We start from the raw sequence: 41,650 nt of genomic DNA on the forward strand, positions 1-41,650 counted from the left end.
CTGCGGCACCAAGCCGTTCAGGCCGGACTACATCCCCTTCGATCTCGACAACGTCTTTGATGGCGACGAGATTGTCGATCTCACCCGCCTACCACGCAGCCTGACCGTAATCGGCGCGGGCGTGATCGGCGTCGAATACGCCACGATCTTCAGCGCGCTCGACGTGTCGGTCACGCTGGTCGAGCCGCGCGCCACCTTCCTCGACTTCATCGACCATGAACTGATCGAGGAGTTCACCCATGAACTGCGCGACCGCAATGTCGGCCTGCGGCTCGGCGTCGAGGTGGCTGAGGTCGTTGCCGAACCCACGCGCGTCACCACCCGGCTGAAGGATGGGCGCAGCGTCACCTCCGACGCGCTCCTCTTCGCCGCCGGCCGCATGGGCGCCACCGACAGCCTCGCGCTCGACAAGGCAGGCCTCACCGCCGACCATCGCGGCCGCGTCTCGGTCGAGCCGAAGACGATGCAGACCGCCGTGCCGCACATCTATGCGGCCGGCGACGTCATCGGCTTCCCCAGCCTCGCCTCCACGTCGATGGAACAGGGCCGCCTCGCCGCCTGCCACGCCTTCGGCCTGGAGCCGCCGCCCCCGCCCGAATTCTTCCCCTACGGCATCTATTCGGTGCCGGAGATGTCGACGGTGGGGATGAGCGAGGAGGAGGTTCGCCGCCGCAACATCCCCTATGAGATCGGCATCGCCCGCTTCCGCGAAACCTCGCGCGGGCACATCATGGGCCTGAACAGCGGGCTGATGAAGATGATCTTCTCGATCAAGACCCACCGCCTGCTCGGCGTCCATATCGTCGGCGAGGGGGCGACCGAGCTGATCCACATCGGCCAGGCGGTGCTCAACCTGAAGGGCGGCATCGACTATTTCATCGAGAACACGTTCAACTATCCGACCCTGGCGGAAGCCTACAAGATCGCCGCGCTGGACGCTTGGAACCGCCTGATCCGGTCATAACCGTCGCATGAACATCGACCTCTGTCGCCGGAGAGCGACCGAGATCGCCTTCAAAATCACGTCATGCCAGCGAAGGCTGGCATCGTTCGGAGGTGAGGCGCGACGGGTGCGGCAAAGCCAAGCGATGCCAGCCTTCGCTGGCATGACTCGTAAAGCAACGGGCAGACTTGTTCCCGATTTGATCTTTTTGCTTCCAATGTAGGAAAATCTTTGCCAGCACGCGCATGGCTCTTTCGATCGTTTATCATTGTCCCTCGCGCGCACGCGTGCGCGCACAGGCGCTCGCGCGTGTTGAGGGAAGACCTTTGAGACTTTCCGCGCGACGACAGGGCGGGGTCCGCGATGCTCGCGTCGTGCTGACAACGACTCGAACTTAGTTGATCCGGCGCACCGAGATGATCTTCACCGGCTTGGCGATCCACTGGTCGCGGAACTCCTCGCCGCCAACACCGGGGATGATCGGGGAGGCGAGGATCGTCTTCACCGTCGCCATCCCGCCGACGACATGGCCGAAGGCAGCGTACCCCGCATAGCTGCCCCGCGCATCCATGATCGGCAACGGTCCGACCGAGATGAAGAAGTCGCCCAGCGCCGAATCGGGGCTCCAACCATGCGCCATCGAGATGGTGCCGTCAGTGTGCTTGATCCCTGTCTCGTCCGTCCGCTCCATCTTGATCGGCTCGAACATCAGGCGATAGTTGCGCTGGATGCCGCCCTGGACGAAGCCGCGCTTGGGGTCGCGCTTCGACCGTGCGGCGCGATAGAACTGCCGTCCGTCGAACCGTTTCGCGTCGACATAGCGCAGGAAGTTGGCCGTGGTGATCGGCGCGCGCTTCGCCTCCAGCTCGATCACGATCGCCCCCGCACTCGTCACCATCCGAACCCGAGGCAGGGGCGCGGCAGCAGCGGTCAGGGCCAGGAAAAGCAGCGGCAAAGCGAGAAGTCTACGCATCATCGCCGCTTTTAGCGCCTCACGGCAGGCCGGCAAACCATCCTCCCCCGCCAGGGGGAGGTGGCATCGCGTAGCGATGACGGAGGGGGAGGGCGGCGGCTACGGCGGCTCCTCTCCTCCCCCCTCCGACGCCTTCGGCGCCACCTCCCCCCTGGCGGGGGAGGATCATGACGCTCTCACCCCCGCCCGGTCACCTCTAGCCCGCGCTGAACCGCGGGCCGCGCCAGCCCACGCTCCACCCACGCTTTCACATTGGCGAAGTCGTCGAACCCGACCAGCTCCCCCACGTCGTAGAAGCCGACCAAGTTGCGTACCCAGCCGAGCGAAGCGATGTCGGCGATCGAGTATTCACCGACGATCCAGTCACGCCCTTGCAACTGCTTGTCGAGCACGCCCAGCAGGCGCCGGCTCTCCTTCGCGTACCGGTCGCGCGGGCGCTTGTCCTCGATGTCCTTGCCCGCGAACTTCGCGAAAAAGCCGAGCTGCCCGAACATCGGCCCGACCCCGCCCATCTGGAACATCACCCACTGGATCGCCTGCCAGCGGCCGACCGGGTCGGCGGGGATGAACCGGCCGGTCTTGTCGGCGAGGTAGAGCAGGATCGCCCCGCTCTCGAACAGGCCGATCGGCTGTCCGCCCGGGCCGTTCGGATCGATGATCGCCGGGATCTTGCCATTGGGGTTCAGCGACAGGAACTCCGGCGTCCAGCTCTCGTCCTTGCCGATGTCGATCAGATGCGGCTCGTAGGGAAGACCGGTTTCCTCCAGCATGATGCCGACCTTCACGCCATTGGGCGTGTTCAGCGAGTAGAGCTGGATGCGGTCCGGCTGCGTGGCGGGCCAGCGACGGGTGATCGGAAAGGCGGAGAGGTCGGTCATGGTCGCTCCTGTCAGATGCGCCGAAGATATGGGCGGCCTTTGCAAAGCGGCAATGACGGTCCATCTCTCGCCCATGTCCGACCTTTCCAGCATCATCGACGCCGCCCGGCGCTGGCGGGGGCAGCCGATGGCGCTTGCCACCGTCACCCAGACCTGGGGTTCCGCACCCCGCCCGCGTGGCAGCCATATGCTGGTCCACGCCGACGGGCGCTTGGAAGGCTCGGTCTCCGGCGGCTGCGTGGAGGGCGAGGTGCTGGCGGAGGCTGCGCGCATCATCGCCGAGGGCGGTTTCCGCCGCCTCCGCTACGGCGTCGCCGACGCCTCGGCCTGGGAGGTGGGCCTCCCCTGCGGTGGCGAGATCGAGGTGATGGTGCAGCCCGTCTCCGCCGAGGGGTTCGATCCCGCCTTGTTCGAGGAGATCGCTGCCGGTCGCGACGCCGGTGAGGCCCTGTCGCTTGCCACCGATCTCGCGACCGGCCGCACCACCGCCCGGCCGCAGGGCAACGGCGAGAGCTTCGTCAACGTCTACCTGCCGCCCCGTCGAATGCTGATCGTCGGCGCGGTGCAGATCGCCCAGTCGCTCGCCCGCATCGCCGGGGAGATCGACATGGCGGTGACGGTCATCGACCCACGCGGCCGTTTCCTGACCGAGGAGCGCTTCACCGGAACCAAGCTCGACGACCGCTGGCCGGATGAGGCGGTGGCCGCCGCCCGCCCCGACCCGGCGACCGCGGTGGTGACTCTCAGCCACGATCCCAAGATCGACGACGCCGCGCTCGCGGCTGCGCTGCGCTCGCCCGCCGGGTACATCGCTGCCTTGGGCTCCCGCCGCAGCCACGCCAAGCGGATGGAGCGGCTGACCGCCGAGGGCTTCTCCGCCGAGGATCTGGCGCGGATCGACGGGCCTGCAGGGATCGCCATCGGCGCGCTCGGCCCGGCCGAGATCGCGCTTTCCGTGGCGGCGGGCGCGGTGCAGGCGCTGTCGCGGCGCTGATGCCCAACCCGTTCGGTGACACCGTCGCCGTCCTGCTCTGCGCCGGCCTTTCCCGCCGCTATGGCAAGGCCGACAAGCTGCTCGCCCCGCTGAGCGGTCGGCCGCTGGCGGCACACGCAGCCGCCATGCTCGCCGGGCTACCTTTTTTGAGCCGCATCGCTGTGGTCCAGGCAGGTTGGTCCGGCGTTCCGCTGCTCGGAAGCTTCGACATCGTGAAGAACCCTCGGCCAGAGGACGGTCAGGACAGCTCGCTCCGCCTCGGTCTGGCCGCTGCACTTTACCGCGAGCCGCGCGCGATCCTGGTCTGCCTCGCAGACATGCCGTTCGTCACCCCCGACCACCTCGCCGCAGTTGCGGCCCACAACGGTGCCGCGATAAGCGGCAAGGGGCCGCCCACGCTGATCCCGGCTGACCTGGCGCGCCTCATCCTTGCCGATCCCACACGCCCCGCCCGCGATCACGTCCGCTCCGCCTCGCCGGCCGTGGTCACCGCAGATCCTCTGATCCTCAGAGACTTCGACAGGCCGGAGGACTTCGCCTGACCTACATCTCGCCGCGTTGGCGGCGTATCGCGTACCACTTCCGGACATTGGCGTTGTGCTCGGCCAGCGTGGTCGCAAAGACATGCCCGCCCTTGCCGTCGGCGACGAAATAGAGCGCCTTGGTCGGTGCCGGGTCCAGCACCGCCTCGATCGAAGCTCTTCCGGGATTGGCGATGGGCCCCCTCGGCAGACCCGCCTCGGCATAGGTGTTGTACCCGTTCTTCGCCCTGAGTTCGGACTGGAAGATGCGGCGGCCGAGCGGGCGGCCTTTGGTGATCGGGTAGATGACGGTGGGATCGGCCTGCAGCGGCATGCCGATGCGCAGGCGGTTGGAATAGACCCCCGCCACCATGCGCCGCTCGGACGCGACCGCCGTCTCCTTCTCCACGATCGAGGCGAGGGTCACCGCCTCCCGCTTGCTGCGCACAGCCGTCGTCTTTTTGCGCGCTCTCCAGGCGTCGTCGAGGAAGCGGGTCATCGCCGCCGTCATCCGCTTCAGAACCGCCGCCCGCTGCTCTCCCCGTTCGAAGTCGTAGCTGTCGGGCAGGACCGACCCCTCTGGCGGCACCGCAACCGGCCCGGCGAGGAGCTTCTCCGCCTTCAACCGGTCGGCCACGAGGACGGATGGCGTCCCTTCCGGGATGGTGACGAGGCGCTGGATCGGGCGGCCATGCTGAAGAAGGTCGAGGATCGTTGCGGCGCTGGAGCGGGCCGGGATCGCGAACTCGCCCGCCTTGATCGGATCGGACGATCCCAGCCGCCCGGCGAAGCGGCGGAACCAGTTGGCGGACCGGATCGCCCCCGCCGCCTCGAGACGCCGTGCAGCTTCGCCGAGGGTCGAGCCTTCGGGCACCTGGACTGCCGTCTCGCGCGGCAGCGGTCCCGGACCCCACCAGAAGAGTGCGGGTACCGCGACCGCAAGCACGGCGAGGAGGATCAGGATCAACCCGCCGCAGCCAAGTCCCCGCTTCCGCCTCCTGGCCACGCCGTTTCTCCCGAAGAGGGTGTTAGACCGACCTCATCACCAAACTGGCGTTGGTGCCGCCAAAGCCGAAGCTGTTGTTCAGCACCGCCCGCACCTGTCGCTTCTTGGCGGTGTGCGGCACCAGGTCCACGCCCGCGCAGCTGTCGCTCGGATTGTCGAGGTTGAGCGTCGGCGGCACGATCTGATCACGGAGCGCGAGGATGCAGAAGATGCTCTCCACAGCGCCGGCACCGCCCAGCAGATGGCCGATCGCCGACTTGGTCGAGCTCATCGACAGGCCTTCGATGTCGCTGCCGAACAGGCGGCGGACCGCGCCCAACTCCAGCTCGTCGCCCAGCGGCGTCGAGGTGCCGTGGGCGTTGATGTAGTCGATGTCGGACAGCGCAAGGCCCGACTTCCGCAGCGCCATCTCCATCGATCGGAACGCGCCCGAGCCTTCGGGGTGCGGCGCGGTGACGTGATAGGCGTCACCGGAGAGGCCATAGCCGATCACCTCGGCATAGATCTTGGCACCGCGCGCCTTGGCGCGCTCGTACTCCTCCAGCACGACCACGCCCGCGCCTTCGCCCATGACGAAGCCGTCGCGATCCTTGTCATAGGGACGGCTGGCCTTTTCCGGCTGGTCGTTGAACGCGGTCGAAAGCGCACGGGCCTGGGCGAAGCCGGCGATGCCGAGCGGGCAGATCGCGCCCTCCGCCCCGCCCGCGAGCATGACGTCGGCGTCGTCCAGCGCGATCATCCGGGCCGCGTCGCCGATAGCGTGCGCGCCGGTCGAGCAGGCGGTCACCACCGCGTGGTTCGGCCCCATCAGACCGTATTTGATCGAGACCTGACCCGAGATCAGGTTGATCAGTCGGCCATGGACGAAGTGCGGCGAGACGCGGCCCGGCCCCTTTTCGAAGCGAACGATCGACTCTTTCTCGATGCCGGGCAGGCCGCCGATGCCGGAGCCGATGGAGCAGCCGGCACGGAGCCGTTCCGCCTCGCTCATCTCCGTCAGGCCGGCATCTTCCAGCGCCTGTCCGGCCGCGTCGATGCCGTAGACGATGAATTCGTCCACCTGCCGCTGCACCTTATGATCGACACGCTTGTTGGCGTCGAAGCCATAGGCGTGGTCGGCGGGCTTCACCTCCATCGCGATCCGGCACTTCTGGTCGGAGGCATCGAAGCGGGTGATCGGGCCCGCGCCCGACTTGCTGGCGATGATGTTGGCCCAGACGGTTTCGACTTCGGCGCCGAGCGGCGTCACGAGGCCGAGACCGGTTACGACGACACGGCGCATGTCAGACCCTCTTCCTTGAACTCAAAACCAAAACGGCCCCCGGCCGGGAGTCCGGGCGGGAGCCGTATCGGCTAACGTGGTGGCTGAAGATCAGCCCTTATTGGCGTCGATGTAGCTGATCGCGTCCTTGACGGTCGTGATCTTCTCGGCCGCATCGTCGGGGATCTCGACGCCGAACTCTTCCTCGAAGGCCATGACCAGCTCGACGATGTCGAGGCTGTCCGCACCCAGATCGTCGATGAAGCTCGCGTCCTCGGTGACCTTCTCGGCCTCGACGCCGAGATGCTCGACGACGATCTTCTTCACGCGCTCGGCGGTCTCGCTCATATTTATCCCTCTCGTCGGGCTGATGTTGACTCTCAGCCGCCCCTAAAGCGGCGTTCGGATTGTGGCAAGCCTTGGGCGTCAGACCATCGCCATACCGCCGTTGACGTGCAACGTCTGGCCGGTGACGTAGTTCGCCTCGCGGCTGGCGAGATAGGCGACCGCCGCGCCGATGTCCTCTCCGGTGCCGAGGTCGCCGGCGGGGATGCGGGCGAGGATCGCGCCCTTCTGCTGTTCGTTCAAGGCGTCGGTCATCGCCGAGCGTATGAAGCCCGGGGCTACGCAGTTGACCGTGATGTTGCGGCTGGCGAGTTCCTGCGCCAGCGCCTTGGACATGCCGACGAGGCCGGCCTTGGACGCGGCATAGTTCGCCTGACCGGGATTGCCGGTCTGCCCCACGACCGAGGTGATCGAGACGATGCGGCCGAAGCGCGCCTTCATCATCGGCTTGGCGGCGGCGCGGATCAGGCGGAACGCAGCCTCCAGGTTGACCCGGATGACCTGATCCCACTCCTCATCCTTCATCCGCATGGCGAGGTTGTCACGGGTGACACCGGCATTGTTGACGAGGATGTCGAGCTTGCCGCCGAGCGCGTCCACCGCCTGCGGCACGAGCGCATCGACTTGGGCCGCGTCCGAGAGGTCGCAGACCAGCGTCTTGTGTCCGCCACCGAGATCCCCCGCGAACGCCTCCAGCTTGCCAGCGTTGGAACCGCTGAGCGCGAGAGTCGCCCCTTGTGCTGCCAGAGCCTTCGCGATCGCAGAGCCGATGCCGCCGGACGCGCCGGTCACCAAAGCGGTCATGCCTGTCAGGTCGAACATGTTGCTTCCTCTTCCTTACAGCGTCTTCGCGAGCGCTTCGATGTCGTCCATCGTGACGACGCTGACGGGTTCCGCGTCGGGGGCGGTGCGCTTGACCATGGGGCCGACCACCTTGCCGCCGAGCTCGACGAATGAGGTAACGCCGGCTTCGAACATGGCGGCGATGCTTTCGCGCCAGCGGACGGTGCCGATGACCTGTTCGACCAGCACGCGCTTGATCTCGGCGGGGTCGGCGACCGGGGCGGCGGTGACGTTGGCGTAGACGGGGACGAGCGGCGCGCGGAGCGGGGCTTCGGCGAGCGCCTTCTCCATCGCCTCGGCCGCGGGCTGCATCAGCGGGCAGTGGAAGGGAGCGGAGACCGGGAGGAGGACGGCGCGCTTGATGCCGTGTTCCTTGGCGAGCGACGCGGCGCGATCGACGGCGGCCTTCGCGCCGGAGATCACCACCTGGCCCGGATCGTTGTCGTTGGCGACAGTCAGCACATCACCCTCGGCAGCCGCGTCGCAGAGCGCCTGCGCCTTGGCCCGATCCGCGCCGAGCAGCGCGGCCATCGCGCCCTGGCCGACCGGGACCGCCGCCTGCATCGCCTGGCCGCGCAGCTTGAGCAGCCTGGCGGTGGTCGAGAGGTCGAGCGCTTCGGCGGCGCAGAGCGCGGTGTATTCGCCGAGGCTGTGGCCGGCGACGAAATCGGCCTTGTCGGCGAGGCGGATGCCGCCCTCCTTCTCCAGAACCCGGAGGGTGGCGATGGCGTTCGCCATGATCGCGGGCTGCGCGTTCTCGGTCAGCGTCAGGTCGCTCTCGGGCCCTTCGGTCATCAGTCGGAAGAGATGCTGTCCGAGCGCATCGTCCACCTCCTGAAACACCTCACGCGCGGCGGCGCTGGCATCGGCGAGCGCGCGGCCCATGCCGACGGCCTGGCTGCCCTGACCCGGAAAGATGAATGCGCGCATGATCGGTCCTTCTGCTTCAGACGAGCGCAGTAGGAAGCAGGCAGGGGCATGGCAAGCCGCGCGAATCACCCCCGAAAGATCCGGTGAGGCGCGCGGAAGTTTGCCAAGTTGTCGCTACGTAAGCGCCGGAATCACCATCCGCACGGCGATTGGCGGTCACGGTGAGATGGCTGCCGATCGTGCTCATGCGGCTCGGGCTGGCACATTAAATCCTACATTGGAAGCGGTGTGGATGGGCATCGCCTTGCCTTTGGCCGCCCTTTCCGTCATAGGCGCGCGATCCGGGGCAAGGTCGTCTGGCTTTCGCCCCGGTTTGATTTCGAGACGATAGCCGGAGGGGCGACCGCACGGGGCGGCGTCAGCGATCGGCCAAGACAAGGAATACGCGACATGCCGTTGTACGAGCATGTGTTTCTCGCGCGTCAGGACCTCGCCCAGGCGCAGGTCGATACGCTGGCGGAAACCGCCACCAACATCATCACCGAGAACGGTGGCAAGGTCACCAAGACCGAGACCTGGGGCCTGCGTTCGCTCGCCTATCGGATCGCCAAGAACCGCAAGGCGCACTACGTCCTTCTGGAAGTCGACGGTCCGCCGGCGGCGATCGCCGAGCTGGAGCGCCAGACCGCGATCAACGAGGACGTGATCCGTTACATGACGATTCGCGTCGACGAGCTGGAAGCCGGCCCGTCCGCGATGATGCGCCGTAACGAGCGTGACCGCGAGCGCCGGATGCGCCGCGACGATCGCGAAGCCGCGTAAGGGGAGACAAGACACATGGCACGCCCGTTTTTCCGCCGCCGCAAGAGCTGCCCCTTCTCCGCGAAGGACGCGCCCCGGATCGACTACAAGGACGTCCGCCTGCTGCAGGGCTTCGTGTCCGAGCGGGGCAAGATCGTCCCGAGCCGTATCACGGCGGTTTCCGCCAAGAAGCAGCGTGAGCTGAGCCAGGCGATCAAGCGCGCCCGGCACATCGGCCTCCTGCCCTACATCGTTAAGTAAGGAGCGCGGCACATGGATGTCATCCTGCTCGAACGCGTCGAGAAGCTCGGCCAGATCGGTGACGTGGTCACCGTCAAGAACGGCTTCGCCCGCAACTTCCTCCTCCCCAACAACAAGGCGTTGCGCGCCAACGAGGCCAATAAGAAGGTCTTCGAAGCGAACCGCGCCAAGATCGAGAGCGACAATGCCGACCGTCGCGCCGCCGCCGAGGCGGATGCGAAGGGCATCGACGGCAAGACCGTTCAGCTGATCCGTCAGGCGTCGAACACCGGCCAGCTTTATGGTTCGGTCGCGGCGCGCGATCTCGCCGACCTGCTCGCCGAAGACGGCGCCAAGGTTGCCAAGAACCAGATCGTGCTCGACCGCCCGATCAAGGCGATCGGCCTGCACGAGGTGAAGATCACGCTTCACCCGGAAGTGTCGGTGACCATCAAGGTCAACGTCGCGCGCTCGCCGGAAGAGGCGGACCTGCAGGCGCAGGGCGTCGACGTCATGGCGCAGATGTTCGAGCGCGACGAAGCCGGCTTCACCGAGGATTACGATCCCAACGCGGAGCCCGGCGAGATCGCGACCGACGCGCCGGCGGCGGAGCCGACCGACCAGGCTTGAGCCTTCCCGCTTCGTGAGACAAGGGGCCGTTCGGAGCGATCCGGGCGGCCTTCTTGTTTGCGGTCAGCGGCCGTCGAACAGCAGCTTCACATGGTCGTGCATGAGGCGGACCTGACGCCCGAGGATCGTCTTGTCGCCGAGCGCCCGCGATGTGATGATCCCGCCGTCCGCCACCACGTTGAAGTGGTCGGCCATGGCCTCCAGATCGGCGGGCAGGCGTGGCGGGTAAACGTCTGCGATCTCCTTCAGCCAGTCATGGAAGCGGGCGCGCCAGCCCTCCGCCGCCAAGCGGATAAGGCGCGAAACCTCGCCATCGAAGGCGCGGTCCTGATAGGTGATGGACGCGGCGAGGCAGCCGGGGTGCACGCCGGGCAGATCGTCCATCATCTCGGCGAAGAGCCTGATGAAGATCAGGAAGCTCTGCAGGGGATCGTCGGACAAGGCGCGGGCACGCGCGGTCAGGCGGTCGAGATGCGCATCATCCCGCACAACGAAGCGGGCGACGATCGCGCGGGCGAGGTCGTTCTTGTCCTTGAAGTGATAGAAGAAGCCGCTCTTGGTTATGCCGGCTGCTTCGACCAGTTCCTCGATCGAAGTCGCGGCGAAGCCCTTGTGGAGGATGGATTCCTCGGCAAGGTCCATGATCCGTTCGCGGGTCCGCTCGCCCTTAGACGGTTCGGCGGCGGACTTTACCTGCGGTACGGTTTTCTCCGCCACCTGCCCCATCATCGTTCCGCCCTGCCTCACCTGTTCGAAGAAACCGGCCTGTAATCAGAAACTAACGCCGGGTCGATGCGAACCGACCCTGTGCTTTCTAGAGGTCCCGGCCCCCGTCCCCTAATCGACTGCGCATCTTCAATCCGGAAAGCGTGGCCGTGAGCATCTATCACTACATCATCTTCGTTCTCTTTGCGATCTTCGTCGTCGTCGAGCGTCTGACCAGCGCGCGTGACTATCCTGAGGTACGGCTCTGGCGCGCATTAGGTCTGGCTTCGACCCTCTTGTACTTCGCGATCACCACCTGCGCGCCGTTCCTTTGGGACGCGTGGCTCAGCGGTCACCGGCTGATCGACGCGACCGGTCTTCCGTTCGTGGTGCAGGTCGTGGCGGGGTTCCTGCTGCTCGAGCTGGGGATCTATGGCTGGCATCGGGCGATGCACCGGAGCGACGTGATCTGGCGCGCGCACCAGATGCACCATGCGGCAGAGCGGGTGGATATCTGGGGTGCGTTCTACTTCCATCCGCTCGACATGATCGGATGGGCGTTGCTCGGTTCGCTATGCCTGGTCGGGATCGTCGGCCTGACGCCGGAGGCGACACTGGCGGTGAACGTGCTGGCCACCTTCTGCTCGATGTTCCAGCATGCCAATATCCGGACGCCCCGCTGGATCGGCTATGTGGTCGCGCGGCCGGAGAGCCATGCGATCCATCACGAGCGCGGCGTCCATGCCTTCAACTATGGCGATATACCGCTGTGGGACATGGTGTTCGGCACCTTCCGCAATCCGGCCAGCTGGGACGGAAAAGCGGGCTTCGATGCGGGTTCGACTGGGACCCGCGAATGCTGGTCGGGAAGAAGGTGGCTTGAGTTGCCTGATCAGCCCTTCATGCACTGGAAGGCGTCGGGGCGAGGCATCTCCTTGCAGTTCCAAAGCGCCTTTTCGTACTTGGCCGGGCGGTCGCGGAGATAGCTGAAGGACATGGTGGCGAGGTGCGACGGCTCGACCGGCGGCAGGCCGGGGGCCCTCCGCGCGTCGCGCCAGGCGAGCAGCTTGCAGTAGCTCTTGTCACCGCAGATCGAGAGCGCCATCGCGGCGTAGCTGTCGGGGCTCGCGGTCGGATCGAGGATCACGATGATCGGGTCGAGCTGGCCCTGGCCCAGCGGGTAGACGTCGCGCGGCTTCGATGCGGCGACGGGCGTGGTGCCCGGCGTGCCGGTCAGGGCGGCGAGGGCCGGATCGACGGGGGCTGCGGCGTCGGCATGGCTGGCGGCGTATTTCGCGATCTTCGCCTGCGCCGGCTCGTTCCCGGCATAGCCGCCGCGGAAGGCGCCCGCCGTCCCCCACCAGCCGAGCCAGCGGTAGAAGAGATGCGTGCCGACGCCCGCCGTCTTGTCGAGACTGCCCGCCCAGGAGGGGACCACCCAGTTGGTGTGGTAGTGGGTGGACCAGCCGACGCCCTTGTCGACCTTGCCCTTCAGGGCATCGCGGGCGACCTCCTCGGCCTTCTTCCAGCCCGCGGCGGAGGGCGCGCGGGCGAGCGAGCCGTCGCAGGTGAAGGTGAACTGGCAGCCGGTGACCCGCTCCGCCCCCTCGAAGACGACGCCGCAGACGGTCTTCGGAAAGGCGGGGTGGCGGAGGCGATTGAGGACGACCTGAGCGACCGCCCTCATGCCGGCGACGCCTTCGCCCACCGCCTCGTAATAGGCGGCGGCGGCGAGGCAGTCGGTGGCGCGGGCCTTGTCCTGATCCGAGCCGGCGAAGCGGTATGCGCGGGCGGCGGGGTTCGGCCTCGTGGAGAAGGGGACCGAGGCGTTGATGAGGCGGGCCTGGTCCGGCGCAACCGCGACGTTCTCGACCGGTTCGACCGGCGGCGGGGGTGCGTTCGGCGGCGGTACGGCCTCCTCGGCAAGAGCGGGCGCGTGCGTGGCGAGAGGGGCCGGCAGTTCGCGTGCGGCCCATGCGGCGAGGGTGAAGCCCGCCACGAGGAGCACGAGGAGCAGCGGCCAGAGGCGTTCGCGGGCGAGCATCAGGCGGGGTTAGCCCAGCTTTCCTGAAGGAAGGCTTGCAGTGCGGCCCAACTCTGCCGGTCGGCGGCCGCGTCATAGGCCATGCGTGGGTCCCCGAGGCCCTCCACGTCGCGGTTGGTGAAGCTGTGCAGCGCGCGGCCGTGGACGAGGAGCTGCCAGTCGGCGTCGGCCGCGTCCATCTCCGCCTGGAAGGTGGCGAGGTCGGCGGGTGGGACCAGCGGGTCGCGTGCGCCGGTCGAGGCGAGAATGCGGGTGCGGATCGCGCCTCTCTCCGCCGAGGCGGCGGTGGTGAGGAGGCCGTGAAAGCTCGCGACACCGGCCAGTTCCGCCCCGGAGCGCGCCAGTTCCAGCACGGCTGCCCCGCCAAAGCAGTAGCCGATTGCGGCGATGCGGTCGGGCGTGAAACCCTCCGCCATCACCGCATCGAAGGCGCTGCGGATGCGGGCGCGAAAATAGGCGGGATCGCCTTTGAAGCGGTCGAGCGCCGCCGTCATCTCGTCGCCGGACAGCACCCGGCTCTCGCCGTGCATGTCGGCGAGGAAGGCGGTGTAGCCCTCCGCCGCCAGCATCGCGGCGCGACGGCGGACATTGTTGCCGATGCCGTCCGCCTCATGGACGATCAGGATGGCGCGGCCGTTCTGGATACCGGTCGGGTCATGACGCTCGCCGTGGAGCGGCAGATCGCCGTCACGGTAGTGGAACGATCTGGGCATCCGGCCCGAACCGCGCCCGGGCAGAATCGTTCCCGGCCTTCTCTCCCGGCGGCGGTTCTGGCACGGTGCCGCGATGGGGGACGAGGCACAGGAACGGCTGCCGCTGGCGGAGGGTGATCCCGTCTTCGCGCCCAATGTCGAGGGCTGGGAAGGACCGCTCGACCTGCTGCTGACGCTCGCGCGGAACCAGAAGGTGGATCTGCGCGAGATCTCGATCCTGGCGCTGACCGAACAGTATCTGGCGTTCATCGCGGAGGCGAAGGCGGTGAAGCTGGAGCTGGCGGCGGATTACCTCGTCATGGCGGCGTGGCTCGCCTTTCTGAAGTCGGCACTGCTGCTGCCCAAGGATCCGGCGGCGGACCCCGACCCGGAGGAACTGGCGCTGCGGCTGCAGCTGCGGTTGCAGCGGCTGGACGCGATGCGCGATGCGGGGGCGCGGCTGATGGCGCGGGACCGGCTGGGCCGCGACGTGTTCGCACGCGGCGCGCCGGAGGGGTTGCAGGTGGTCAGGAAGCCGCTGTGGACGGCGGAGCTCTTCGACCTGATCGCCGCCTATGGCGCGGTGAAGGCGCGGACCACGCCCGCCTTCCACGTCGTGTCGCGACGGCCGGTGATGAGCCTGGAGGCGGCGATCGAGCGGGTCTCCGCGCTGATCGGCACGCGCATCGATTGGGCGAGCCTGGAGAGCTTCCTGCCCGAGACGCCGGATGAGGACTACCGGCGTTCGGCGGTGGCCTCCAGCTTCCTTGGCGTGCTGGAGCTGGCGCGGCTCGGCAAGATCGAGATCGCGCAGGCGGGTGTGTTCGCGCCGCTGATGATCCGCGCGGCATGACCCCGCCCGACGATTTCGCGCGCGCCGTGGAGGCGACCTTGTTCGCCGCCGAGGAGCCGATGACGGTGGCCGAGATCGCCGAGGCCGTCGGGGAGGGCGATGTCCGCCCGGCGCTCGGGCGGCTGGCGGAGGACTATGCCGGGCGAGGCGTCAACTTGGTCGAGCGGGGCGGGCGTTGGCATTTCCAGACCGCCGCCGACCTGTCGCACCTGCTCAGGCGGGAGCGGGAGCAGAGCCGCAAGCTGAGCCGCGCCGGCATCGAGACGCTGGCGATCATCGCCTATCACGAGCCGGTCAGCCGCGCCGAGATCGAGGCGATCCGGGGCGTGCAGATCTCCAAGGGCACGATCGACGTGCTGATGGAGGCGGGCTGGGTGCGGCCCGCCGGTCGGCGCGAGGTGCCGGGGCGGCCGCTCCTCTATGCGACCACGCCGGCGTTCCTGACGCATTTCGGGCTGGAGAGCCGGCGCGATCTGCCGGGGATCGAGGATCTGAAGGCGGCGGGGCTGCTCGACCCGATCGATCCGGCGTTGATGGAGGGGCTGGCCGCCGGGCAAGAGGATGAGGAGGAGTAGGGCGGATACTGTGGCTGCGATGACCGAGATTAGTGGTTAGGCGTCGTTCCGGTGCTCGCGTCGGCGGCATATTAAATGCCGAACGATCATGGCGCTGCCAGCAGTAACAAAGAAGTCTGTGAGGACGAAGAAGCTGTCGCCTCGTGCAGGCCTGTGAGCCACAGGCCAAGGTAGCAACAGCCACAGCAACAAATGTGCTGTCCCTGCAACCACAAGAAAAGAATAAAGCCAGCCCTCGGACCGTGCTTTCCAGAAGATCAAAGCAACAGCGACGAGCGCTATCAAGGCCGATCCAATCGCCTCGGCGGCAGCCGCACCTACGAATTGTCCAGCCGCGACGGCCGCCGCTCCGCCGCATGCGACTATCGGCAGTGCGGCCCAACGAGGCGGTTCCTGAAGCTTTGTTTTAAACGCCATCGTTCAACTTCACACCACAACTCAATGTCCGCAAGTGGACGAGAGCTGCCGAACAAGGAGCACGTCATCCCGGACTTGATCCGGGATCCCGCTTCTTTTCGCCCGTGGGAGGCAGCGGGACCCCGGCTCAAGGCCGGGGTGACGAGTGGGTGGTTGATGGGGCTGCCTCTGTCCGATCATCGGCGGTGTTCGCGGCGCTTACCCCTCCCCCTCCGGGAAGGAATGGGCGGTGGAAAGTCTCGAAAGTCGCACGACAACGGGTGGGCGCATGCGCGTGCGCGCGAGGTCCAAGTTTAACTTGTTCAAAGAGCCATCCGCCTGCTGGCAAAAGTTTTCCTACATTGGAAGGGATTTGTGCGGGCCTTCAACACACGGCCCGCGCCCGTTCGCACTGAGCTTGTCGAAGTGCTGCGTGGTGGTGGGTGCAGTGCTTCGACAGGCTCAGCATGAACCGGTGTTGGTGCGCGCGTTTGGTTGCAAAGGCCTGCCTCCTGCTGGCAGGCGAGAGTGCCGAGCCGCCGGTAACGGGGTTACTGGCAGGCGAGGCACTCGTCATAGTCCTTCGACTCCACTTCGATCTGGCGGAGGTCGATGGTGTTGTCGGCTTCCACGCCGCCCGCGAAGCCGGCGCGCTGGATCGACTTGGAACGCAGGTAATACAGGGACTTGATGCCCAGTTCCCAGGCGCGGAAGTGGAGCATGAGGAGGTCCCATTTATCCACGTCGGCCGGGATGAACAGGTTGAGCGACTGCGCCTGATCGATAAACGGCGCGCGGTCGCCGGCCAGTTCGAGGATCCAGCGCTGGTCGATCTCGAAGCTGGTCTTGTAGGTGTCCTTCTCCTCCTGCGAGAGGAAGTCGAGATGCTGGACCGAGCCGCCCTTTTCGAGGATCGAGTTCCACACCGCGTCGGAGTTCTTCGCCTTCTCGATCAGAAGCTTTTCGAGGTACGGATTGCGGATCGAGAAGCTGCCGGACAGCGTCTTGTGGGTGTAAACATTGGCCGGGATCGGCTCGATGCAGGCGCTGGTGCCGCCGCAGATGATCGAGATCGATGCGGTCGGCGCGATTGCCATCTTGCAGCTGAAGCGTTCCATCACGCCCATGTCGGCGGCGTCCGGGCAGGGGCCGCGCTCGACCGCAAGCTGCATCGACGCCTCGTTCACCTGGGCGCTGATGTGCTTGAAGATCTTCAGGTTCCAGGACTTGGCCATGGCCCCTTCGAAGGGCAGGCCGCGCGCCTGGAGGAAGGAGTGGAAGCCCATGACGCCGAGGCCGACCGAGCGCTCGCGCCCGGCGGAATAGGCGGCGCGCTCCATCCCCGGCTCGGCCCGGTCGATATAATCCTGAAGCACATTGTCGAGGAAGCGCATCACGTCCTCGATGAACCGCTTGTCGCCGTTCCACTCGTTCCAGGTCTCGAGGTTCAGCGAGGACAGGCAGCAGACGGCGGTGCGGTCCTTGCCGAGATGGTCGCGGCCGGTGGGGAGCGTGATTTCGGCGCACAGGTTCGAGGTCGAGACCTTCAGGCCGAGTTCGCGGTGATGTTTCGGCATCGCGCGGTTCACGGTGTCGCTGAAGACGATATAGGGCTCGCCCGTGGCGAGGCGGGTCTCGACCAGCTTCTGGAACAGCGAGCGGGCGTCGACCTCACCGCGCTTCGACCCGTCCTTGGGCGAGCGCAGGTCGAAGGAGGCACCGTTGCGGACGGCCTCCATGAATTCGTCGGTGAGGAGCACGCCGTGGTGGAGGTTGAGCGCCTTGCGGTTGAAGTCGCCGGAGGGCTTGCGGATCTCCAGGAACTCCTCGATCTCCGGATGGCTGACGTCGAGATAGCAGGCTGCCGAACCGCGGCGGAGCGATCCCTGGCTGATCGCGAGGGTCAGCGAATCCATGACGCGGACGAAGGGGATGATGCCGCTGGTCTTGCCGTTGAGGCCGACCGGCTCGCCAATGCCGCGCACGCTGCCCCAATAGGTGCCGATGCCGCCGCCGCGCGAGGCGAGCCAGACATTCTCGTTCCAGGTGTCGACGATGCCGTTCAGGCTGTCGTCTACCGAGTTGAGGTAGCAGCTGATCGGCAGGCCGCGCCCGGTGCCGCCATTCGACAAGACGGGCGTCGCCGGCATGAACCAGAGCCGGGAGATGTAGTCGTAGATGCGCTGAGCGTGCGCCGCATCGTCGGCATAGGCCGAGGCAACGCGGACGAAGAGGTCCTGGTACGATTCGCCGGGGAGGAGATAGCGGTCCTTCAGCGTCTCCTTGCCGAAATCGGTGAGGAGCGCGTCGCGGCTGTGATCGACTTCGACCGGATAGGGCTGCGGCTTGATGTCCTTGGTGGACAAGGCCGCGCTCGCGCCCGGTGCATCGAGGGTCTGGGTGTCGCTCATGCTCGTCTCGCCGCCGCTGCTCAGAAGGTCCATCACGCGTCCCCTAACCGTCATCATCAATGACTCGGGCACCTAGACCAGAGCCTACACCAGGCGGCCACCAGCGCGAGCACGGGTCTCCATCCATCCCCGATATCCACAGGAAAGGACGACAAGAACGATATGGTGATCGCCCGACCGAAACTCAATCTGGTGTCGGCCGCCTGGCGCCAACACTACGGATAGTGTCACTCCTGATTCGGAGGCACAAGGGACTTTATCGTCGCCTCCGCGAAAAAGGGTGCTTGCCAACCGCCAAAGCCTTCCACTTCAAGGAGATGGAAAGCCGTCGTCGCGAAGACGGCAAGCCTTTCCGCTCGGGGCACGAGAGGCTAAGGAAACCGCGAAAACAGACATCTGCGGGGCCGTTGCAGTGACAATCATCATCAAGGAAGCCGACCTGATCGAGAGCGTGGCCGACGCTCTGCAGTACATCAGCTACTATCACCCGATGGACTACATCCGCGCGCTGGGCGAAGCCTATGAGGCGGAGCAGGGGCCGGCGGCGAAGGACGCGATCGCGCAGATCCTGACCAACAGCCGGATGTGCGCGGAGGGGCACCGGCCGATCTGCCAGGACACCGGCATCGTCAACGTCTTCGTCAAATGGGGCATGGACTGTCGCATGGACGTGACCTCGCGCTCGCTGCAGGAGATTGTCGACGAGGGCGTGCGCCGCGCCTATCTCCACCCGGAGAACCGGCTGCGCGCCTCGGTGCTGGCCGACCCCGCCTTCACCCGCCGCAACACCAAGGACAACACGCCGTCCGTCCTCCATGTCGAGATGGTGCCGGGTGACAAGGTGACGATCGACGTCGCCGCCAAGGGCGGTGGATCGGAGAACAAGTCCAAGTTCAAGATGATGAACCCGAGCGATTCGATCGTCGACTGGGTGCTGGAGATGATCCCGCAGATGGGCGCGGGCTGGTGCCCGCCCGGCATGCTGGGCATCGGCATCGGCGGCACGGCGGAGCATTGCGTGCTCCTCGCCAAGAAGGCGCTGATGGACCCGATCGACATGGGCCAGCTGAAGCTGCGCGGGCCGCAGACCGATATCGAGGCAATGCGGATCGAGATCTTCGACAAGGTCAACGCGCTCGGCATCGGCGCGCAGGGCCTAGGGGGCCTTGCCACCATCCTCGACGTCAAGATCATGGACGCGCCCTGCCACGCGGCGGGCAAGCCGGTGGCGATGATCCCGAACTGCGCCGCCACGCGCCATGCGCATTTCACGCTGAAGGGCGAGGGGCCGGCGTATATGCCGATGCCGGATCTGGAGGCCTGGCCCAAGGTCGAATGGGCGCCGTCGAAGGAGTCGATCCGCGTCGATCTCGACACATTGACGCCTGAGGTGGTGGCAAGCTGGAAGCCGGGCGACCGCCTGCTCCTCAACGGCAAGATGCTGACCGGGCGCGACGCCGCGCACAAGCGGATCCAGGACATGCTGGCCAAGGGCGAGGAACTGCCGGTCGATTTCCGGGGCCGGGTGATCTACTATGTCGGCCCGGTCGATCCGGTCGGTGACGAGGTGGTGGGTCCAGCCGGCCCGACGACCGCGACCCGCATGGACAAGTTCACCCGGATGATGCTCGACCAGGGCCTCTATGCGATGGTCGGCAAGGCGGAGCGCGGGACGGCGGCGATCGAGGCGATCCGGAACGCGAAATCGGCTTATCTGATGGCCGTGGGCGGTGCGGCCTATCTGGTCGCCCGTGCGATCAAGGGCGCGAAGGTCGTCGGCTTCGAAGACCTCGGCATGGAGGCGATCTACGAGTTCGAGGTCAAGGACATGCCGGTGACGGTGGCGGTCGATGCCACGGGCGAGAGCGTCCACCACACCGCCCCGCTGGTCTGGCGCGAGAAGATCGCCAAGATGAAGGCGCTGGAGACGGCGTGATACGAAAAGAGCGCCCCGGCCGGGCCGGAGCGCTCTTTCAACTCAGCCGGAAAGCTTAAGCGTTCAGGCGTCTGCGGCGATCTTGGCCGAGACGATCTTGCCGGGCGCGCGCGGCGGTTCGCCCTTGGGGAGGGCGTCGACATGCTCCATGCCTTCGACCACTTCGCCCCAGACGGTGTACTGGCGGTCGAGGAAGGTGGCGTCGTCGAAGCAGATGAAGAACTGGCTGTTCGCGCTGTTCGGGTTCTGCGCGCGGGCCATCGAGCAGATGCCGCGCAGATGCTTTTCCGCGCTGAACTCCGCCTTCAGATCCGGCTTGTCGGAGCCACCCATGCCGGTCCCGGTGGGATCGCCACCCTGCGCCATGAAGCCGGGAATGACGCGGTGGAAGACGACGCCGTCGTAGAACCCCTCGCGGGTCAGTTCCTTGATGCGATCGACATGGCCGGGGGCGAGATCGGGACGCAGGCGGATGACGACATCGCCGCCGTCAAGCGTCAGGATCAGGGTGTTTTCGGGATCGTCGCTCATTTGGTTCTCCACGCGGCGGGTACAGGACGCCCGTCATCTAGGGTGCCGCGCGGCGAACTGCCAGTCACATGGCGGGCAATCAAGCTGATTACGATGCCGTATCGATCTTCGCCGCGTCCGCGACCTTGGTCACCGCAGCCTGGGCGGCGGCGATGCTGCCGTAGATGAAGCCGTAGGTCGGATAGGCCTTTTGCCCCACCGACTTGATCGGCGCGTACCAGACCTTGACCTTGCTCCAGTCGCCCTTGTCCGAGGCGTCGACGACGGTCACGTCCCGCTCGACCTGGCCGCGACGCCCGTTGATCACCGACCAATTGGCGTGGGTCACCTTGACGATGCGGTCGGAAACGATCTGCGTGACGGTTGCGACATGGCCGGAACGCATCGAATCCACCGCCTTGAAGACGAGGACCGAGCCGACCTGCGGCGCGCTGCCCTGCGCATAGCGGCCGGTCGCCTGCTGCCACCAGCTGTAGGCGGCGCCGAACAGCTGGATGCCGGAGAAGGCGCGGGCGAAAGGCGCGCACTGGAGATAGGATCCCGCCGCCTGGGCCGGCGTCGCCATCAGCGACATACCGATCATCAGGGAACAGATCGCCCCCAGAACGCGTTTGAACATTGAAAGCCCCAGCCCCACTCGTGTGAGGACTGGCTAGGCGAGGCTGGTTAACGAAACCATAGCCGCGATCCGACGCTGCGGCGAACTGCGCCGTCGCGGCGATGACCTGATTTCGCCGATGCAGCGTCGGCCGCTCCCTCCCGCTCAGACGTCCAGATTGGCGACCGAGAGGGCGTTTTCCTGGATGAATTCGCGGCGGGGCTCGACGACGTCGCCCATCAGGCGATCGAAGATCTGGTGGGCGATCTCCGCATTTTCGACCCGCACCTGCAGCAGCGAGCGATTGGCCGGGTCGAGCGTGGTTTCCCAGAGCTGTTCGGCGTTCATCTCGCCCAGACCCTTGTAGCGCTGGATCGAGAGGCCCTTGCGGCCCGAGGCGAGCACCGCGTCCAGCAGTTCGGACGGGCGGCGGACGAGCGTGCCGCGGCTGTCCACGGCCGGCGCGTCCTCGCCTTCGGACTGCTCCTCATCCTTCTGCGCCTGCTTGATCGAGACCAAGCGGGAGGGTTCGGCATAGCTTTCCGCCTGTTCGGCGGCGAGGGCGTGGAGCTTGCGCGCCTCGGTTGACTGGACGAAGGCGGCATCGATCGCGTGATGATCGCGCACACCGCGCCACATGCGATCGAGCGCGAAGCCGCCGTCCTCCAGCGCGCTTCCCGACCAGCGCGCCTCGGTATCGCCGGCGTCGAGCGCCTTGACCACCACGTCGATCGCGGCTTGTCGGGCAGCGGCGTTGGCGTCGGGATCAAGCGCGCCGGCGAGCGACAGCGTCTCGATGATCGCGGCGTCATAGCGGCGGGGAACGTAGCGCATCAGCGTGCGCATACGACGCGCGTGGTCGATCAGCGTGCGGAGATCGCCGCCTGAACGCGTGCCGCCGGTAGTGTCGAGCGCGAGCGCGCCGACGCCGGCATCGACCAGATACTGATCGAGCGCGCCATCGTCCTTCACATAGACCTCGGACCGGCCCTTGCTGACCTTATAGAGCGGCGGCTGGGCGATGTAGAGGTGGCCCGCGTCGATGATCTCCCGGAATTGCCGGTAGAAGAAGGTCAGCAGCAGGGTGCGGATGTGCGCGCCGTCGACGTCGGCGTCCGTCATAATGACGATCTTGTGGTAGCGGAGCTTTTCGATGTCGAAGCCGCTTCGGTCGAGACCGGTGGCGATGCCGGTGCCGAGCGCCTGGATCAGCGTCCCGATCTCCTTCGAGGAGAGCATCCGGTCGGTGCGGGCGCGCTCGACGTTGAGGATCTTGCCCTTGAGCGGCAGGATCGCCTGGTTGTGGCGGTTGCGGCCCTGCTTTGCGGAGCCGCCGGCGGAATCACCCTCGACCAGGAACAGCTCGGACTTGGCGGGATCCTTTTCCTGACAGTCGGCGAGCTTGCCGGGAAGCGAGGCGATGCCCATCACCGACTTGCGGCTCGCCTCCCGCGCGCGCTTGGCGGCCTCTCGGGCGGCGGCGGCGTCGATAACCTTCTGGATGATGGCCTTGGCGTGGTTCGGATTCTCCTCCAGCCATTCGGCCATCTTGTCGGCCATCAGGCTTTCCAGCGGCTGGCGCACCTCTGACGAGACGAGCTTGTCCTTGGTCTGCGACGAGAACTTGGGGTCGGGCAGCTTGACGGAGACGATCGCGGTGAGGCCCTCACGCATGTCCTCGCCGGTGAGCGTCACCTTCTCCTTCTTCAGCGCGCCGGATTTCTCGGCATAGCCGTTGAGGGTGCGGGTCAGCGCCGCGCGGAAGGCGGCGAGATGCGTGCCGCCGTCACGCTGCGGGATGTTGTTGGTGAAGCAGAGGACCTGCTCGTAATAGCTGTCGTTCCATTCCAACGCGACGTCGATGCCGACATCGTCGCGCTGACCGGTGATCGCCACCGGCTCCGGCATCAGCGAGGTCTTGGAGCGATCGAGATATTTCACGAAGGCCGCGATGCCGCCCTCGTAGTAGAGTTCGACCTCCTTCGGTTCGGCATGGCGCGCATCGCGGAGGAAGAGGCGCACGCCCGAGTTCAGGAAGGCCAGCTCGCGGTAGCGGTGTTCCAGCTTCTCGAAGTCGAATTCGGTGATCTTGAAGGTATCCGGGCTGGGCAGGAAGGTGACCTGTGTGCCGCGCTTGTCGGACTTGCCGACCACTTTCAGCGGCGCCTCCGCATCGCCACGGCAGAAGCGCATCCAGTGCTCCTCTCCATCGCGCCAGATGCGCAGATCGAGATGCTCCGAAAGGGCGTTCACCACCGACACGCCGACGCCGTGGAGGCCGCCGGAGACCTTGTAGGCATTGGCGTCGTTGGTGTTGTCGAACTTACCGCCGGCATGGAGCTGGGTCATGATGACCTCTGCCGCGGACACGCCCTCTTCCTTGTGGATGCCGGTCGGGATGCCGCGGCCATTATCCTCGACAGTGACGGAGCCGTCGGGGTTGAGCTGGATCAGGATGCGGTCGCAATGGCCGGCCAAAGCCTCGTCGATCGCATTGTCCGACACCTCGAACACCATGTGGTGCAGGCCCGAACCATCATCGGTGTCGCCGATATACATGCCGGGGCGTTTGCGGACGGCGTCCAGCCCCTTCAGGACCTTGATGGATTCCGCACCGTAGGAGTTCGCATTGGGTTCGCTAGCCATGCCGATCATATAGGGAAACGGGGGGGCTAACCCAAGCGAAATGGCCCCTCGACTGGGCGGTCGAAAAGAAGGGCCGGGATGTTGCCATCCCGACCCCAGTGCGTCCGCAGGAGGAACCCCTGTGGGGGCAGGCACGAGGCCCGCCCGCATCTCGTCAATAATTGTAGGCGCGCTCGCCATGCTCGGCGATATCGAGACCTTCGGCCTCCACCTCGCGCGAGGGCCGCAGGCCGACGGTGTACTTGAGCGCCAGGAAGAGGATCGCCGACACGCCGCCCGAGAGGACGAGGGTCAGCAGGACCGCCTTGATCTGGGTGAGGACCTGAGCGCCCATGTCGTAGGTGCCCGCCACCGCCGGGAAGACGGTGTAGTCGACCCAGCCCTGACCGCCGAGCGCCGGATCGGCGACGATGCCGGTGCCGATCGCGCCGACGATGCCGCCGATGCAGTGGACGCCGAAGACGTCCAGCGAGTCATCGTAGCCGAGCGCGTTCTTCACCGTGGTGACGAACAGGAAGCAGACGCCCGTGGCGACGAAGCCGAGGACGATCGAGGTCATCGGCGCGGCGAAGCCGGCGGCCGGAGTGATCGCGACGAGGCCCGCGACGGCACCCGATGCGGCACCCAGGAGCGACGGCTTGCCATGCTTGATCTGCTCGATCACCGCCCAGCCCACGGCCGCAGCGGCGGTCGCGACGAAGGTGTTGATGAAGGCGAGCGCGGCGAGGCCGTTGGCTTCGAGGTTGGAGCCGGCGTTGAAGCCGAACCAGCCCACCCACAGCAGCGAGGCGCCGATCATGGTCATGGTCAGCGAGTGCGGGGGCATCGGCTCCTGCTTGTAACCGGCGCGCTTGCCGATCACGATGCAGCCGACCAGGCCGGCGATGCCCGCGTTGATGTGGACCACCGTGCCGCCCGCGAAGTCGAGCGCGCCCCAGCCATAGAGCAGGCCGGTGTCAGACGTGTTGTCGGACAGGAAGTCCGGGCCCGCCCAGTACCAGACCATATGCGCCATCGGGAAATAGACGATGGTCAGCCAGGCCACGACGAAGATGATCAGCGGCGTGAACTTCACCCGCTCCGCAAAGGCGCCGACGATCAGCGCCGGCGTGATGCAGGCGAAGGTCATCTGGAACACCACGAAGGCGTATTCGGGGATGTAGACGTTGTTGGAGAAGGTCGCCGCATAGGTGGTGGCGGAGACGCCCTGGAGGAAGGCCTTGGAAAGATTGCCGAAGTAGGGCGAACCGCCGGTGAAGGCCATGGAATAGCCCCAGCTGACCCAGACAAGCGCGGCGACCGAGACGATCGTCAGCACCTGCATCAGGATCGACAGCATGTTCTTGGTACGGACAAGGCCGCCGTAGAACAGCGCCAGCGCCGGGATCGACATCAGCAGCACCAGCGCGGCCGAGATTAGCATCCAGGTGGTGTCACCCTTGTCGACCATGCCGGCCATCTGCTCGGCCGTAGGCGCCTTGATCGGGCCGGCGGCCACCGCCGCCTCCTGCGCCCAGGCGGGCATCGCGGTCAGCAGCGAGACGCCGAGCGCCCCCGCAGCCCCGCCAATTTTCGAGAAAAGCTTCATGTTTCCCCCTTTATCCTCAGAGCGCCATGTCGTCGGTTTCGCCGGTGCGGATGCGCACCACCTGGCCGACGTCCAGGACGAAGATCTTGCCGTCGCCGATCGCGCCGGTGTTCGCGGATTGCTGCACCGCCTCGACCACGCGCGGCGCGAGGTCGGATGAGGTGACGACCTCGACCTTGATCTTCGGCACCATGTTCGTGCTGTATTCGGCACCCCGATAGATCTCGGTCTGCCCCTTCTGCCGCCCGAAGCCCTTTACCTCGGTCACGGTCATGCCCTGCACGCCGAGGCCGGAGAGCGCTTCACGCACTTCGTCCAGCTTGAACGGCTTGATGATGGCAATGACGAGTTTCATTTCGCCTCCCTGCTTTTAGCCGGAAAAGCTAAGCAAGCGGCGTGCCAGAAATAATTTCGTAACCTTTTGAACAGCTCGTTCTGAGCGGGCGATCTAAATTGCTGCAGATGCGTTCACGGCCTGCGCATGGAGGTGAGCATTTGCCCAAAACCTAAGCAGCGGTAGGCCGTTGACAGGCGCTTGGTGTACGCAGAAAACATGCGCATGAGGCATGACTCCATCTCGTCTGGCCAGCGGAAGCCTGTCAATCTATCGATCGACACCGGCGTGATCTCGGCTGCACGAGAAGCAGGGCTGAACCTTTCACGCCTGTGCGAAGAGGCGCTTCGGGCGGAAAGCCGCAAGGTTCTGGAACGCCGCTGGCAGGAGGAGAATGCCGCAGCGATCGATGCCTGGAATGACTGGCTCGAGGAGAACGGCTTACCGCTGTCTGACCTCGATCCGCTTTGATGGCGCGTTTCGACGTCTATCGCGTTCGCGGTGAACCCTATGCAGTCGATTGTCAGTCCGACGTCTTCTCACGCCTGAACAGCCGGCTTGTCGTTCCGCTCAGGCCGGCTCACATGGTTCCTGCGGTCGCTCCGAGACTCAATCCAGTCCTTAAGTTCGATGGCCTCGATCTACGTCTCGTCCCGCAAGCCGCGCGTGCCATCCGCACGAAAGAGATCGAAGCAACCATCGGGTCGCTTTCCGAACAGGACGTGACGATCCTCGCCGCGATGGACATGCTGATCAGCGGCTACTGACGCCTCAGCCGGTGCCGCCGACCGTCAGGCCCTCGATCAGCAGGGTCGGTTGGCCGACGCCGGCGGGGACCGACTGACCGCCCTTGCCGCAGATGCCGACGCCCTCATCCAGCGCCATGTCGTTGCCGATCGCGCGAACCTTGGTGAGGACGGAAGGACCGTCGCCGATCAGCGTCGCGCCCTTGATCGGCGCACCCAGGCGGCCGTTCTCGATCTTGTACGCTTCGGTGCAGGAGAAGACGAATTTGCCGCTGGTGATGTCGACCTGGCCGCCGCCGAAGCTCTTCGCGAAGATACCGTTCTTCACCCGCGAGAGGATCTCGGCGGGGTTGTCGTTACCGGCCTTCATGAAGGTGTTGGTCATGCGCGGCATGGGTGCGTGAGCGAAGCTTTCCCTCCGTCCGTTGCCGGTGGGGGCGACGCCCATGAGACGCGCGTTCAGACGGTCGTGGATGTAGCCCTTGAGGATGCCGTCCTCGATCAGGACCGTCTCCTGCGTCGGCGTGCCCTCGTCATCGATCGACAGCGAACCGCGGCGCTCGAAGATCGAGCCATCGTCCACCACGGTGACCCCGGGTGCGGCCACCCGCTCGCCTATGCGGCCGGAGAAGGCGGAGGTGCCCTTGCGGTTGAAGTCGCCCTCTAGGCCGTGGCCGATCGCCTCGTGCAGGAGGACGCCCGGCCAGCCGGGGCCGAGCACGACGGTCATCTCACCCGCAGGGGCGGCGACCGCGTCGAGATTGACCAGCGCCTGGGCGAGCGCCTCGTCTATGGCGCGGTTCCAGACGTCCTCTCCGAACAGGCGGTCATAAAGATAGCGGCCGCCGGTGCCGAAGAAGCCCGTTTCGCGACGGCCGTTCTGTTCCACCACCAGGCTGACGTTCAGGCGGACGAGCGGGCGGACGTCCGTCGCGACGAAGCCGTCGGGGCGGACGATCTCGACCACGCTCCACGAGGCGGAGAGGCCAACCGAGCATTGCACCACGCGCGGATCGCGGGCGCGGGCGGCGGCGTCGATCTTCTGGCAAAGCTCGACCTTCTTCGCGAAGGGAATGAGACCGAGCGGATCGGCGTCCCCGTAGAGCCGCGTGTTGGTGCGGCGGGGCGCCGGAGCTTTCGGGCCGTGCGCCGGATCGAGCAGGGTCAGCGTCTCGGCCGCGCGGAGGATCGCGCCCTCGCTGATCTCATTGGCATGGGCGAAGGCAGTCATCTCGCCCGAGACGCCGCGCAGCCCGAAGCCGGATTGCGTGTTGAAGTCGGCGGTCTTCAGCCGGCCATCGTCGAAGCCGAAGCTCTCGGAGGCAGCGTACTGGAGGTAGAGTTCGCCGTCGTCGCAGGCGGCGAGTGATCCGGCTGTCAGGCGGAGCGCCGCATCGGGATCAAGGGTGCGGTAGAGATAGGAGCGCGGATCGGTCATCAAATCGATATAGGCCGATCAGGCCGCCTTGGAACCCTCGTCGGCAGGCCCGCCGGCCAAGACGAAGCGGCGGTCGCAGTAACCGCATTCGACATAGCCCTTCTCATCGATCTCAAGAAAGACGCGTGGGTGGCCGAGCGCCGCGCCGCCGGGAATGTCGGTCGCGCCGTCGCAGGCCACGCGGTGCGTGTTGACGGTCACGGTTTCGGGGGGGCTGGGCATGTCGAGTCGGTCCTGATGATCCTGGCCGCCTCCTATCGCCGGCCATGTCCGTCTGTCGAGAGAGTCCCCCTGTCGCGAGCAGGGGCGTTTGTGCGGCCCCCGGCTTCCGGCTATGCGCCGAGGCATGAGCGATGCCGCGATCTCCATTCGAAATCTTTGCAAGACGTATAGCGGCGGCAAGGTCGCGCTGAACGACGTCAGCTTCGACGTGCCACGGGGGACGATCTTCGGCCTGCTCGGCCCGAATGGCGCGGGCAAATCGACGCTGATCAACATCTTGTCCGGCATGGTCAACAAGACGAGCGGGAAAGTGTCGATCTGGGGTTTCGACATCGATGCGGACCCGCGCAATGCCAAGGCGTCGATCGGCATCGTGCCGCAGGAAATCGTGTTCGATCCGTTCTTCACGCCAGTCGAGACCTTGGAGAACCAGGCCGGCCTCTGGGGCGTGCCGAAGGGCGCGCGGCGATCGATGGAGCTGCTGCGCGCGGTGCATCTGGAGGACAAGGCGACCGCCTATGCACGCACCTTGTCCGGTGGCATGAAGCGCCGCCTGCTGGTGGCCAAGGCGCTGGTCCACCAGCCACCGATCCTGGTGCTGGACGAGCCGACCGCCGGCGTGGACATCCAGCTTCGCCAGCAGCTCTGGGCTTATGTGCGCGAGCTGAACCAGAGCGGGGTCACGGTGGTGCTGACCACCCATTATCTGGAAGAGGCGGAGGAGCTGTGCGACCGCATCGCCATCATCAACCATGGCCGGCTGATCGCCAACCAGCCGACCCGCGAGCTGATGGCGACCGCGCAGGAGAAGGCGGTCGAGGTGACGGTCGATCGCGACCTGACCGAGCCGCCCGCCGCGCCCTGTTTCGAGAAGATCGCGCTGAAGGGCGATCGGACGCTGACCATCACCTACTCCAAGAACAAGGTGAATGCGGGCGAGGTGCTGGCGGCCTTGCAAGCGGCGGGGCTGGGGATCGTCGACGTTTCCACGCAGGAAGCCGATCTGGAGGACGTGTTCCTCAGCCTGACCAACGCCGCCTGAGGATCGTCGCGCGTGGGTGCGATCCGGCTCTCGCGCCCGGAAGACGGAGCGCGCGTCGTCGAGATCTGGCGGGATGCCGTCGATGCCACCCACGACTTCCTCACGCGTGAGGACCGCGCGGCGCTCGACGAGTTGGTGTGCCGGTTTCTGCCGGAGGCGTCCCTTTGGCTGAGCGTTGATGATGACGATCGGGCACTGGCCTTCATGTTGATCGAGGTCGGTCACATGGAGGCGTTGTTCGTAGATCCGGCATTTCGAGGAACGGGCATCGGCGCTGCTCTCGTGCGGCACGGCCTAACGATTAATCCTCGCATGACGACGGACGTGAACGAGCAGAACGTTCAGGCAGTCGGTTTTTACGAGCGGATGGGTTTCGTGCCGACGGGACGTTCTCCGGTGGACGGGCAGGGCAGACCCTATCCGTTCACCCATCTGGCATACAAATAGTTACTCGGTTGGGGCATCCGGTTGCGCCTCGGGGCTGGCGGCGGCGAAGGCGGGACGTGCGCACAGGCGTTCGTCGAGCGCCACCAGCTTCGGGAAGGGCGTCAGATCTGTCGCGATGCGGCGGGCGTTGTACATCTGCGGCACGAGGCAGATGTCGGCGATCGTCAGCCTGTCTCCCGCCAGGAAGGTGCCCGCAGCGGCCTCCAGCGCGGTGAAGCCTTCGGTGATCCAGTTTTGGCTCCATGCGTCGATCGCCGCCTGATCCTGCCCGAGTTCCCGCTTTAAGTATTTGAGCACGCGCAGGTTGTTGAGCGGGTGGATGTCGCTGGCGATCGTCTGCGCGAGCGCCCGCGCGTGGGCGCGTTCGGCGGAGGTGCCGGGCAAGAGCGGCGGATCGGGATAGGTTTCGTCGAGATATTCGATGATCGCCAGGCTTTGCGAAAGCGCCGCCGGATCATCGCGCAGGAAAGGGACAAGGCCTTGGGGATTAAGGCCCCGATATGCGGCACCGCGCTGCTCCCCTTCGAGAAGGTTGATTGCGATGCTGTCGAACGAAAGCCCTTTCACGGCCAGGGCAATGCGCACGCGGTAGGCGGCGCTCGATCGCCAATATCCGAGCAGGGTGATCGCCATCGCTCTTCTCCAGCAGCGGGATTCTCTTTGCGCCCGCGACGAGTTAGATAGCAGGGATGCTCGCTCATTCATCCGTTTGCGGTGTCACCCGATCGATCACTGGCCAGGCCTGGCGCTGGCGGAGCGGCGTGCTGGCGGCGGGGGACGACGATCTGGTGCGGGCGCTGCTCCTGGCGCGGGGGTGCGTTGCCGAGGATCTGGAGCGGAACCGCGCGCCGACGATTCGCGGATTTCTGCCCGATCCATCGATCTTTCGCGACATGGACCGCGCCGCCGAACGACTGGCGGATGCGGTGCAGGCGCGTGAGGCGATCACGATCTTCGGCGATTATGATGTGGACGGCGCGACGTCCGCCGCCTTGCTGGTGCGCCTGCTCCGCTCTCTGGGCGTGTCAGCGCAGAGTTATATTCCGGATCGGCTGATGGAGGGTTACGGCCCGTCCGGCGCGGCACTGGTGCGGCTCGCGGAGGCGGGCGCGCGGCTGATCGTTACTGTGGATTGCGGGGCGCAGGCTTTTGAGGCGCTCGACCTGGCCAAGGCGGCGGGCGTTGATGTGATCGTGGTGGATCACCACAAATGCGCGACGGCGCTGCCGGTGGCCCATGCGGTGGTCAATCCCAACCGGCTGGACGAGGAAGAGGGCGCCGCCCACGGCCATCTCGCGGCGGTGGGAATGGCCTTCATGCTGGCGGTCGCGACGGTGCGCGTGTTGCGGCGGCGGGGGTGTTTCGCGGACCGTGCGGAGCCGCGCCTTCTCGACCTGCTCGATCTCGTCGCGCTCGGCACGGTTGCCGATGTCGCGCAGTTGCGAGGGCTTAACCGCGCCTTCGTGACCCAGGGGCTGAAGGTGATGGGCGAGCGGCGCAACATCGGCCTTTCCGCGCTGATCGACGCGGCGGGGCTGGATCGCGCGCCGATCTGCCGCGATCTCGGCTTCGCACTGGGGCCCCGCATCAACGCCGGAGGGCGAGTCGGCAAGTCCGACCTGGGCGTCCGCCTGCTGACGACCGAAGACCCGGACGAGGCGGCGGCGATCGCGGCGGAGCTGAACCGCCTGAACGAGGAACGGCGGGCGATCGAGGCGATGGTGACCGAGGCGGCCGAGAGTGCGGCCGCGTCACAGGACGATCGCGCGGTCATCGTTGTCGCCGCCGAGGGCTGGCACCCGGGCGTGATCGGCATCGTGGCGGGGCGGATCAAGGAGAAGTTCGGGCGGCCGGCGATCGTCGTGGCGCTGGACGAAGACGGTGTCGGCAAGGGCAGCGGCCGGTCGATCGGCGGCGTCGACCTTGGCGCGGCGGTGCTGGCGGCGAAGGATGCCGGGCTGCTCGCGGCGGGCGGCGGCCATGCGATGGCGGCAGGGCTGACGGTGGCGGCGGAGCGGCTGCAGGCCTTGGCGGATTTCCTCGATTCGCGGCTGGCCGAGGATGTCGCGCGCGCGCGGCAGGATCAGGCGCTGACGCTGGACCTTGTCGTGGCACCGGGCGGGATCACGTCGGCGCTGGTCGACGGCATGGATGCGGCGGGACCCTATGGTGCCGGCTGGCCGGCACCACGGATCGCGGCGGGGCCGGTGCGGATCGTGAAGGCGGATGTTGTCGGGACCAACCATGTCCGCCTGGTCCTGACCGGCGCCGATGGTGCCAGGGTCAAGGCGGTGGCGTTCCGGGCGGCGGAGACCGAGATGGGGCAGGCGCTGCTTGCAGCCGGACCGGGTCGGAGCCTGTGGGTCGCGGGGCGCGCGCAGATCAACGAATGGAACGGACGGCGGGATGCCGAGCTTCATCTGGAAGACGCGGCCTGGATCGACTGAAGGTGAGGCGGATCGAGCCTGGGCGGATTGACCCCGGCGCAACGCTCGCCTAAGCGCCTCTCGCCCGGACGGCCCCTTCGTCTAGCGGTCTAGGACGCGGCCCTTTCACGGCTGAAACACGGGTTCGATTCCCGTAGGGGTCACCATGTTGATTCCGCGCCATTTATTTCGCGCCTCCTGCCATCTGTCCCCCTTTGAGGGGTAGTACGTCCCCCCGGGTCACCCGGTCGGCGGCGCTCCGAGCGATCATCAACGCCCGCGCCCGCTTGGTGTAGTGCCGCACCGTGTCAGGGGTCATTCCGCAGATCCCACCGATCTCGGTGTCGCTCAGTCCAAGCTCCGCGAGGTAGCAGGCCGCGTTCTTCCGGAGACCGTGGAAGCTGTAGAGTCTTGCCTTGCCGTTGCTGACGTAGGTGGGCGATCCGATATCACCCATAAGGCGGCGGATGCGCTCCTGCAGGATCTTCTCGCTACTGAACGGCTTGCCAGCGCGATCGTAGATCAGCGTGACAGACTTGCGCGGCACCTTGGCCAGCTCTGCCAACCAGAGCGGATGCATCGGCACCGCGACATCTACGCCCTGCCTACGCTTCCCGACTTTCTTGCTCGTCGTGAACTGCATCGTCTTCCCGTCGTGCCAGCCGTGCTGCATCCGGATCACGTCACCGATACGGGCACCGCTACAGAGACCGGAGACGATCGCCAGCCGAAGGGTCGGACTTGCCGCCGTAAGCGCACTGGCCAGCACGTTAGCGGGCCAAGGCTCATGCTCTCCGGTATCGAGCGGCCTGATCTCCCGCGCGGGGTTGTCCTTGCGCCAGCCGTTGAGGGCGGCGAACTGCATGAGCACCTTAAAGGCCGAAAGCCAGTTGTTCGCCTTGCCGGGGGTATCGAGGTAGGCATCGCGCATCGCACGTACCGCCGCCGGTGTGCAGCCCGACACGGTACGATGCCCGTGCGTTTCGGTGATCATTGCCAAGTAACGGTCGCGGTTGACCTGCGACTTCGCAGAGAGCGTGCGAAAGTCCGATGCAGCGCGGTAGGCAATTACAAGCGCCGCCAGCGTGCCCGGCCCAGGCCGCTTGCGCTCGGTGTCAGGCCGGGCTGCCTTGGCATACGCTTCGGGAAAGCGGGGATCGTCCAGTGCCGGGAGGCGGATATACTGATCACTGCCCCCGACCTTCCGGCGGAAGTAGAGCCGGTCGCCCTTTTGGCAGAGGCCCTTTATTTCAAGTCGGCCCACGTCTCGTCTCCGTCGCTGTCGTCGTTGGCTATGCCGAACTGTGCGCTCACGAACCGATCCAGCTGCACGCGCGACCAAAGCAGGCGCTTCCCGTCACGAATGGGCTGGGGATAGGTCCGGCGGTGCCAGCGATCGCGGAAGGTGGTCTTCGACACGCTAAGGTACGCGGCTGCCATGTCCTCGCTCAGCCTCGCGGGCCAATTGGGGAGAGCGGCTGCCGACACTTTACGCGACCTCGATGTCGAAGCCGTAGAACACTTCGGTGGCGCGCTGCCACGCGTTGCGGAGGGTGGCATCCAGCGGGAGCAACAGCACAGGCGTGGGATACCGCAAAAGGTCGAGCAAATCCGTGCCACCCGACGCATAGGGATTGTCGGTGACGTGGAACACGAAGTCCGATCCGAAGATGTGGCGCCCTTCGAGATGCTTCTGTTTCGTAGCGCGCGGAAGTAGCGGCCGACGATCATCCGCGTTGCCCCGATAACTGTGCCATTCAATGCCAGCAGACGCGACCGCGTACGCCGACGTCGCGTGCTCTGCTATTTCCTCAAGAGCCTTGAATGCAGCGTCCGCTTGCCGGACGCTGGTAGCGACACGAAGGGCAGCGAAAATGCCAAGCTGTTCGACGGTGAACTCGCGAGCGACGCCCCGCGCGCCTTCCTCGATCCCGATAGCTGTCAGGGGCCCGGAGTACCGCGCAATCCAGCCCTGCGACGTGCTACGATTAACCCCGGTGATCGCCGACATGTCCGCTGCACTGAAGAGCGGGGTGCGGTAGGGAAGCGCGGCAGGTGCTGACATGATGACTCCAATCTGTTGATTAGTAGATAGACATGATCTGTCCACTGGTCAACAGCCTACGCGTCATCGGCTTCTCAGAAGGTACCTCACCGCGGTGACCCTCTCCGGCTCGTCGGTGATCTCCGCCAGCAGCTCGCAGGCGCGCCGCCGCGACGCGGGAGGGGTGCGGAACATCAGCACCGATGTCCGCACCTCCCCATCCTTCATAATCTCGACCCTGCCACCGTTGGCGTTGAACTCGCGGTGCCATGCTGTCGGATCGAACACGGTCACGACTGCATCGCCCTGTGCCAAGCCCGATAGGCTTCCCCACGTTCGTCGGGCCGGCGGTCTGGTCGACGCCGTAGATCGGCAGAGGCAGGCGCTCGGTGCCGTCATCCGATGCGCCGAACACCAGCCCGCCATATGGAACTTGAAAGGCTCCGCAGCCGTCGTCCCCGGCGGTGCAGCGATCGAAGTCGTCGTCCTCTAGGTCGCAATCGCCATCGGCGGTGTCGAGGATGCCGATCAGTCGCTCGATTTCGGCTTCGATGGCGGCGCGGTTGGCGAGGGTAAAAGTCGCATGGATCATCGCGCCGCCCCCCGCGCCTGTGCTTCCTGTTCTTCAAGTGCAGTTAGGCGAGCGCGGATGCTGGCGATGCAGTCTTTCAACATATCCAGCAACCAGTTGCCGTGCATGAACAGCTTGTGTTCGTGGGGATCGGCCGGGCCGATCGCGAAGAAGTCACCTTCGCCGATGGATTTCAGGACAGCCTCCGTCATGCCCAAGGCTTCGTCCAGGAGGATGTCGCGATCTACGCTGGTCGGCGTCGCCATGTCAGCGGCCCTCCCGGGTAGCGGACACAACGGCTGCCGCGCTTTCGGTCAGGTTTGCCACCTCGTTCATTAGGAGAAGCGCGTCGTCGGCTGTGCCGGTAGTATCGACCATTGCCATGAGCTTGACGGCTGCCAGTGCGCCTTCCCGCCTTTCCTCGCTGGCCATGCCGTAGAGCGCCATTGCGATCACCAGTGCCGGGGTGCGTTTGATGTGGGTGAGGGAGGGCTGTGCGGCCTTCCTGCGATCTTCGTCACGCTGCCACGGCATTTTGTATTCGCCGGGCCAAGGGCTGGCCTCACGCGCCGCGAGCGCCGCTCGGCGTTGATCAGCATATCGGTTGTTGTGGACCTGCCGGCGTGCGGCAGTCGGCAGGCGAATAAGATTTGAGGATGCGCGCGCAGGCGCTCCCGTAGTAACGGGCTGGGTAGCCATGATCGTTCCTCCAGAACGGTTGTTGGTCAGAGCCGGGCGGAAGGTGGTACTTCCGTTCGGCTCGTTACCCTGATATCGTGGTTAACATGGCAGGTCAAACTCCGATATCGAAGAAACGTGGTCCGGCTCCGACTGGGTTAGGTCATCCCGTTCTTGTCCGACTCCAGCCCGATCAGCTCGCGGCGCTGGATGCATGGATTGAGGCGCGGGCATCGAAGCTCAGTCGGCCAGAGGCAATCCGCACGCTGTTGAACGAGGCTTTACCAACGTCGGGGACCACCCCGATCAGAGGCGAGTTTGGATAACGGGCATGGACGATCTCAGGCAACTACATCTCCAAGCGGCTGCGCAAATAGAGGACAGCATGCGAGAGGTTCGCCGCCGCCAGCAGAACATCGCCGACAACGCCGAGCGACAACTTCAACAAGCTGACGATGCGGTTAACAGCCTGATCGAAGAAATTGAGCTATTCGACGAAGAGCTACCTGGTGACCGGGAGCTTCGTGTGGTTGCGATAGGCGGCCCCGCAGGAACAATGCTGTTTCCGGATGGGATCATGGCACTTGGTAGTGACCGTATCCGTTTCAGCGGTACTGACGGTGAAGGATGTCGAGTTGTGATCGTCCAGCACGTTTCTCAACTGAACTTCATGATCAAGACGGTGGAAGTAACTGAGCCAGCACGACGCATAGGCTTCCATGCAGAGAACGGTTGAACTTGTAGGCGTGGATAAGTCTGTGGATCGTTTGGGTACTATTTGACAATAGCTCAGTTTCATGATTCTTCCGCACGAGGGAGAAGCTATGACAGTCTGTGTCGCTGTAAAGGTTTACGACTGCATCGTTTTCGCCGCTGATAGCGCTTCCTCGTTAGTAGGCGTGGATCACGCTGGAAAGTCGTCTGTCCTGAACGTCTGGCAGCACGGCAACAAAGTCTTCAATCTGCACAAAGGGTTGCCGATCGTCGCGATGACGTGCGGCATGGGCCACATGGGCCCGGCATCGATCAGCACCCTAGCAAAAGATCTCCGGAAAGAATTGACCTCGGGCGCGGGCAAGCTGGATTTGGAAGCCTACACGATCGAGGAGGCTGTCAACAAAGCGCACGCTTTCTGGAGCGACAGGTATGCTGCGATCACTCCACCGCCGCCCACCCCTCACTCCTTTGAGTTTTGGATCGGTGGCATCAGCTCGGGTGAACGGTGTGGCGAGATATGGCAGATTGTCATTGCGGACGGCCTGGTCCATGCGCCCGTTCTGCTTGCACCTTCATCCCAAGACGACGGGGTTTTTTGGTCCGGCCAGCCGCAGGCGATTAGCAGATTGATCATGGGATATGACCATCATCTCAGCAACGCGTTAACTGGACTTGGGATGACGGTACCGCAGCGCGAAAGCTTCCTGTCGAACCTGCAGGCTCAATCGGTCACGCCGCTCGTTCATGGCGCTATGCCGGTGCAAGATGCAGTCAACCTCGCGGACTTCCTAGTGGACCTCACCAAGCGCTACTTCGCCTTCCTCCCTGGCGCGGATGTTGTCGGGGGAGACACAGACATCGCGGCGGTAACAAAGCATGAAGGTTTTCGTTGGATACGCCGGAAACACTATTATGAGCCGAGCCTCAATCCCAGGGAGACAGGGCATGTCTGATCGTAAGTCGAGCAGCTCAGTGCGCGAGCCGGTGTCTGATTCCCGCATGCCGAACTATCACTACCAGGCCGCTAGTCATGGTTCAGGTTCGGCGAGCACACGACAGATTGATCGTCAGGTGGATCTAAGCCTGCGGCAGCTCGGTCGAGCTATGAACTTCTGCTAGGTTGCCCGGCGGCGCAATCCGCTCCCCCACCTTGTCGCCGAAGTCGTGGATCCTCCAGACGCGGACGCCGTGCTTTGTGGCTAAGCTGCAATCCGCTCCCCGACGCAATCCTCTGGCCAATGGATGATGCGTCGTTCCGTCACACCAGCGGATGTCACCTCCGCCTGATCGACCCAGCCGCCAATGCGGTGCGCGATGGCATAGGAGGGATCAGCGATCGGCCAAGCCCCCCAAGGGCGCCGACGTTGCGCCTCGATCAGCGTGAGGCTGTCTCGGTCGAGGTCGAACCGGGCGGGGTCGCTTAGTTCCTCATCGACGATGTCGCGCCCCATAAGCTCGCACAGCGCGACTTCCCCATGCCCGCGCGCGTTGGATACCATCACCCAGGCTCCCGCGTTCACCGCCCCGCCAAACCATCGTTCGTCGTTTGTCAGCATCGCACCGAACGGGCGCTGGCGAGCATCATCCCACCCGATGACGTGCAGGCACCCGGAGCCGTCACAGTCGAAGGCCGCGCGCGTGGCCGCGCCGGCCGCGTGCAGCGCCCTAGGAAGAACATCGAAGACAGCCGCCGCGTCGCTGCGGTCGTTAATCTGCGCGATCTCTTCGGCGAAGCAATCTAGATCTACATTCCCCCTCAAGGAAAACGCCAGCTTCGCAGCCGAGTAGACAAACAGCTTAGGGCGAAGCGTTGCAAGCTTTCCATCCTTCCAGCATCCCGCAGCGTCGGCCTGAAGCACTGCGCGGGTTGGTTGCACGATGAGGTTCGCAAGGCTCACAGGTTGTATCCTCCGCTAGGGTGAAGTGGGTCGCGCCGCCGGAGATGGACACCCTTGGCTTGGGCGCGACAAACGCGGCGGCCAGCGACAACCCCGCCGCCGCCACACTCAGGCCTGTTCCTACGGCAGCGACGCTGGCCGATATGCCGAGACCGGCAAAGCCGCTTGCCGCGCCTGTAGCACCAGCAGCAGCGGGGCCGAGCGCAACGCCGTAGGTGGCGACGCCAAGCGCGACCACGCCGACGACGATAGCTGCGGTCCTGAGTGCTTTCGACATGTCGCCTCCGAATGATGCGGCTGCCGGGTCCGCGCCCTCCAGCGCAGATGATCCGGCTCGCGGCCCGCCGAAGGCCGGGGCGTGGGGATGAGGAGAGGTCAGAAAACCCCAGCGCGGTCCCCGCAAGTCGCCCTATCCGCGCTTCGCTTCTCGTCAGGCTCCCGCGTTCTTCCAGGCGAAGCGGTAGTCGAGCACGCCGGCACCGAAATCGTGCCGGACCTTGTATTCCGTCCCGTCGGTGCGCCAGCCGTCCTGACTGTCGGTGAAGGGCGCGTCCTGACCGTCGAGATAGCTGTACTGGAGCGCCGGGCTGAAATCCGGGTCCGCGAACAGATACCATGCCGTCGCGTTCGTCAGGCGCGGGTCGCTGATCGGGACCAGCTTGTTCGCAAAGGGGTTCACATCGGCCGTCGTGGTCGGCGCGATCGTGGAGGCGACTAGCGTTTCCGCAGCCGTCTGGAGGGTCGCCGGCACAAGCAGGAACTTCGGGTTAGCATCGATCAGGCCGCCGCCGCCGAAGTCCTTTTGCGAACGCATGGCCAGCCGGCCCGCGTCGAGCGTCGTGATCGATGGCGCGCCGCCAGATGTCGCGAGGTTCTTGTGATCCGCATGGAACCAGGATTTTGAGTCGCTCAGCGGGATGTTGCTGTTGATCAGCGCCGCCAGCACCGTCGCCTCCGTCTCCGCCGCGCCGGCTGCCATGATGTTGAGAATGTCGGCGAGTGCGCCCATGCCGTCGTTCACCAGCATCTGCCGCGAGACCGCGAACATGTTGCCGAAGGTCGCGATCCGGTAGCCTTCCTTGCGGGTCGAGAGGCTGCGGTTCTTGTACTCGCCGGCCTCGTTGACCTGATCGAGCGCGGCCCAGCTGCCGCTCTGGATGCCGAAGTGATCGAGGAAGTTGTTGACGTCGCGGCGGCGCGCCAGCTGCTTCAGCTGCGATTGCTGGAGCTTGTAGCGATCGACCAGATACTTTTCGGCTGCGCCGCCGATCAGGTCCGGGAAGTCGCTGGTGGTGTGCATCCCGCCAATGTTCGCGGTGGTGCCCCAGCTTCGCGCGCCGCGATACGGGTTGCCGGATGACATCGCCATGTTGATGGCGCGATCGGGCGACAGGCGCAGCACGTCGCGCTCCCCGTTGCGGGCGAGGAAGTCGCGGGCGATGTCGACGACGGACATGCTGCGGAACTCGGCCGCCGGCCCTTCTGCCGCCTTGCCGCTGATCTTGGCGACAAGCGCGCCCTTCACCGCGTCGGTATAGGTGGTCGGGTTGTCGAGGGTAACGTGCCCGCTGAAGCTGTGGCCGATGTTGAGGGCGTCGCTTTCGGTGGCGAGGCGGTCCAGGATCAGCTCGCGGGCCTTCTCCAGCGGCGTGCCCTTGTCGACCATCGCCTGCGCGAAGTCCGCCGGCAGACGGTGCTTGTTGCAGAGGCCGGTGATCGTGGAGATGCGGGTGCGCTCGGTAGCGACCGCCTGTGCAGTGTCGGTCATAGTCGGTTCCTTCAGTTGATCGGGGATGTGGCGGAAGCCGCAGGCCGACACGTCGGCCATGGCGGCGAGTTTGAGGGCGGGGCTGATTGAGGTGGCGAAGCCGGCGGCTAGAGCCTCGTCCGCGGTCATCCATGTTTCGGCCGCGAGCATTGCGACCAATTCGCCTTCCGGGAGGCCGGTGCGCTTGGCATAGATACCGATCAGCTGCGCTTCGATCCGGTCGAGCTTGGCAGCGTCGCGGCGTAGATCGTCCGCGTTGCCGATCGAGGCGTCCCAGGGCTTGTGCACCATCATGAGCGAGGATTCCGCCATGATGCACTCCGCTCCGACCATCGCGATTACAGACGCCATCGAAGCCGCCAGGCCGTCGACGTAGATCGTCACCTTGTCAGGGTAGCTGCGGATTGCCTCGACGATCGCCAGGCCCTCCATGACGAAGCCGCCCGGCGAGTTGATGCGGATGGAGAGGGGGCCGGTGGCGTTCCGGATCGCAGTGCAGACGGTGGCCGCATCGCACTTGTCGAGCGGGTCTCCGATAACGCCGTAGCAGAGTATTTCCATGCGCCGACAATAACTTCGGCTGAGTCGTGGTGCCTGTATCTTGTGCGATCAAACGTGATCTTGTGTGATCATCGGCCCTACCCGACAGCGGCTCTTGAAGTTGGCGAGCTGGTCCAGACTGTAGCGGATGCGCCCGCCCGGCGTGCGATGATGTCCAACATAACCCGCCTTCCGCCAGCGCCGCAGCGTCACTAGCGCGACGCCTAGGATGCGCGCGGCCTGCGCCTCGTCATAGTCCAGGTCGAAGTCACCCATGTCGCGGGTCCCCCTCGCAGGCTGCCGTATACGGGGTGCTGAGGCATGTTGCGGCACCAACTGCGGAAGTGAAAAGGTGTCCGCACCCGCGATGTCCGCACCGCGTCATTGAACTTGCTCGCTTTTTCCTGCGGACACGCTGCGGACTGTCCGCACCTGTTGTCCGCACCCCCTGTCCGCACGCTGTCGATAGCCGGTGCGCTTCGCCGCCCTCGCCTGTGCCTGATAGGCCGCCATCCGCTTCACCAGATCGGGCAGCGGCGCGTCGGCCGGCAGCACGCCGTCGGCGCGGAGCTTCCCGATCCACCGGCCTGTGACGCCGAACAGCCATGCGAGGTCCGCCACCGTCGGGCGATACTCGCGAAGGTCACACCCCGGTTCACCCCGGCGCGCGCCCTTAGGTCGCACCTTCATACGCCTATCCTCCTAGAAACATGAAAGAGATGAAGAAGTTAGCGGGTTTCTGTGGCTAGGAGAGAGTTGCGCCTCAGCCCCCCGTATAGCGCCAGACGTCGGGAAGGACCCGAGGGCCGGGGCCCGATTTACAAAGCCGTCCGTTCTGAACGTAAGCCGGCGGGCTCCCCCTGCTTCGCCGGTCAGGGTCTCACCTATTCCCCTCGGTTTCGGGTGAGGCCCGCCTGAGGTGCCGATCACTGCACCGCCTCCCCAGGCTGGCGGCCGAAGCGGGCGACGTGGGCGGCCTCCACCTGGTCGACGATCGACCGCAGGGTTGCGATGGCCTGCGCTTCGCCAAGCGTCTTGTTCATGATCTCCCCTGCCGCAGTGAGAAGGGCGGACACCGCATCGGGCATGTTGTCGGTGTGACAGACTGCCGACTGCATGAGGTCGGCTGCGAGGTTGGGGCTGTGTTTGGTCATCGGTTCATATCCATGTCTTCGAAGCCAGGGATCGGCGCGTCTTCGTCGCCGGGTGCGAGGATCGGTGCGCTCCAGCCGTGGGGGAGGCGCGATTCGCTCTTCTCTTGGGAGGGCGCGGCGGCCCCGTTGGCCGCGCCCGGATATACCGTAGGTATACAGTGTGTGCGGGGGGTGGTCCGGGCGGACTGTTCGGGGGCGTTCGGGGAAGGTGTTCGGGAGGCGTTCGGGGTAAGCGTTCGGGGTGACGCGCTGGCCTCCCTGATCACCGTCACGTCACGGCCCTTGGCGGTGTTCCGATAGGTGTGTGACTCGATTGCCTTGATCAGGAAGAGCCGGTCCATCGCG

General features: G+C 65.6%; 48 protein-coding genes and 1 tRNA gene (1 of these 49 only partly in view). 18 read left to right on the forward strand and 31 right to left on the reverse strand.

What is annotated here, in order from left to right; all coding sequences use genetic code 11:
- On the forward strand, window positions 1-964 hold the 3' portion of the coding sequence (gene sthA, locus ACM608_RS17660) for a Si-specific NAD(P)(+) transhydrogenase (protein WP_419685005.1). The gene continues 95 nt to the left of window position 1, outside the view; the window shows 964 of its 1,059 coding nt (coding positions 96-1,059); its start codon lies off the left edge, out of view; the stop codon is at window positions 962-964.
- 373 nt (window positions 965-1,337) lie between these two features.
- Here sthA and ACM608_RS17665 read toward each other — a convergent pair whose 3' ends face one another.
- Together ACM608_RS17665 and ACM608_RS17670 are read right to left on the reverse strand one after the other, a co-directional pair.
- Entirely contained in the window at window positions 1,338-1,916 is a 579-nt protein-coding gene (locus ACM608_RS17665) for a peptidylprolyl isomerase (protein WP_419685006.1), read from the reverse strand.
- Window positions 1,917-2,092: 176 nt separating this feature from the next.
- A complete protein-coding gene (locus ACM608_RS17670; RefSeq protein ID WP_419685007.1) occupies window positions 2,093-2,794 on the reverse strand; it encodes a glutathione S-transferase N-terminal domain-containing protein in 702 nt (233 codons plus the stop codon).
- A 73-nt stretch (window positions 2,795-2,867) separates the two neighbouring features.
- Here ACM608_RS17670 and ACM608_RS17675 point away from each other — a divergent pair, with 73 nt between their 5' ends.
- Window positions 2,868-3,788 carry an XdhC family protein gene (locus ACM608_RS17675; protein WP_419685008.1) on the forward strand — a complete coding sequence of 307 codons (921 nt, stop codon included), beginning with the start codon at window positions 2,868-2,870 and terminating at the stop codon, window positions 3,786-3,788.
- On the forward strand, window positions 3,788-4,330 hold the full coding sequence (locus tag ACM608_RS17680) for an NTP transferase domain-containing protein (RefSeq protein WP_419685009.1): 543 nt from the start codon (window positions 3,788-3,790) through the stop codon (window positions 4,328-4,330). The genes ACM608_RS17675 and ACM608_RS17680 overlap by 1 nt, the downstream gene beginning before the upstream one ends.
- A 1-nt stretch (window position 4,331) precedes the next feature.
- Here ACM608_RS17680 and mltG read toward each other — a convergent pair whose 3' ends face one another.
- The 5 genes from mltG to fabD form a co-directional block, all read right to left on the reverse strand.
- A complete protein-coding gene (gene mltG / locus ACM608_RS17685; RefSeq protein ID WP_419685010.1) occupies window positions 4,332-5,315 on the reverse strand; it encodes an endolytic transglycosylase MltG in 984 nt (327 codons plus the stop codon).
- Between the two features lie 22 nt (window positions 5,316-5,337).
- Window positions 5,338-6,597 carry a beta-ketoacyl-ACP synthase II gene (gene fabF, locus ACM608_RS17690; RefSeq protein WP_419685011.1) on the reverse strand — a complete coding sequence of 420 codons (1,260 nt, stop codon included), beginning with the start codon at window positions 6,595-6,597 and terminating at the stop codon, window positions 5,338-5,340.
- A 90-nt stretch (window positions 6,598-6,687) separates the two neighbouring features.
- Complete coding sequence (locus tag ACM608_RS17695; RefSeq protein ID WP_419685012.1) at window positions 6,688-6,924, reverse strand: acyl carrier protein; 237 nt, start codon at window positions 6,922-6,924, stop codon at window positions 6,688-6,690.
- Between the two features lie 78 nt (window positions 6,925-7,002).
- The gene (fabG, locus tag ACM608_RS17700) at window positions 7,003-7,743 is read right to left on the reverse strand and encodes a 3-oxoacyl-[acyl-carrier-protein] reductase (protein ID WP_419685013.1); all 741 of its coding nucleotides are present in this window, start codon (window positions 7,741-7,743) and stop codon (window positions 7,003-7,005) included.
- A 15-nt stretch (window positions 7,744-7,758) separates the two neighbouring features.
- Window positions 7,759-8,694 carry an ACP S-malonyltransferase gene (gene fabD / locus ACM608_RS17705; protein WP_419685014.1) on the reverse strand — a complete coding sequence of 312 codons (936 nt, stop codon included), beginning with the start codon at window positions 8,692-8,694 and terminating at the stop codon, window positions 7,759-7,761.
- Window positions 8,695-9,084: 390 nt separating this feature from the next.
- Here fabD and rpsF point away from each other — a divergent pair, with 390 nt between their 5' ends.
- From rpsF to rplI, 3 genes are read left to right on the forward strand one after another with little or no spacing between them, the layout of a single operon-like run.
- Window positions 9,085-9,456: a 30S ribosomal protein S6 gene (gene rpsF, locus ACM608_RS17710; RefSeq protein ID WP_419685015.1), complete on the forward strand. Its 372-nt coding sequence runs from the start codon at window positions 9,085-9,087 to the stop codon at window positions 9,454-9,456.
- 15 nt (window positions 9,457-9,471) lie between these two features.
- Window positions 9,472-9,696 carry a 30S ribosomal protein S18 gene (gene rpsR / locus ACM608_RS17715; RefSeq protein WP_419685016.1) on the forward strand — a complete coding sequence of 75 codons (225 nt, stop codon included), beginning with the start codon at window positions 9,472-9,474 and terminating at the stop codon, window positions 9,694-9,696.
- Window positions 9,697-9,708: 12 nt separating this feature from the next.
- Window positions 9,709-10,305 (forward strand): 50S ribosomal protein L9, encoded by a 597-nt coding sequence (gene rplI / locus ACM608_RS17720; RefSeq protein WP_419685017.1) that lies wholly within the window; start codon window positions 9,709-9,711, stop codon window positions 10,303-10,305.
- Between the two features lie 63 nt (window positions 10,306-10,368).
- Here rplI and ACM608_RS17725 read toward each other — a convergent pair whose 3' ends face one another.
- The gene (locus ACM608_RS17725) at window positions 10,369-11,052 is read right to left on the reverse strand and encodes a TetR/AcrR family transcriptional regulator (protein WP_419685018.1); all 684 of its coding nucleotides are present in this window, start codon (window positions 11,050-11,052) and stop codon (window positions 10,369-10,371) included.
- Window positions 11,053-11,174: 122 nt separating this feature from the next.
- Between ACM608_RS17725 and ACM608_RS17730 the strand changes: the two genes are divergently transcribed.
- On the forward strand, window positions 11,175-11,996 hold the full coding sequence (locus tag ACM608_RS17730) for a sterol desaturase family protein (RefSeq protein ID WP_419685019.1): 822 nt from the start codon (window positions 11,175-11,177) through the stop codon (window positions 11,994-11,996).
- Here the strand turns inward: ACM608_RS17730 and ACM608_RS17735 are convergent.
- Together ACM608_RS17735 and ACM608_RS17740 are read right to left on the reverse strand one after the other, a co-directional pair.
- Window positions 11,903-13,054: a cell wall hydrolase gene (locus ACM608_RS17735; protein ID WP_419685020.1), complete on the reverse strand. Its 1,152-nt coding sequence runs from the start codon at window positions 13,052-13,054 to the stop codon at window positions 11,903-11,905. The genes ACM608_RS17730 and ACM608_RS17735 overlap by 94 nt on opposite strands.
- A complete protein-coding gene (locus tag ACM608_RS17740) occupies window positions 13,054-13,767 on the reverse strand; it encodes a dienelactone hydrolase family protein (RefSeq protein WP_419685021.1) in 714 nt (237 codons plus the stop codon). Before ACM608_RS17740 ends, ACM608_RS17735 begins: the two co-directional genes overlap by 1 nt.
- Before the next feature lie 73 nt (window positions 13,768-13,840).
- Between ACM608_RS17740 and ACM608_RS17745 the strand changes: the two genes are divergently transcribed.
- Together ACM608_RS17745 and scpB are read left to right on the forward strand one after the other, a co-directional pair.
- Window positions 13,841-14,599 (forward strand): segregation and condensation protein A, encoded by a 759-nt coding sequence (locus ACM608_RS17745; RefSeq protein WP_419685022.1) that lies wholly within the window; start codon window positions 13,841-13,843, stop codon window positions 14,597-14,599.
- Complete coding sequence (gene scpB / locus ACM608_RS17750) at window positions 14,596-15,174, forward strand: SMC-Scp complex subunit ScpB (protein WP_419685023.1); 579 nt, start codon at window positions 14,596-14,598, stop codon at window positions 15,172-15,174. The genes ACM608_RS17745 and scpB overlap by 4 nt, the downstream gene beginning before the upstream one ends.
- A gap of 947 nt (window positions 15,175-16,121) precedes the next feature.
- Here scpB and ACM608_RS17755 read toward each other — a convergent pair.
- Window positions 16,122-18,014: a ribonucleoside-diphosphate reductase subunit alpha gene (locus tag ACM608_RS17755; protein ID WP_419685024.1), complete on the reverse strand. Its 1,893-nt coding sequence runs from the start codon at window positions 18,012-18,014 to the stop codon at window positions 16,122-16,124.
- Between the two features lie 379 nt (window positions 18,015-18,393).
- Here ACM608_RS17755 and ACM608_RS17760 point away from each other — a divergent pair, with 379 nt between their 5' ends.
- Window positions 18,394-19,917: a fumarate hydratase gene (locus ACM608_RS17760; RefSeq protein ID WP_419685025.1), complete on the forward strand. Its 1,524-nt coding sequence runs from the start codon at window positions 18,394-18,396 to the stop codon at window positions 19,915-19,917.
- 63 nt (window positions 19,918-19,980) lie between these two features.
- On the opposite strand, the gene ACM608_RS17765 is transcribed toward ACM608_RS17760, so the two are convergent.
- The 5 genes from ACM608_RS17765 to ACM608_RS17785 all read right to left on the reverse strand — a co-directional run bounded on the left by ACM608_RS17765 (window position 19,981) and on the right by ACM608_RS17785 (window position 25,635).
- Window positions 19,981-20,448 carry a peptidylprolyl isomerase gene (locus tag ACM608_RS17765; RefSeq protein WP_419685026.1) on the reverse strand — a complete coding sequence of 156 codons (468 nt, stop codon included), beginning with the start codon at window positions 20,446-20,448 and terminating at the stop codon, window positions 19,981-19,983.
- 88 nt (window positions 20,449-20,536) lie between these two features.
- Complete coding sequence (locus ACM608_RS17770; protein WP_419685027.1) at window positions 20,537-21,031, reverse strand: CHAP domain-containing protein; 495 nt, start codon at window positions 21,029-21,031, stop codon at window positions 20,537-20,539.
- Between the two features lie 180 nt (window positions 21,032-21,211).
- A complete protein-coding gene (gyrB, locus tag ACM608_RS17775) occupies window positions 21,212-23,701 on the reverse strand; it encodes a DNA topoisomerase (ATP-hydrolyzing) subunit B (protein WP_419685028.1) in 2,490 nt (829 codons plus the stop codon).
- Window positions 23,702-23,846: 145 nt separating this feature from the next.
- Window positions 23,847-25,280, reverse strand: coding sequence for an ammonium transporter (locus tag ACM608_RS17780; protein WP_419685029.1), 1,434 nt, complete (start codon window positions 25,278-25,280; stop codon window positions 23,847-23,849).
- A gap of 16 nt (window positions 25,281-25,296) precedes the next feature.
- Window positions 25,297-25,635: a P-II family nitrogen regulator gene (locus ACM608_RS17785; protein ID WP_419685030.1), complete on the reverse strand. Its 339-nt coding sequence runs from the start codon at window positions 25,633-25,635 to the stop codon at window positions 25,297-25,299.
- A 183-nt stretch (window positions 25,636-25,818) separates the two neighbouring features.
- Between ACM608_RS17785 and ACM608_RS17790 the strand changes: the two genes are divergently transcribed.
- Together ACM608_RS17790 and ACM608_RS17795 are read left to right on the forward strand one after the other, a co-directional pair.
- The gene (locus ACM608_RS17790; protein WP_419685031.1) at window positions 25,819-26,085 is read left to right on the forward strand and encodes a type II toxin-antitoxin system CcdA family antitoxin; all 267 of its coding nucleotides are present in this window, start codon (window positions 25,819-25,821) and stop codon (window positions 26,083-26,085) included.
- Entirely contained in the window at window positions 26,085-26,381 is a 297-nt protein-coding gene (locus tag ACM608_RS17795; protein ID WP_419685032.1) for a CcdB family protein, read from the forward strand. Before ACM608_RS17790 ends, ACM608_RS17795 begins: the two co-directional genes overlap by 1 nt.
- 4 nt (window positions 26,382-26,385) lie before the next feature.
- Here ACM608_RS17795 and tldD read toward each other — a convergent pair whose 3' ends face one another.
- On the reverse strand, window positions 26,386-27,798 hold the full coding sequence (tldD, locus tag ACM608_RS17800) for a metalloprotease TldD (RefSeq protein ID WP_419685033.1): 1,413 nt from the start codon (window positions 27,796-27,798) through the stop codon (window positions 26,386-26,388).
- Window positions 27,799-27,816: 18 nt separating this feature from the next.
- The gene (locus ACM608_RS17805) at window positions 27,817-28,020 is read right to left on the reverse strand and encodes a zinc-finger domain-containing protein (protein WP_419685034.1); all 204 of its coding nucleotides are present in this window, start codon (window positions 28,018-28,020) and stop codon (window positions 27,817-27,819) included.
- A 124-nt stretch (window positions 28,021-28,144) separates the two neighbouring features.
- On the opposite strand from ACM608_RS17805, the gene ACM608_RS17810 reads away from it, so the two are divergent.
- Window positions 28,145-29,062 (forward strand): ABC transporter ATP-binding protein, encoded by a 918-nt coding sequence (locus ACM608_RS17810; RefSeq protein ID WP_419685035.1) that lies wholly within the window; start codon window positions 28,145-28,147, stop codon window positions 29,060-29,062.
- 12 nt (window positions 29,063-29,074) lie between these two features.
- Window positions 29,075-29,509 (forward strand): acetyltransferase, encoded by a 435-nt coding sequence (locus ACM608_RS17815; protein WP_419685036.1) that lies wholly within the window; start codon window positions 29,075-29,077, stop codon window positions 29,507-29,509.
- Here ACM608_RS17815 and maiA read toward each other — a convergent pair whose 3' ends face one another.
- Complete coding sequence (gene maiA / locus ACM608_RS17820) at window positions 29,510-30,142, reverse strand: maleylacetoacetate isomerase (RefSeq protein WP_419685037.1); 633 nt, start codon at window positions 30,140-30,142, stop codon at window positions 29,510-29,512.
- 56 nt (window positions 30,143-30,198) lie between these two features.
- Between maiA and recJ the strand changes: the two genes are divergently transcribed.
- Window positions 30,199-31,956 carry a single-stranded-DNA-specific exonuclease RecJ gene (recJ, locus tag ACM608_RS17825; protein WP_419685038.1) on the forward strand — a complete coding sequence of 586 codons (1,758 nt, stop codon included), beginning with the start codon at window positions 30,199-30,201 and terminating at the stop codon, window positions 31,954-31,956.
- A 70-nt stretch (window positions 31,957-32,026) separates the two neighbouring features.
- Window positions 32,027-32,102, forward strand: a tRNA-Glu gene (locus ACM608_RS17830).
- Window positions 32,103-32,119: 17 nt separating this feature from the next.
- On the opposite strand, the gene ACM608_RS17835 is transcribed toward ACM608_RS17830, so the two are convergent.
- The 6 genes from ACM608_RS17835 to ACM608_RS17860 are packed head-to-tail and all read right to left on the reverse strand — an operon-like array spanning window position 32,120 to window position 35,249.
- Complete coding sequence (locus ACM608_RS17835; protein ID WP_419685039.1) at window positions 32,120-33,199, reverse strand: hypothetical protein; 1,080 nt, start codon at window positions 33,197-33,199, stop codon at window positions 32,120-32,122.
- Window positions 33,181-33,375: a helix-turn-helix transcriptional regulator gene (locus tag ACM608_RS17840; protein ID WP_419685040.1), complete on the reverse strand. Its 195-nt coding sequence runs from the start codon at window positions 33,373-33,375 to the stop codon at window positions 33,181-33,183. Before ACM608_RS17840 ends, ACM608_RS17835 begins: the two co-directional genes overlap by 19 nt.
- Before the next feature lie 49 nt (window positions 33,376-33,424).
- The gene (locus ACM608_RS17845; RefSeq protein ID WP_419685041.1) at window positions 33,425-34,000 is read right to left on the reverse strand and encodes a hypothetical protein; all 576 of its coding nucleotides are present in this window, start codon (window positions 33,998-34,000) and stop codon (window positions 33,425-33,427) included.
- 19 nt (window positions 34,001-34,019) lie between these two features.
- Complete coding sequence (locus ACM608_RS17850) at window positions 34,020-34,571, reverse strand: hypothetical protein (RefSeq protein WP_419685042.1); 552 nt, start codon at window positions 34,569-34,571, stop codon at window positions 34,020-34,022.
- Window positions 34,568-34,816: a hypothetical protein gene (locus ACM608_RS17855; protein ID WP_419685043.1), complete on the reverse strand. Its 249-nt coding sequence runs from the start codon at window positions 34,814-34,816 to the stop codon at window positions 34,568-34,570. Before ACM608_RS17855 ends, ACM608_RS17850 begins: the two co-directional genes overlap by 4 nt.
- A gap of 1 nt (window position 34,817) precedes the next feature.
- Window positions 34,818-35,249 (reverse strand): hypothetical protein, encoded by a 432-nt coding sequence (locus tag ACM608_RS17860; RefSeq protein ID WP_419685044.1) that lies wholly within the window; start codon window positions 35,247-35,249, stop codon window positions 34,818-34,820.
- Window positions 35,250-35,559: 310 nt separating this feature from the next.
- Between ACM608_RS17860 and ACM608_RS17865 the strand changes: the two genes are divergently transcribed.
- A complete protein-coding gene (locus tag ACM608_RS17865; protein WP_419685045.1) occupies window positions 35,560-35,964 on the forward strand; it encodes a hypothetical protein in 405 nt (134 codons plus the stop codon).
- 88 nt (window positions 35,965-36,052) lie between these two features.
- The gene (locus ACM608_RS17870; RefSeq protein ID WP_419685046.1) at window positions 36,053-36,898 is read left to right on the forward strand and encodes a hypothetical protein; all 846 of its coding nucleotides are present in this window, start codon (window positions 36,053-36,055) and stop codon (window positions 36,896-36,898) included.
- 246 nt (window positions 36,899-37,144) lie between these two features.
- Here the strand turns inward: ACM608_RS17870 and ACM608_RS17875 are convergent, their stop codons facing one another.
- The 6 genes from ACM608_RS17875 to ACM608_RS17900 all read right to left on the reverse strand — a co-directional run.
- Entirely contained in the window at window positions 37,145-37,705 is a 561-nt protein-coding gene (locus ACM608_RS17875) for a hypothetical protein (protein ID WP_419685047.1), read from the reverse strand.
- 568 nt (window positions 37,706-38,273) lie between these two features.
- On the reverse strand, window positions 38,274-40,172 hold the full coding sequence (locus ACM608_RS17880) for a head maturation protease, ClpP-related (protein WP_419685048.1): 1,899 nt from the start codon (window positions 40,170-40,172) through the stop codon (window positions 38,274-38,276).
- Window positions 40,173-40,220: 48 nt separating this feature from the next.
- Window positions 40,221-40,427, reverse strand: a complete 207-nt coding sequence (locus tag ACM608_RS17885; protein ID WP_419685049.1) for a helix-turn-helix domain-containing protein — start codon at window positions 40,425-40,427, stop codon at window positions 40,221-40,223.
- A 105-nt stretch (window positions 40,428-40,532) separates the two neighbouring features.
- Window positions 40,533-40,772 (reverse strand): hypothetical protein, encoded by a 240-nt coding sequence (locus tag ACM608_RS17890; protein ID WP_419685050.1) that lies wholly within the window; start codon window positions 40,770-40,772, stop codon window positions 40,533-40,535.
- 305 nt (window positions 40,773-41,077) lie between these two features.
- Window positions 41,078-41,305, reverse strand: a complete 228-nt coding sequence (locus tag ACM608_RS17895; RefSeq protein WP_419685052.1) for a hypothetical protein — start codon at window positions 41,303-41,305, stop codon at window positions 41,078-41,080.
- Window positions 41,302-41,650 (reverse strand): hypothetical protein (locus ACM608_RS17900; RefSeq protein ID WP_419685054.1); only part of this gene is annotated, 349 nt, incomplete at its 5' end. The genes ACM608_RS17900 and ACM608_RS17895, both read right to left, overlap by 4 nt.

Origin of the sequence: Sphingomonas sp. ID0503, from assembly GCF_048565625.1 — a bacterium.
Taxonomy (GTDB): domain Bacteria; phylum Pseudomonadota; class Alphaproteobacteria; order Sphingomonadales; family Sphingomonadaceae; genus JBLZUR01.

What these genes read in the sequence shown, in the direction of transcription:
- ACM608_RS17665 (WP_419685006.1), bottom strand. Translation starts at nt 1,916, where the DNA reads ATGCGTAGACTTCTCGCTTTGCCGCTGCTTTTCCTGGCCCTGACCGCT.
- ACM608_RS17670 (WP_419685007.1), bottom strand. Translation starts at nt 2,794, where the DNA reads ATGACCGACCTCTCCGCCTTTCCGATCACCCGTCGCTGGCCCGCCACG.
- ACM608_RS17675 (WP_419685008.1), top strand. Translation starts at nt 2,868, where the DNA reads ATGTCCGACCTTTCCAGCATCATCGACGCCGCCCGGCGCTGGCGGGGG.
- ACM608_RS17680 (WP_419685009.1), top strand. Translation starts at nt 3,788, where the DNA reads ATGCCCAACCCGTTCGGTGACACCGTCGCCGTCCTGCTCTGCGCCGGC.
- fabF (WP_419685011.1), bottom strand. Translation starts at nt 6,597, where the DNA reads ATGCGCCGTGTCGTCGTAACCGGTCTCGGCCTCGTGACGCCGCTCGGC.
- ACM608_RS17695 (WP_419685012.1), bottom strand. Translation starts at nt 6,924, where the DNA reads ATGAGCGAGACCGCCGAGCGCGTGAAGAAGATCGTCGTCGAGCATCTC.
- fabG (WP_419685013.1), bottom strand. Translation starts at nt 7,743, where the DNA reads ATGTTCGACCTGACAGGCATGACCGCTTTGGTGACCGGCGCGTCCGGC.
- fabD (WP_419685014.1), bottom strand. Translation starts at nt 8,694, where the DNA reads ATGCGCGCATTCATCTTTCCGGGTCAGGGCAGCCAGGCCGTCGGCATG.
- rpsF (WP_419685015.1), top strand. Translation starts at nt 9,085, where the DNA reads ATGCCGTTGTACGAGCATGTGTTTCTCGCGCGTCAGGACCTCGCCCAG.
- rpsR (WP_419685016.1), top strand. Translation starts at nt 9,472, where the DNA reads ATGGCACGCCCGTTTTTCCGCCGCCGCAAGAGCTGCCCCTTCTCCGCG.
- rplI (WP_419685017.1), top strand. Translation starts at nt 9,709, where the DNA reads ATGGATGTCATCCTGCTCGAACGCGTCGAGAAGCTCGGCCAGATCGGT.
- ACM608_RS17735 (WP_419685020.1), bottom strand. Translation starts at nt 13,054, where the DNA reads ATGCTCGCCCGCGAACGCCTCTGGCCGCTGCTCCTCGTGCTCCTCGTG.
- ACM608_RS17740 (WP_419685021.1), bottom strand. Translation starts at nt 13,767, where the DNA reads ATGCCCAGATCGTTCCACTACCGTGACGGCGATCTGCCGCTCCACGGC.
- ACM608_RS17745 (WP_419685022.1), top strand. Translation starts at nt 13,841, where the DNA reads ATGGGGGACGAGGCACAGGAACGGCTGCCGCTGGCGGAGGGTGATCCC.
- scpB (WP_419685023.1), top strand. Translation starts at nt 14,596, where the DNA reads ATGACCCCGCCCGACGATTTCGCGCGCGCCGTGGAGGCGACCTTGTTC.
- ACM608_RS17755 (WP_419685024.1), bottom strand. Translation starts at nt 18,014, where the DNA reads ATGGACCTTCTGAGCAGCGGCGGCGAGACGAGCATGAGCGACACCCAG.
- ACM608_RS17765 (WP_419685026.1), bottom strand. Translation starts at nt 20,448, where the DNA reads ATGAGCGACGATCCCGAAAACACCCTGATCCTGACGCTTGACGGCGGC.
- ACM608_RS17770 (WP_419685027.1), bottom strand. Translation starts at nt 21,031, where the DNA reads ATGATCGGTATGTCGCTGATGGCGACGCCGGCCCAGGCGGCGGGATCC.
- gyrB (WP_419685028.1), bottom strand. Translation starts at nt 23,701, where the DNA reads ATGATCGGCATGGCTAGCGAACCCAATGCGAACTCCTACGGTGCGGAA.
- ACM608_RS17780 (WP_419685029.1), bottom strand. Translation starts at nt 25,280, where the DNA reads ATGAAGCTTTTCTCGAAAATTGGCGGGGCTGCGGGGGCGCTCGGCGTC.
- ACM608_RS17785 (WP_419685030.1), bottom strand. Translation starts at nt 25,635, where the DNA reads ATGAAACTCGTCATTGCCATCATCAAGCCGTTCAAGCTGGACGAAGTG.
- ACM608_RS17795 (WP_419685032.1), top strand. Translation starts at nt 26,085, where the DNA reads ATGGCGCGTTTCGACGTCTATCGCGTTCGCGGTGAACCCTATGCAGTC.
- tldD (WP_419685033.1), bottom strand. Translation starts at nt 27,798, where the DNA reads ATGACCGATCCGCGCTCCTATCTCTACCGCACCCTTGATCCCGATGCG.
- ACM608_RS17805 (WP_419685034.1), bottom strand. Translation starts at nt 28,020, where the DNA reads ATGCCCAGCCCCCCCGAAACCGTGACCGTCAACACGCACCGCGTGGCC.
- ACM608_RS17810 (WP_419685035.1), top strand. Translation starts at nt 28,145, where the DNA reads ATGAGCGATGCCGCGATCTCCATTCGAAATCTTTGCAAGACGTATAGC.
- maiA (WP_419685037.1), bottom strand. Translation starts at nt 30,142, where the DNA reads ATGGCGATCACCCTGCTCGGATATTGGCGATCGAGCGCCGCCTACCGC.
- recJ (WP_419685038.1), top strand. Translation starts at nt 30,199, where the DNA reads ATGCTCGCTCATTCATCCGTTTGCGGTGTCACCCGATCGATCACTGGC.
- ACM608_RS17840 (WP_419685040.1), bottom strand. Translation starts at nt 33,375, where the DNA reads ATGGCAGCCGCGTACCTTAGCGTGTCGAAGACCACCTTCCGCGATCGC.
- ACM608_RS17845 (WP_419685041.1), bottom strand. Translation starts at nt 34,000, where the DNA reads ATGTCAGCACCTGCCGCGCTTCCCTACCGCACCCCGCTCTTCAGTGCA.
- ACM608_RS17850 (WP_419685042.1), bottom strand. Translation starts at nt 34,571, where the DNA reads ATGATCCATGCGACTTTTACCCTCGCCAACCGCGCCGCCATCGAAGCC.
- ACM608_RS17855 (WP_419685043.1), bottom strand. Translation starts at nt 34,816, where the DNA reads ATGGCGACGCCGACCAGCGTAGATCGCGACATCCTCCTGGACGAAGCC.
- ACM608_RS17860 (WP_419685044.1), bottom strand. Translation starts at nt 35,249, where the DNA reads ATGGCTACCCAGCCCGTTACTACGGGAGCGCCTGCGCGCGCATCCTCA.
- ACM608_RS17865 (WP_419685045.1), top strand. Translation starts at nt 35,560, where the DNA reads ATGGACGATCTCAGGCAACTACATCTCCAAGCGGCTGCGCAAATAGAG.
- ACM608_RS17870 (WP_419685046.1), top strand. Translation starts at nt 36,053, where the DNA reads ATGACAGTCTGTGTCGCTGTAAAGGTTTACGACTGCATCGTTTTCGCC.
- ACM608_RS17880 (WP_419685048.1), bottom strand. Translation starts at nt 40,172, where the DNA reads ATGGAAATACTCTGCTACGGCGTTATCGGAGACCCGCTCGACAAGTGC.
- ACM608_RS17885 (WP_419685049.1), bottom strand. Translation starts at nt 40,427, where the DNA reads ATGGGTGACTTCGACCTGGACTATGACGAGGCGCAGGCCGCGCGCATC.
- ACM608_RS17895 (WP_419685052.1), bottom strand. Translation starts at nt 41,305, where the DNA reads ATGACCAAACACAGCCCCAACCTCGCAGCCGACCTCATGCAGTCGGCA.